This is a genomic window from Pseudostreptobacillus hongkongensis (assembly GCF_001559795.1).
GTDB classification, from domain to species: Bacteria; Fusobacteriota; Fusobacteriia; order Fusobacteriales; family Leptotrichiaceae; genus Pseudostreptobacillus; species Pseudostreptobacillus hongkongensis.
In genome coordinates, this window is sequence record NZ_LOHY01000087.1 from 1 (window position 1) to 49385 (window position 49385).

Here is a 49385-nt window from a genome sequence, read left to right on the forward strand (position 1 = left end):
TGAATTGCAACAGCCCCTTTTTAAAAATTATTATCAGAAAAATTATTATAATTTCTTATTTTTTCTCTCTCCTTTTCTAATTCTTTCTTTTTATTTTTTTCTTCTCTTTCCCTTTTTAAATTTTCATACCATTCATTATAATCATCTTTTGGAAGAGTATTTTCATTTTCTGAATTTTTATTATTATCAATAATAGTTTCAGTTTTTTCAAAAATATTTTTAATATAATAAATCTCTTTTATTTGTTTTAAAATTTTATATATACAAAAAATTACAACTATATAAAAAATAAAATTTAAAAAACTATTATCTGATATGTATTTGTGAAAATAAAATAAAAATTTCAACCCTAATCCCCAAATAATTATATACCAAATACAACCTAAAAAAATAAATATTGCATCTATTATTTTACCCATAAAAACTCACCTTCCACCTCTATATACTTTATATATAGTGGTTAAAATCATCTATTTATAGTACTTCTCACCACTCTATTTAAAATATATGGTGGCTATCTTTCAAAATTTTTATTTTCTTTTTTCCTATCCCAAGGACTTTCATTTTTAGTAGTTTGTTGTAAAAATTCTTCTAACTCATCTTCTTTTAAGAAATGTTTTGTTGTTTCATTCTGCCTATCTATTAATTTATTTAGTATAATTTCTTTATTATTTTCATCATCATAAAAATCAATAAGTGCTTGAGCTAACTCTACATTTTTAAAATTAACTGTAAAAGGAGCATACCCTTCTTTTATTAATATACCACACATTAAAATTTGAGCAGTTCTCTTATTACCATCTCCAAAATATTGACTCTTACATAAATCCAAAAACAACTCTATTGTTCTTACGCCTTCTTCATTACTATTAAAATATTTATTTATCGTTTTAAAAAAATCATAATCTAAATCACTTGGATTAGTACCAGTATGCTTAGAACCCGCTATTTTTATCCCATATTCTCTAAATCCGCCTAAATTATCCCAATTATCTTGATTTGCCACAAGTCTATTTAAATGACAAAATATGTCTTTATCTAAAAAAAAATCATTATCTTTTATTTTTTCTAATACATAATCTAGACCATTTTTTAAGTTTTCTACTAGTATAATATCTTTCGTCCTTACACCTTTAGGAGCTATACCTAATATTGTACTCGCTGTTTCTAAAAATGTCATTTGATTTCCTTCAGATAACGAAGCATTATATATTAACTCATCAAAAATTTTATTTGCTACAGTCATAGCTCTATTAAAACCTATTTTATACATTTTCACTCACTTTCCACCTCTATACACTTTATATATAATGGTTAAAATCATTTATTTATAGTACTTCTCACCACTCTATCTAGAATATATAACGGCTATATTTCAAATCCTTATCATTTTTTTATATGCCAAGTATTATTTCTTTTAATTTCTATTTATATTGCAATTATTTCCCATGCACCTTCTCTTGTAATTTCCTTATTTAATGTTAGTTCATAATTACTCATATCATCATCTCAATATATTATACCATAATTCATAAATTTCTGTATATAAAAACCACTCTATGCAATGTATAGAATGGTTAAAATCATTTATTAATAGGCTTTTGCAAGGTTTAAATAATCTCCATTTATTACTAATTTCATTTTTTGTTTATACTCTTTTTCTTTATATTTCAAATCAAATTCAACAAAATTTCCTTTAAATAATTTTTCTGCTTTAGATTTCGTTATTTTTAAAATATTATCAAAGTATTTATACTCTGATGGTATATTTCTTACTTTTCCCTCAAAATAACCTTTATAATAAGTACCTTTTTCACTTTTAATTTCTAATACTTCTCCTTCTTTTAAATCTTTAGGATTTTTATTAGTCGAGAAACTATTATCAATTTTTTTATGATCCATTGATATAATTCTATTTATATCATCTAAAACATACTTAATTAATGCTTCTTTCCCTACTTTTCCATCTTTTATATCTTCTTGTATAACATACCACAATGCTGTCATATCAGCTGCTTTAAGTTCTTCAGGTAATGTTTTTAAATACTCTATCGCAAGTGCTGTAGATTTAATATTTTTACCTTGATATTCTAAGTAACCTTTTTTAAATAATCCTTCAATTATTGATGCCCTTGTTGCTGGTGTCCCTATAGAACCACTTTCACCTTTTTTATCCTTATCCTTCTTCAATAATATTTCCTTTATTTTAGGATCTTTTACATATTTAGATATACTTGTCATATCCTTTAAAAGAGTTGCTTCTGTATATGCTTTTTTAGGTTGTGATTCTCTTTCTTCTATTTTATAATCTTCTTTTTTAGTTTCAATATTGTATATTCCTTCTTTAATATTTGATAAACCGGTCATTTCATCATTTTCTTCTTTATCTTCAGAATAAATAACAGAATATCCTTTATCTAAAATTTTAGAAGATGTAGCTTTAAATATATTATCTTCAACATTTAATATTCCTTCAGTTTTTTCAACCTTTTTCTTTGTCATAAATTGAATAACATATCTTTTAGCAATTAATTCATATATATTCTTTTCTTCTTTATTAAAAGATGAAATATCTCCATTTAAAGTAGGAATTATACCATGATGTGCCGTAATATTTTTATCATTAAATGCTCTTGATTTATTTTCTTCACTATAATTTACTTTAATATTTACCTCTAAGTTTTTAATGACAATCGGTAATAGTTTGGGTGCTTCTTTAAAATGTTCTTCAGATAAATATTCACAATCAGATCTATTATACGTAATTGCTTTATGCTTTTCTCTTAAACTTTGAGTAATATCTTGTGTTTTTTGTGCTGAATAACCATACTTTTTATTAGCTTCTATTTGTAAATTTGCTAAATTAAAAGGTAAAGGTGTTGATTCTTCAACCACTTTTTTACTAATTTCTAATTTACCATTTTTATTATCTAATTTGATTATTATATTTTCTAAAATAGATTTATCTAGTACCTTTTCTATATCTTTATCTTGTTTGTATTTTAAATTTATATCATTATTTTCAACATTTGTATTTAAAAATAGTTCATAATATTTTTCTTTAATATGATTTTTTATTTCATTATCTCTATTAACAACCATAGCAAGTGTTGGAGTTTGTACTCTACCAATTGATAATACATTCCCTGTATTATTATACAAAGTAAAAAATCTTGTTAAATTAATTCCTACTAATAAATCTGCTATAGATCTTGCTTCGGCAGCAACACCTAATGACTTATACTTTTCATTAGATTCAATTTTTGTAAATGCTTTCTTTATAGATTCAGTATTATTATCATTTATAAGTATTCTTGATACTTTACCTTTATAGTTTAAGTATTGTATTATTTCATCAATTAAAAGTTGACCCTCATCATCAGGATCACCAGCATTTATAACTTCATCTGCATCTTTGATTAATTTTTTTATATTATTCACTAATTTACCTTTACCATCAATAATTTTCTTTTTCCAATTTTCAAAATTAATAGGTAAATCTGATAAATCCCATTTTTTATATTTTTCATCATAATCTTGTGGATCATATAGTTTAAGTAAATGACCCGCTGCCCACGTAACACAATATTCTTCTACTTCTATATATCCATCTTTTTTATTTTTTGTTCCAGGAATAGCTTCTGCTATGGCTCTTGCTAATTCTGGTTTTTCTGCTATTATTAATTTCATATTATTTAACTTTTCCTTTCTAATCACACTATAAAAAGTATAGAGTGGTTAAGGTATTATAAATAAACCATTCCACCCTCTCTATACTTAATATATATTGGTTATCTTTCCATTTCAGAATCTTTTTTTCTATTATCCCAAGAGCTTTCTTTTATGTCATTAGTATTTTCTTTAGCTTTAACTACTTCTTTATATTTATCTATTACATATTCAGCTGCTTTACTTGATTCTATCATCACACTTCCCATAACTCTATTTACTAAATCCTTATCAATATTTGAAATCCATTCTTGTATATTTTCTTTATTCTTTTCAAAAGTTGTTGAATCTTTTCTTAAATCTATTCCTAATTCAGATTCAATAATTAATTTTGAATACTCAGTTATTAGCTCTTCTTTAATAAAAGTATCCTTATTTACAAATCTATTACATTCTTTTGCACTTGATCTAATTGTTGCATGTAATAAATTATCTAAATATTCATTTTCATTCTTACAATTTTCCATATTAGGTATTGAAATATAATTATCCTTGCTTGAATAAAATGCTTTATCAGAACTATTTTCAAAAACTTTAATTCCCGATGCTTTTTTTATATCTTCAATAATATCTTTAACCTCTTTTTTATCACGCAAAGTATTAACAAATGAATTTTTAATATCATTTTCTTTATCATGTGCATATACTTTTGTAACACTATAAATATTTCTATAAGATAATTTATTATTATCATTATCTTTATAACTTACCTTAGCATTTTCACTTCCTTTAACAACATACAGATCATTTGCTTTAATCTGTGATTGAGTTAAAATTCTATTATCTATTATTTTACTTTCAGTTAAATACATTGCAATAGCAAATCTGTTAAACCCCTCATATTCTCTACCAGTTAAAGCATTTGTTGGAGTAAAAACTTTAATACTACTGTTTTCATCCCAAATTTTACCTTCATTAATATTAGAGATCATTTTATCTATTAATTTTTCTTTAGCTTCTGCAATAACTTGTATTGTACTCTTTTTTTCAACTTCAATATTTTCCTCAACATTTACTCCAACTTCATTTTCTACTACTTCATTTTCAACTTCTTTTTTATTCTTTTTTGACATATTAATCTCTCCTTTAAAATTGTTTTTTATTTTATCTACATCAATATTTTTATTTAAATTTTGTAAATCTTCATTCCAATCTTTATTAAAAGACCTTAATCTATGAATTTTGACATTTGAATAATTTTCTTTAATTTTATTAAATGTATTTTCTCCTGCTTCATCATTATCTAGACATACATATAAATTTTTTATATTATCGTCCAAATAATTTTCTAATATATCTTTTCGTAGTCCAGATAATGATAACAATCTAATATTTTTATCCCAGGATACATTTTCTATACTATTTTTCAAGTCAACAAAAGATAGCATATCTATTGTAGATTCAAATATATATAGTTTTTCAATATTTTCATCATTTTTATTTGTAGACATATTAAATCCATAATGAGTTGATGTATTTCTTTTAAATTTAATACCAGTCCCTACTACATCTGTTGCATAATATCCATTCTCATCTTTTAATTTATTACCATTTTTATCTTTAATATAAAAATTTATATTATTAAAATTATCCATATAAATTAAATCACTGTTTATAAGACCTTCTACTATATTTCTATTAATTTTTCTTTTATCAACTAAATATTCAAAAATTTTTTCATTTTTTTTATACTTTGCTGGTTGATATCTTTCTTTATTTTGTTCTTTATCTATGGCTTTAATATTTTCACTAGGTATGTATTTTTCTTCATAAATATCGTCTAAAAAATTTTGAGTTATATCAAATATTTGCTCTTTATCGTAACCTTCTAATGCTTTTAATAACTCAAAATAGTTACCATTTAAATTTTTAGAATTCCAAAAAAATCTACTACCTTGTATTATTAAACTATCATGTTCTCTAAGTTTATGTCTTCCTCTACCATGAGGAATAACATCATATCCTAAATATTCCAAAAAATCTTTTAAATTTATATTTTTCCTATTAGTGTTATATACTTCTTGTTCTTGCATACTATATCCCTAACCTTGTTCCAAAAACTGCTTTCTCTCTATAATATCCAGAAAAATCACTTACAATTGTTTTACCCGCTTTACTAGAAGCGTGCATAAACTTATTATTCCCTATATATATACCAACATGGCTAACATAATTTCCTAATGTATGAAAAAATATTAAATCTCCTGTTTCGAGATTATTTAATGATATTTTCTGCCCTATTTTTGATTGATCTCTTGATACTCTAGGTAAATTTATACCTACTTCTTTATATAAGGCTTTAACAAATGATGAACAATCAAAATTGTTATAATCTCCTACTTTTGCCCCCCAAACATATTTTTTCCCTAACAGATTTTTAGCTTTTTTAAGTATTATTATTTTTTTTATATTATTATTTTTAGAACTAGTATTTTTATTTATATCTTTTTCTATTTCTTTTCTGATTTCTATTTCTTCAGCAATCTTTTCTTTTATTGTTTTTTCATTATTTCTAAAATTGTTATTTCTAGTTTTGAATTCAATTCCTGAAGAAAAATTTATATACCCTAATATAAATATTATTAGTAACTTCTTCATAAAAAACTCTCTTTCTGCCACTCTATGTTTAATATATAGTGGCTAAAATTATTTATTTATGGTACTTTGTACCAATCTATATATTGTATAGAATAGCTATCTTTCCATTTCAGTATCTTTCCTTTTATTATTCCAAGAGCTATTAGCTTTACTATGCATATATAACTCCTCTTTATATAGTTTATCTCCATCTTCTTTTTCCAAATCAATATTTTTAATTTTCATATATTCAAGATATTTATCTATAAATAAATCAGCTGCTTTACCTGATTCTTTAATAACTTCACTAAATATATATGTTTTTTCTTTTTCAGGTAATGCTTTACTCCAACCTTGAATATATGCTTGTGTATTTTTATATGTTACATTATCTTCTCTTAAATCAATTCCTAATTCAGCTTCTATTTGAATTTTAGCTAATTCAGCTATTAATTCTTCTTTTGCATATTTAGAATCTTTATTATTTCCAGTTACTTCTCTATTTAAATCTTTACTTGTTGAGTGAGATATTTCATGTAATAAGGTATCTAAATATGCTTTTTCATTATTGAAATTCTCTCTTGGTGGCATAACAATATAATGATCTCTAGCGTTATAGTAAGCATTTTCTTGTCTAGCTTCTTTAATTTCAATTCCAGATGCTTTTTTTATATCTTCTATTAATTCTGTATATTCATCTTTTATGTACTCTTTCTTTTCTAATTCAGGTATTCCTTCAATATCTTTAGCAGAGAATACATTATAGTATTTTGCTATCGGTACTTTCTTAATACTTTCCTTACTATTTTCATTTGAGTTTTCATCAAATTCTAAATTTTCAACTTTATATTCTTTTAATTCCCAATATTCAACTTGTAAAGATTTTGATCCTTCTTTTAATTTGTATCCTTTATCTTTAATTTGATTAAATGTCATAAATCTATTATCATCTAATTCATTATCAGAAACGTACATTCCTAAAAGAAATTTATTAATTCCACGATATTTAGTTTCTGTTATTGGATTATTTACACTTAATCCATCTAAATTCCATTCTCTTTGCCATATATAATCAGAATTTTCTATATTATCAATTAATTTTGAAACTAACATTTCTCTATTTTTATTTATAATCTCTATTGCTTTCATAAATATTCCTTTCTACCACCCTATATTAAACATAGAGTGGTTATCTTTCTATTTCATTTGATTTTCTTCTATTTCTCCATTCTCCACAAGAATCAGTCATTTCTTCTGATTTATTGTTATATTGTCTAAAATTCTTAATTTACCATTGATTCTTCCCCTTTTTTCTGTTACAATAATTATAAAGATACAGTACTTCCCTTTACGCAATTGGAGCGTGATAAGGCAGAGGCTGTATTTTTTTAATATCATTTCAAATAATATGACTTTCAAACACTATGTTGGAAGTTTATTTAATATTATCTTTAATAATCCTTGCCATTAAATTTTCTATTCCATGTAGTATTTTCTTTATCATTTTCTTTTAATAGATTATTTTCTTTTTCAATAAAATCTTTTGATATTGGTTTTTCTGATAGAATTCTATTTTCATTGTATGTAATCTATTCTTTTTATCTTTCCATCTCTTCTTCTAAATCACTTTTACCATTGCTGTTGCTATCATAATTAAATGGATCGTAACCTTTCATTATTTCTTCTCTGTTGGATAATCCATCTCCATCGTAATCTTTCTCTAACTCAATTTCCCTTTCATGATTCAAAATATAGTTTTGACGTTCTTCTATTTCTCTAGTATTTTCTATATTTTCTTCCATAATTGCTTTTATTTCTTCTATTTCTCTTATTTCTTCTTGACTATATGCCCCTGATTTTTCCATTTTTTCTCTCAAATCATCTAATTGCTCAACAATTACATGCATTCTTTTTCTTTCTTGATCTAAACTAATTTCTTCAAGATTTTTCCCTAAAATACTTTCACTAAATTCAGCTTTTTCTATAATATCTGCATCTTCTAAACTTCTAACTTTACTCATTATTAATTTCTCCTTTATTTCTATTTCTCAATATATCTATTCTTTTTTCTTTAAATAATATCCCCATTTTTTTATATTTTTCTTTCTCATCTGCTTTTATAGATAAATAACTTAATAAAAACCCTAACAATACCTCATGATCTTCTTCATCTATTCCTAAAAGTTCAAATATAATTCCTAATTTTATTAAATGACTAGCTCTTTCTTTTCTAGTTCTTACCTTTTCTAATCTCTTCAAACTTGAATGTTCCAAAATCAATTTTTCTATTAACTTCTTTTTTCTCATTTTTCTTAAATCTATAAATCAAATATGCTTTATACTTAATATCTTTTTCATTTATAGTTCCATAATATCTACCATCAAGTGATGTATTTTTATCTGATAGTGTTAAATAATCACCTTTAGCTATAACTCCTGATGTTAAAATACTTGGTATCTTTGTAAAAACGATATTAACTGTTTTATTGTTATTAATATATATTTCATTATTTGATCTATAAATTACATCTCCTTGCTTTGCATAAACTTTTTTAATTGTATCTAATCCTCTTAAATTTTCATCTGCATATTTTTCATAATTTTTTGGTGATTTATATACAATATAGTCACCTACATTAAATTTTTTTGAAAATCTATTTGCTAAATATATACCTGGTGGACTAGACTCTGATATATTTACTTTTATTTGAAACATCAAAAATATAAAAGATATGATGAATACAAAAAATGATATATCTAATCTTCTTTTTAATTTATTAGTCATAATTTAACTCCTAAAAACTCACTTCTATTTTTGTAAATAATTCATATACTATTAAAATTAATATAACTGCTATCATTCCGTTACCATTTATTAAATCTGTAACACTTGTAATATTAGCAAAATTAAATAAATCATTATTCTCCTGGAACATTCGCATTATAATTACTGCAATAACATTTATTGATATAAGTTTTACTATAAAATTAAGTGTTAGACTTAATACTTTTCCAATGCTATAATATCCTTTTGTATATTCAATCATTCCAAATGGTAATAATATTTGTGATAACCCTAAAACTCATTGGAATGATATTAATGCTTTAAATAGATTTGCCATCATCATAAAAATTGCTAAATTTACTATTGCTATCATAAATAAATAAATTATTGAAAATACTAAATCATGTCCAAATTCTGAAGGCATTATAGATGACCATCCCCACAATGATTTAAAATCATTCCAGATGACACCAGTAATTCCTTCTTTAACAGTCCATAGGTTACCTATATTCTGTACTCCAGGTGTTTTAGTTAATGCTGTAACTACACCATAAGCAATATCTTCAGATAATTGTAATAGAGAACCATCCATTATTTTATTAATAATTACTAAATAAAAACTGAATGATAATAATTTTTTAAATAAAGTAGTCATTATAGCTTTAATATTTACATTAGCCATTCCATGAGCCATATCAAGTGTAAGCTGTATTAATGTACAAAGTGATAATAATACTATTGCTGTTGTTTTAAGTTTTGCTAACCCTTCATTTACAAATCCAGCAAGCATTGTAGCAAATCCATCCCAATCATAATTAATATCAGCTAAATAGTTAGCTGCTTTTTGATTATATGTTCCATATTCATCATCTATAGGTGAAAAATCAGGAGTTTTACCAGATATTCCCTTATTTAATGCATTTAATGAAGAATAATATGAATTTATTGGAACATTAGGAATACCACCTGTTAATATTTTTTTATCAGCAGCAGTTAAAGGTTTTCCTTCTTTAATTTTTTTAAGAATATTTGCTCTCAAATTCATTTTATATAAATCGCTTGCTTGTTCTTTTTCTCTTTCATTTGATAAATATTCTTTTACTCTCTTTCCATTTTTTCTAGTCCAATAATAATGTCTACCTGTTTCATCTACAGGAGTATTCATTGCATTATAAGTCCCTGCACCACCTGCATATTTAGATAATGCTGCTCCCATTTGACCATTACTTCTATCAAGGTGATATTTTAAATATCCAGCAGCAGCCAATATTCCTAATTCTTTATTATCTTTTCTTGTATTATATTGATTTGCTAATCTATGTGCAGTTTCTTTACTATATCCCATTTCACGTAGACCTGTTTCAAAAGCAGCAGCACCCATCTGTCCTATTCCAACATAACCTAAACTATTATCTAATTTTTTCCCAAAACCTGATTCATTGGTAAACTTTGCAACAAGTACTTCTGAAGGAATTCCAGATTTTTCAGAAGCATCTTTTATAGCCTTTGCTAATCTTTTCTCTGCTGGATTAACTATTGCTATCATATCACTAATTTTTCCTATATCTTCTTCTGCAAAAGAAAAAATAGAGAATATACATATAATAAAAATAAAAATTTTTTTCATTCTTTTCTCCTTTCAAAAAATTTGCAAAAAAAAAGACCTTACACAAGGCACTGCCTTGCATAAAGTCTCTTAGTGTGAACCTAATCACAGATCTTTATTCTTCTTTTTTTAATGTGAGAAAATAACACATTATGATATTCAGTTTATACAAATATATAGTTATCATAAATAAGCCAGCTAACTTATTATATTAATAAATCTACTCTATTAATATTTGATAATCAATATATTCATTGCAATCTCTATTACACTAATATTATACCTTTTTTATACATAAAAAGCAAGTTTTTATAATATTTTTATACTTTAAATTTTATACTTAATTAACGTTCAAAATCATCTTTTTTCTTTTCTTTTTCAATATATCTAATTTCTTGTTCCCAATTATTTGTAATATGTTCAAAATAAAATTCAAATGATTTTTCTACATTGTTCTCTATAAAACTTATTATATCTTCATATTCATCATTTGAATGGGCTTTTTCTAAAGCATTATAATAATCTTCTCTATCTTCTTTTTTTATTATTGTTATAGGAAACCCTTCTTTCATTAGTTCCAAATTCATTAAAAGTCTTCCAGTTCTACCATTTCCATCAGGAAAAGGATGAATTTTTTCAAAATCTGCATGAAATATTGCTACTTTTTTTATTATATCTTCATTACTGTTATAAAAATCTTCTATTAACTTACTTAAGTGTTCTTCTACTAAATTAGGTGGAGAGGTTTTAAAATTAGCCCCTACTATTTCATTTGGTACTTTTTTAAATGTTCCACCACCATTAACCATTACTAAGCTATTAAATTCTCGCATCATTCTCAAAGATATTTTTTCTTTTTCTTTCATAACTTCTGACAAGAAGTTTAAAGCATACTCTTGTCCTTTTACTTCTAAATGTTCTTTTAGAGATTTTCCTTTTATTGTTACGCCATGTTCGATTATTAAATTTGTTTCCATCAAACTTAGTGTATTTCCTTCTATTCCATTACTATTATATATGAATTTAGCTTTTAAATTTTCTTCTATTTTTTTTAAAACCATTTCATCTATTGGTCTTTTACTTTTCAAAAACTCTCTATATAATTCTAACTTTTTCATTTTTTCTCCTTGTCATCTCTATATTATTCTTAAGTACTATTATACTCTATTTTTAAAAAAATACCACCCTATATTTTCTATAGAGTGGCTAATTATTACTTAAAATACTTAATTTTTTTTGTTTCACTTTCAGATAATTTTTTAATTATTTTAGAAAATATATTTTTTTTATCATCATTTGTCATTTTTCTAGCTACAATATTTTGATTTCCATTTTTTGATTTAATAGTTCCCCTTATAACTGGATATCCATCTTCTATATCATCAGACCATGCTTTATTCCTAAAATCAAACCAATCTTCTGAAGAATCGTATTTACCTAATTTTAATGTTCCCTTAACATTTAATAAATTAATGAAATTTAAACTATCATTTGATTTTAATAATTTAACTTTAGGCTTTTCCCATAATTTCATATTTTCATTTAATACTGAGACATGATTTATATAATCTAATATATCCTTTTGTTTTAAATAATTTTCGTCCATTACAATTTCAGTTAAATAGTACTCATCCTTTTCTTTTGTAATTTTATATACACTATAAAACGATACCCAATCTCCAAGAAAACTATCATAATTTACAGCAGCAAAAGTAAATGCTGAAAACATAATACAGATTAATAATACAAATTTTTTCATTTTCTTCTCCCCTTATAACTCTAAATAATCTTTTGACTTTTTATTATCTAAATTTTTAATTAAATTTTCCATCATTTTCTCAAGTTTTTCAACCTTATTTTTCAACTCAATATTCTCATTTACAATATCATCTATCTCTTGTTTAAGCAATTTATTAACATCTCTTAATTTATATACTTCGGCTTTAGTATTAGTTCTGAATTCTTCAAAATCCCATTCTAAACATTTAATTGATATATTTGCTTCTGCAGCTGCATTTCTAGCTGACATTGCATCTGATTCAACACTATAAATATCACTCATAAAAACTCACTTTCATGTATCTTTTATATATGAATATTATACCATAAAAATAGGATTTTTACAATGTTTATTCATCTTTTTTATAAGTATTTCCATCTCTATTCCCATCTCTATTTTTAATATTATCTAGTATTTGTTTTCCAATATTATCATTCCATCTATCACTAACTTTTCTAGTTTCTCCCCCATATTCAAATTCTTTTTTACCACTTATTTTAGAATTCTTACGTGCCATTTCATAACCTTCTCTTGTTTTTTTAACATTATAGTTAGTCTTCATCTTATTAGTAGCCCTACTTAATGCAGCTTCTTTCACATCACTAGATCTATAATTCTTCATAAATGATTTAATTGCTTTAGTATATCTTTCTGCTTTAGATTTAGGAAGATCTGCAAGAGATTCTTTACTATCATCTTTCATTTCAGCTTTAGTTCTATCTATAGCTTCTCTAAATCTTTCAAATCCCAGATAGTTTTCAACCTTATCATTTTCTAATCTATCAATATTCATATTTTCTTTATCTCTTTGAACTTTATCTCCATCATGCATTAATTGTTCTCCCGCAAGACCACCAGTTCCTCTCCAAATATCACCTGCTAAATTAGATAAACTTTTTTGTCCTGTTCCATAAGAAACCGTATTTTTAAGTCCACCTGATACTTTTTTACCAATTTTAGCCATTCTAGTATTTCTTGCTACACTAGCACCATCCTTAGCACCTTTTCTCATAGCTTTAAGTACTCCACCTATACCTTTACCACCAGCAGCAGCACTTTTACCTTGATTTATAGCCCCTTTCATAGCACTAGCTCCAACAACAGCACCACCTACAGCACCAGTTGCTGTATTTACTGCCATTCCTAATGCTGTACCAAATGCACTTGTATTACTTGATCCTGTACCATTTACAAGCATTGATGATAATTCCTTTGAGCAACTTATTAAATATGCACATAATCCCATCATAAATATCCAAGCAATACCATTTCCTATTGATAATTCTCCCCCATCACTACCACTATATATATTTGTTTCTAATAATTTTAAACATATACCTGTTAAGGATACTGCTATCATTATTCTTGCACCAGCATTAAATAAAGCATTCCATAACTTACCACCTGTAGATTTAGTAAATTCTAATACATTAAATGGTAGTAATATCACTCCTATTGCTGAAACTAATCTAAATTCAACATATGATACTATAATTTCTTTGATTATAAGGAAAATACATAATATTGCTAAAATCATCAATATTAAATAAACTAATTGCTTACCAATTTCTGTATAACCAAGAGAATTTCTTTCTTGTTCAAGTTTTAATACGCCACCTAATAAAGTTTTATAAATTCCATCAAAATCAGGGAATCCTACTGTTCCACTTTGTACTTTACCATCTGGGAAAAATAAATATCCTATATTGAACATTAGTTTAGTTATCTCATCAATAATTAGTGGATAAGATTTAGCAATAACTATAAATATTCCGTATCTAATAATTTTATTGAAAAAGGTTTTCATAATATTTGAAAAATTATCAGAATATTCAAAAATATATGCTATTACAAAATCTATACCAGCCATAAGACTTAATATTACTAGAACAATTACTGCTAAATTACTTAAACCATCATTTAACAAAGTCGCAAAAACTTGTATAAACTGATTTATCATAGCTTACACCTACTTTCCTGTAACAGATCCTACAAAACGATTACTTAATTTCATTTTCTCTGTCTCTTTCTTATTATTCTCAATAGCACTTGCAATTTTCACAGCTTCTGCTTTTTGAGTTTCTTTTGCCGCAATTTGTTCTTCTTTTTCTTTATTCTCTTTAACGAGCATTGCACTTGCAGTTAATGAATCATTACTTATCATTTGCTCGGTAAGAGAAATTAATATATTCATTTGTTCTCTTAAATATTGTAAGTTTTGATTTTCATTTTTAGGATTAATATTTAATAATGTCTTTTTAGCTTTTTCAATAACTTCTCTAATTTTTTTATTTTCTTTTCCAGATATTTTATTTAACACATCTTTATTAGTAGCTAATATATCTCTATCTGTATTAAGTAACAGATCCCACCCTTCAGCAGTTGTAAGATCTGCTTTTTCTAATTTTTTAGAAAAATCTTCACTAGCATCACCAATATCTACTCCAGTTTTTACAAGACCATCTAATGTTTTTAAAGTATTATTTATTCCTGATAAAGTTAATAAATCTTCCTTCCCTAAAGATCTGACAGAATCTAATCTTCTTTTATATTCTTTTAATTGATCCACCCTATTTTTAACAGCTAAAATTCTACTTAAAATAGATTGTATATTACTACCTATAACGCCCGCTCCTGCCATTGTAGGAAATGCTCCAGCAATTGATAATGCTGACGTTAATGCATCAGATGCAGCAGCTACTGTATTAAAAGTAATCTCACTTCCTTTATCTAATACATTATATATATCATCTACACCTTTTAACATAGCATCAAAATCAAAGTTTTTTGATATAGCTCCTATATTTCTTTTATTAAAATTACTCATTCCAGATGCTTTCATATATTCTTCAGTAGCTTGAGTTCTAATATCATTTGTGATTTTATATGCCCCCGCTTTTTCAATCTCATCAGACCTTCTTAACATTTCTTCATATTTTTTATATGCTTCATCTTCTTTAGAAACTACTTTTTCATTACTATTATTTTCATTATTAGCAGTTGTTGTACTTGTAGTATTTGTTTCTGTTTCTAATGTAAACATACTTTTATCAATATCTTCAGAAAATCCTAAATTACCAACAACTAATATACTTAATATTCCTAATATTTTTTTCATATAAATTTCCTCCTAAATAAATTTTTTATAAAACAAAAAGACTAGAATTATTCTAGTCTTGACTAATTACTTAAAAAAGTGACTTTTAACATTTTTTACCATACGGAACCCAATGTTCAGGATCTAACGAACAAGTCTAAACGTTAGTGTGCTATGATATCCGATATTTCTGACCCCTCGGTTGGGTGTGCAGGCACAACTGGACAGGTCTCATATTTCCTAAATAAATGGTATCATTTTTTATTATCTTAGTCAAGACAATTATTCAATTTTCATTATTCTATCTTTCTAATTCTTCATTAGATTTCTTTCTATTATTCCAACCCCCAAAAAAATTTTCTTCTTTTTTATATTTTTCTTCTAAATCCATATCAATTTGATTTAATTTATTATTTATTATTTTTTCAATTTTATAATCTTTCTCAATAAAATCAATTGATTTCTGATAATCAAAATTTTCTTTATCTAATATATATATAGCTTGTAATTTTTCACATCTTTCCTTATTAAATGAAAATGGTTTAATCTCTTCTCCTTCTATCCATATACTTTCAATATTTTCTTCTATTTCAGAATCTTCATAATATTTTTCATTATTAGATATAAGAAATGTTTCAAAAAAACTATTTTCTTCAAATCCAGAATCAACGATTCCTAAATTTAAATATTTATTGTCTTTGGTTTTAACAATTAGATAGTTACTTTTAACTTTCATATCATCAGTATACCTAGTTCTTTCTACTATTTTACTATTTTCTAAATTTTCAAATATATATTTTATATTCTCAATTTTATCTACAAAATTTTCAATTTTATTTGGATGTAATCTATATACTCTTTTTATTATTTCTTGATCAGACAAATTATTTTTAACTATATCATCTACTGATTTATTAGCAACTCCTCTAACATTTGTATTTTTTTGCATATATTGCAATCCCATTAAATGGACAAAAGTTCCTTTATACAATACTAAATTAAATTCTTTAGTTTCACCTTTAATGGTTATAAATTTATTTCGATAACTTCTAAAATATTCTATTAAATCCTGTATTTCATAAGTTTGATTTTTACCATCCAATACTTTCTCCTCCTTTCATTACCTTTTCTACCTAAATAACAATTCTTTATATTTCATAACTTCTGAAATACTTAATCCCTCTTTTCTCTTATAGTCAATCCATTCTTTATTAATTAATTTAACTTTATCTTTATCATTTAAAAGCATATTTTCAACTTTATCACGAATTTCAGTTATTTTAGTTAAATCATTAGCAAGTGATGATCCAATATATGCAATCTCAGTTCTAGTTGGACTTAGTTCAAATAATCTTGATCCATCATTAGTTTTTATAAAATAATCTTGTTTTGCAACTCCATCATTAATTTCTTGAATTTCAACCTCACTTAAATTGAAATCTTTATATAAATCTAACCAGGTTGACAACGCCATTTTATTTGGTAGGAATATTTTAGTCTGACAGTTATCCATAATATCTGCAAATATAGGAGAGTTCTTAATATCCATCAAAGATTGAGTAGCAAGTACGATTGATGTATTTTTCTTTCTTAAAGTTTTCAACCAATCTACGATTTTAGCTCTCATTTTATCATTATTTAAGAATAACCAACACTCATCAAGCACTATACAAGTTGGTGTACCATCTAACTTTTCTTTTTCAATTCTATGAAATACATAATCTAACAATGGTGCAACAACTTTCTTAGTTTTAATAACATTACCCATTTCAAAAGTTATTATATTTGAATCTGACATATCATCAATATTATTATCAAAATATTGTCCATAAGCATTCTCCCCACAATAAATACTTAAAGCATTTCTAATTTCGTGGGATTGTATAGTAGAACTTAAATTTGATAACGTTCTTAACTCACGTGGTGCATTACTTAAGGACTTTAGAGCTTCCCAAACAAGATTTCTATTCATAGCATTTGATGGAATTCCTTCTTGTTCTAAAATAGATAATATCCATCCCAACGCCCATTCTTTTTCACTTTCTATATGAATATCTTTTAATGGTTGAAATGCAACCTCATTATTTCCTAAATCATAAAATTTCCCACCAGAAGTGATTGTAAGAACTTTACTTGAGCTATCTTTGTCAAAGAAAAATACTTGAGAATTCTTCTTTTCATATCCAGTAATTTTTTCCATTCTTTTTCCATTTTCATTTATATAATCTTCAAATTTAGGTTTTTGCCAATCGTACTTCATAAAATTAGAAGCTATCATACCTAATAGAAAAGATTTACCAGCACCTGATGGACCTACTATTAAAGTATGACCTATATCACCGTTATGAATATTAAAATAGAATAATTCTTTTTCCGTTTTAGTAGTAAATAATGCAATATCTTTTAAATATTTATTATATCTATGACCAGTATATAGAGAACTCATAGGAGCTAAAGCTGATAATAAATATGTATTCATTGGCATTCGTCTGATATTATTAGTAATATTTCCAGGTAAAGATCCTATTAATGTATCAAATCTATTATATTTATCTTCATTCCCAACAAAATCATAAAATGCTAATGCTTTTTTTACCTCTTGAACTTTTTTATCTAAATTTTCTAAATTTTTATCTTTAATAATAAAACTAAATGTATAATACCCATAAGCCAAATTACCCGTTTTTAGTTCTTCTTCAGCTAATGTTGATTCATCTACATTATTAACTGCTGTTGTATCAACTTTAGTAATTTCTTTTTGTGTTGCAGCTTCAACAAGCCATTGAAAGAACGTTTTAGTTTTAGCATTGAAGTATAGTTGAAAGTCTCTTAGCATTTTAAGTGCTTCTTCTCTTTCAAGCATTATAAATCTTGTTACATATCTATATTCAAAATCAAAATTTTCTAAAGCATCAAAAACCCTTGGCATAACTGCATCTGGAAAAGCATTTATTGTGATTACTTTTACATAATCTTCATTCATCTTAAAGTTTTCTCCATTAGTAATTGTTGAGTTAGACAACAATTCATCTAGCATAATATAGTTATTTTTAGGTGTTCTTATTTTTTCTAATTTTTCTAAGTTTACTGCAGAATATAGATAACCTAATAATTCATCATTTTCAAGTTTTTTTATATCTTCTGTTACTGAATATAATTGAGATATAAATAGATCTACAGTATCTTTGAATTCTTTCAATTCTTCATTAAATTTTTTCAATAGAACACTCTTTTCTTCTGTATTTGTCTTTATTTTTTTACCAGGTAAAAATGATTTGAATTTCTCCATTAATTCATCTAATTTATCTGTTGTTTCAGTTTGCATTAAATATGTAATAGTTAAATATAACTCTGTTATATAAAATGTACCATTTTTAACAGAATCTTCTCTCATAATATCTATTATTTGAGTCGGGATAGGTTTATCTGTTAAATCCTTTTTAGGATACTTATCACTCTTACTTCTAATAACATCCCAATGGAATGAATATCCATCTGGTAATCTCTTATATGCATTATTTAATTGATTCATTATTTGTGTTATTTCATTTTGACCTAAATAATTTAGATCTTTAAATCTTATTTTAAATGTAGCTTGAAAACCACTATTTTTATTTAATACTATTCCATCATTTAATAACATTTCATATGGAATATAGAATTTATATGAATTTTTGTAATTTTTTAAAATATTTTTTTTCATTCTTTTCTCCTAAAATCCCAACCATTGCGGGTTATTTAAATTTGTAAAATATATAGATAAAAATCTACTATCTTTTCTTGATGCTATTTTTAGCATAATAAATATTAATGCAGTAGGTATTATTACAAGTGCAGTCCCTAGTATTAAATAAAGAATTACAAAAAATAATCCTAAATATGGGAAAATTATTGTTGGAACTCCCATGGTTGTTTTATTATCTAATAAACTCTTATATACAGGTATTTTATCCATATTATCCTACCTTTCTAGTAATAGGTTCTGAGATATACTTAATTCCATTCTTTTCTATTTCTTGAATAAATTTAACATTACCTTTATATTTTTTAGGAATATATGTAGACCACTTACCATTAATATCAGATATAGTTTTAATTTTTTCTTTATTATCAAGTTCTAATGTTATTATTGAACCAGGTTCAGCATATCCTTTGAATAAATCTCCTTTGGTTAAAATAGTAAAATACTGATTATATTCTTGATCATTTATTACTTGCTTAACATTATATTCTCCTAAAATATTTTCTTCATAAAAAGAAATACTTGGTTCTATTTCTATTTCACTTGATTCTTTTGAAATATATGTGTCTTCATCTAAAAATAAAGGTTCTAATAAGAAGAATACATATTCACCCTTAATTTCTTTTTTGATTTCAAATAATGTATTATCAATTATTTTATTTTCATCTTTTAATTTAATATTTAAATTTTCATATTTTTTATTAGCCATCATAAATATAATTTTTTTATTTATCGTATTTAACTTTTTATTATCTTTAAAATCTAATAATATAGATTTACCATTAATTTCTTTTACTATTATTGAATCTGCTTTACCTTTTTCATAATCAATATCTAAAGTCAATACAGGTACATTTTTTATATCTAATTTATCAACAAAATATACATTTATTTCACCATTACTTAGATCAAATTTATCTTTTAGTTCTAGTTTCTCAATCTTATTATTTTGAATTTCAACAGCATTTACATAAGTTTCTTTTTCATATTTAACTTTAACTTGATTTGTTGTAGTACATGAAATAAGAAATAAAAAAGCTGTAAATAAAGTAAGTATTTTTTTCATAATTATTCCTCTTCTTTTACTAATTCATTATTTTCTAAATATTCTTTAACTAAAGCGTCTGTTTTCCTAAATGCTTCAACAATATATTCAGGATTTTCATGTGCTAAATTTACTAAGTAATTTTTATCTTCCAGATCATATTTATAATTTAATCCTATTTCTTTACCAGTTATCATTTTAATAAGTCCTATAAATAATATTCTATTTAATTTATCTAATTTTTTTCTACAAAGAAATTTTCAAGATTATCTTTTCTTAGATTATATTTTTTTCTTTCATTACTTATTAATCCCAAATCTTCAGCTAAATTATATACTGCATCTTTTTCTTCAATTTGATCTATATTATATTGATTATAATATCTATAACTTAATTTACCAGTTTCTTCATCAACAACTTTAAAATATTCTGTGATTACAGGCAATGCTTTTTTCATTTCACCTTTAACTTCCACCATTTTAATAGTTAGATCATTATTTTCAATATCTTGTTCTGACAAATAAATTCCTTTTTCAAAATCATTTTTAAGCATATGAGCCATAAATTTCAATTTATTATTTGAACTATATTTTTCAATATTTTCAACTTTAGTTAATGAAAAAATTCTATTTATATTTATAGCTAAAATCTCTATCATTACATTTCTATTTAATACTACTACATCTCTTGATTTCATTTTTTTATTTTCCATATTTATTCACCTATCTTATTATTATTTCAACCCTTCTATTTAAATTATTTTCTTTAACTGATACTATAGAATTAAATCCATTAGATTTCACATATTTAACTTTAATTCCTTTTGATGCTAGATAGTCTTTAACACCGTTAGCTCTATTCAATCCTAAAGTTAAATTTAAATTGTTATTACCTTCCAGATCTGCATATCCTATAACTTCTACTTCTTTATCTTTCATAATATCTAATTTAGAATCTATAGTTTTTTTCATTAAATCAGACAATTCATATGATCCTTTAATATATCCATTTATAGTTACAACTTCTCTTTTATTTACATTTTTCTTTAAATCTTCTAGATCAGTTAATCTATCAATTATTTTTATTAAATATGCTTTTATAGCTCCTGTTTCTTGTTCAAGTTTTTCAATTTTTGTGCCATCATCTAAATCCATTCTAATAATATTAGTTGGTTGTGTTTTTGGTGCTGAATTACATGATAATGTAATAAATCCTATTGTTAATATTGTTATTATTTTTTTCATATTTTTCTCCTTTATTTTTGATTTTTTAATTATTTTTGTAAAACAAAAAAGACCAGATTTTACTCTAGTCTTGACTAATTATAATTTTAAAATGACTTTTAATAGCTACAGATATTAATTTTTCAATTAATACTACCCATTCGGATTTCCACTACTAGGAAATATCGATAAGCCTAAACGATATTGTGCTGGTTAGAAAACCTAACTATAACTAATATTTCTGACCCCTTAGCTCTGGGTACGATGGCACAACATCGCAGATCTCATACTTCTTCTTAGTCGTATATTAACACTTTATATTATTTTATTACTAACAGAAGAACAGGAAACTACAAAAACTATTAAAGTCATATATAATATCAATATTTTTTTCATAAATACACCTCTTATTTTATTAACTAAGTATAGAAGATGTTTATTTAACAAGTCAATAAAAATATTATCTATTATTTTATAAATTATTTTCGAAATTTAAAAAGAGTAGACATTATATTATTTAATTTCTAATTTTCTACTCTTTTTAATAATCAAATATTTTTATTATTAAAATAATTTTAATACCAATATTATCTATATACCCTATAATCTATGTTTCTAAATATATTGTCTCTTCCTTCAATTTCAGATAACCATTCTTCATCTATAGTACCATTTTTGAAATCTTCATATATTTTAAATAATCTATAAATATGATCACTAACCTTCTTTTGAGCATATCCAACCATAGTTTTTGTAAACATAATGAATGGCCAACAAGATGTTTGAGCCATAAACAATTCACGTGCTGCTTGATTTAATGCTCTATATTCTATTTCATTTCTAGGTTCATATTGAGAAAGTTCTATCATTTTTTCTGCTGCTTTGTGTAAATGTCTGTAAATATAGTCATTTGAATCATCTACCCAAACGTCATAATAACCATTTGCTCCCCAACTTGACATACTAACATCTACAACTTGATTAACCTTATATTTATCTAAATACTGACTAGGTGTTATACTTTCAAAATTAGATTCTTGTATAGCTCTAAATATATATTCTAAGAATATAGGACCCTCATACCACCAATGTCCATAAAGTTCAGCATCATAAGGTGATACTATTATAGGTTTTCTATATTTCATTTTTTTAGATAAATAGTCTAATTGTAAGCTACGATTGTATACAAAATTATACGCATGAGATATAGCTTTGTTTCTTGCTTCGGTTGGATTATATATTTTTTTGTAATCTCCTTTTTTATCTGTTATAGCATGATACTTAATACCCATATTTCTTCTTACACCATCACTATGTAAAAATGGTTTAATATATTCATAATCTAATTCATATCCAGCATCTTTATGAAATTCTCTATAAGACCCATCACCTGGATATCCAACTTCAGATGACCAAACTTGTTCTGATGATTCTAAATCTCTTGCAAAAGCTGCAACTCCATTATTTGTATAAACTGGAGAATAAACTCCATAAACTGGTCTTGGATTAGCATTTTTAATTCCGTGAGCATCAACTAAAAAATATCTTATACCTTCATCTTTAAGGTATGAATCTTGTCCTTTATAGTATGCACACTCTGCAAGCCAAATTCCTTTTGGTTCACGTCCAAAACTATTTATATAGTCAAGTTTTGCCATTTTAACTTGTGCTTTTACTGCATTTGGATAATCTTTCATCATAGGCAGCATACCATGAGTAGCTGTAACCGGTATAATTTCAAGGCATCCAAGATCTTGATAATATCTAAATCTCTTGATTAAATCTTTGTTATGATAAATATAGTAATCTCTTGCACTCGTATATACTTGATAATTATGTTTAGCAACTTCTAACATTTCTGGATCATTTTGTAGTCTTTCTAACTCTAAAGAACAAAATTCAACCATTTTATTCATGTGATTCAAATATCTATTCTGCAACAATTCATCTTGTAACATATTAGATAAAGTCCCAGAAATTGTCATAGTTATATTAAACTTAACTCTATCTCTTGTAAGATTTTCAAACATTTTTAAAAGAGGAATATATGTTTCAGTAATAGCCTCATATAACCAGTCTTCTTCTAAAAATTCTTCATACTCAGGATGCCTAACATAAGGCAAATGTGCATGTAACACTATACTTAAATAACCATTCACTTTAATCACTCCCAAATCTTCTCATAACTATTGCATCACTATTATCTAAATAATATTTTTTTCTTCTAGCTAGTTCTATAAAATTATTTTTTTTATATAACTTTATAGCATTTATATTATTTTCAGAAACTTCCAAAAAAATATCCATATCACTAGGTAATTTATCAATTAATTTATTAGCATAACCTTTATTTCTATAGTTTTCATCAACAACTATCTCAAAAAGTTCATAGCAATCAATTGCATTGTATATAATAGAATATGCAACAATTTTATTTTCTTCCCATATTACATCTATATTATACCTCGAATTTTCAAAAATGTGATAAAAATCTAAATATTTTTTTTTATCTAGAAAATATAAATTGTGCATACTCAATATTTGTTTTACTATTTCTTCATTAATTTGTTTCATCTTTAATTTTTCCAAATCTATTAAAAGGATACCATCTAACTAATAACTTACCTGCAATTCTAGACTCTTTTACATATCCAAAGAATCTAGAATCATTACTATTATCCGTATTATCTCCCATAGCCATATAGTAATTATCAGATAAAGTAATTTCTTCACCATTTAATAATCTTGTCATTAATTTACTATCATATTTGAAATCTAAAATAGGTAATACTAGTTTATTTTCCTGACCCTCTACAGCCATTACATAACTATATCTATATTTTATTAAATTAGCATCTTTTGCTAAAGATGGTATTTGATCAGGTGTTTTTGAATTAAATATACCGAAAATATATTTATAAACACTAGTATCTATATTTTTTGATAAAAAGTCTTGAGTTGTTAATAAACTAGGTTTACCACTTTCCATATCAAGCGCAACAATACTTGATATTTTAACTTTATCTCCTTTTTTAGGTATATATACTTCAGGATTTCCAAACATTTGAACTAAACCTAAAACTGAATATCTTCTTCCTAAATTAGAATCTACTCCATCTAAAAATATATGTTCTGTATTTTCATCTATTTTAAATGTCTGACCTGATGATCCTGTTATCCTTTTAGTATAAAGTGTTGAATTATCCAAAGGTTCTCTAAATGATATTATATCTCCTACTTTAGGCGAACTAAATTTATATATCATATTATTTGAAAATATTCTATCTCCTACTAGTATAGTTTTTTCCATAGATCCTGTAGGTATAACATAATTACCAAAGTAATAAGTTTGGATTATTAAAACTAATATTACTAAATAAATTGAATTAAATATTTTTCTAAATTTAATATTAATTTCTCTTCTATCATGTATCATTAATAATAAAGAAAATATTATTGATAATAAACATATTCTAAAAAAATATGTGTCATCTACGCCAAACATAGATTTAGCAAAAACTAAAGCTATTAAATTAACAATTATATTTAAATGATAGATATTTTTATCAAAAAATATCATACCATAAACAATAAAGTTCATGATAAGTATTGGTAACATTATATAATTTTTTAAAGGAAGGATATTATCAACTGTAAAATCAACTTTAGTTGCAAGTACTCCTAAAATTAAGATAGTCATTAAACTAATTGCATATATTACTTTATTACTCTTTATATCTCCCTTTGACAAATTAGTTTTTTCAGTAAATTTATCTGCCAATAAATCAATTTTTGAAACTACGTATTTTTCTTTAATAAAATATGAAAACAACATAATTCCAGTAATTATATATATTAATATATTTATTATAAAACTCATATATCCTCCCATTTTTTATAATTTATAAAAAAGAGGTGTTAAAATTCAACACCTTTTACAGTGAAACCTTAGTATAAAAGGTGATTCACTATTTCTTAGTTAGAAAATAATATTTTTGAAAGTCTAGCACTTAAATTATCTTTATTTTCAAGTAAAATCTTTTTAACTTGATCTTCATTTTTACCTTTTAATGTTTTCATAGCTTTTGTGCTTACTCTAACTTTAACTTCTTGACCGTCAATTATTAATTTCATAGTTTGTAAATTTGGTCTCCAGATTCTCTTAGTTGCTCTATTTGAGTGACTCACTAAGTTACCGTGACCTACTTTTTTTCCAAATACTTCACATACTTGCATGTCTACACCTCCTAGTTCACTTTTCTAGATTTAAATTATATCACAGTTTCTATAATTATTCAAGTATTAAACTTGACAAATTTTGGAAAATTTTTTTCTCATATTCTTCTTCCATTTCAAAATCAAAATTTTGAAGATTTTCTTTATCAATTATTAGATAAGCCGCAAACTTATTCGCTTCTTTTTCCATTCTACTTGCATATCCTAGAAAATTGTCTCTAATATCTATTAATTCGTCATAATGATCTTTATGTAAAAAATAATGTCCTAACTCATGAGCTAAAACCATTTTAGTCATAAATTCACTTAAATTTTCATTTAATGCTATAAAAGATTTCCCATCTATTTCTCTAAAAAATCCTCTAATTTCTCCCATTTCTTTATACATAATATTAATTCCATATTTTTTAGCAATAATATGAGGATCACGAGTTCTATAAGTATCCACAATATCATCAACTATTTCTTTTATTTCTTTCATAATTATTTACCAAATTTAGCTTCATAAAACATTTCGCTTAAAACTTCTAATAATTTCTTTTTATCCTCTTCAGAAACATTTTCATTATTAAAGAATAAAGCACTCTTTTTAACAACATCATCATATTCAGCTTTTTCTTCTATATTAGCCCCTGCTAAATTTAATATATTTATCTTATCTAATCCATAAACTTCAGATAAAGTAGCTAAAACTTTTATAGGTGCTTTAGTATTTTCATCATCTTCTATTCTTTTAATATTAGTGTGTGCATAGCTAACACCTCTTTCATTCAACTTAGCTTCAACTTCTCTAAGTGAGTATCCTTTTCTTTCCCTTGCAATTTTAAGGGTTTGACCTAATTCCATATTTCCTCCAAATTCAGTATTATTTATATAACATATTATAACATTTAAGTGACTAAAATACAAGTTTTTTTTATTTTTTTAAAAAATAGTTGCATTTTCATAACAAATATGTTATATTATTACTACAGAAGATGACAAGGGGTGATTTTATGACTAAAGAACTTAAAAAAGAAAGAAAACTAAATCTAAATATATTAATAAATATTTCAAAAATAATACTATCAATTATTACAGTATTAACAGCATCAACACTTGCTTCTAAAGGGATTTCATTTATGAATTTTGTATTTTTATTTTCTATACTTATTATAGAAATTTACTCTTTATTAGTTATGTATGAATTTTAGTTTTTCCTAATAATTAATTATTTATATTTTATCAAAAAAATACAAGTATAGGTTTTATTATGCTTGTATTTTTTAGTAAAATAAAAAACCTAGAACTTCTAGGCTTTTTATATAATTTATTTTCTGATTTCTTTAATACGTGCAGCTTTACCAGAAAGACCTCTTAAGTAATAAAGTTTAGATCTTCTTACTTTACCAATCTTCTTAACTTCAATTTTGTCAATTAATGGTGAGTTGATTGGAATAATTCTTTCTACTCCAACACCTGAAGATACTTTTCTTACAGTGAAGCTTTTTTGAATGCTTCCTCCTGATACTCTTATTACAAGTCCTTCAAAAACCTGTATTCTAGTTTTGTTACCTTCTTTTACTGTATAGTGAACAGCAACTGTATCCCCTGCTTTAAAGCTAGGTAATTCACTCTTAAGGTATTCTTTTTCTACTAATTCGATTAATTTCTCTTTCAAGAAATCCACATCCTTTCTCTAAAACATTCATATCATCTCAGCATAGCTTCATTGATGAAAGCGGAATATTCGTTTATTACCTTAATATATTACAGTTTTTTATGTTATTTGTCAAGGGATTTTATATAAAATTATTCTAATTCTTTTATCAATTGATATCCAAAATTAATATTATATTTTTTATATTTCTTATCAAATATTTCTAAACCTCCATTTAAGAATAATCTATGAGATTTATTAATATATATGTCACCACCTAAATTTAAAATAAAAGCAACATCATACAATCTATTTACTCTAGTAAATCTATCCCTATCTTTAAATTTAAATGTAAACTTATTTTCTAAATTCATTTTTTTATCTACACCTACTTCTAAATACGCATTATATATATTATTATTTTCTTTTTCAATCCCTAATTTTATATTCCCACCCAAATCATACTTAAAATTATTTTTAATGTCCACATCTGTATTATTAAATTTTAAAGTTGTTCCTACATCATACAAATATATCATTTTTATACTTGGTTCAACATAAAATATATCGCCTAATTCTTGTTTATATCCTAATTTAACACCCCCTACTATAAAATGATTTTTATAATTTTCTCTTGTTCCAAAACTATATTCATTTGAAGTATTTATATAAATATTCTTTTCAGAAAATTTTCCATTTAAGGATAAACCAGTATTTAAATTATTTAAATTATAATCTAACTTATCATATTCATACTCACCATACAAACCTAATCCTATTTTATTATTATCACTATAAATTATTTTTTCACCTAAAACAAAAATATTATTTAATATTTTTTTATTTGAATCTACAGATAAATCATTTAGTACTTTAAAACCCGCAAACTTTTTATCTTCAGTTAAATCTTCTAAAAAAATTTCACTAGATCCAACTTTTTTTCCTAATAAATATTCATTATTAATTTTATTATTCATTTTATCTACTCTATTTTCAATATTTTCAAGATAAATTTCTAAATTTTTCCTTGCTTGTTTATCTAATTTTATAAATTCTAGATTTATTCTATCTACTTCTACTTCTTTACTATTCATAGAAAATAATAAACTCGAACAAATAAAGCTAAAAATAAATAAACAAAAATTATATAACCTCATTTAATCTCCCCTTCTTCTATCAAAGGATAATTATTTGGCCAATATATCCCATTAATTTTCATAAATCCACCCCTAATTGGAATCTTACTTTTTATATTGTACTTACTATACTTAATTTTTCCCCCTTGATTTCCTCCCAAACATATATACTGTTTTTTATTACTGGTAATATCAGTTATAAAGGTTACATGACCATGACCAGTTTTTTCTCCTTTATTGTTATAGCTACTTAAAACTAATATAGAGCCATAATAAGGCTTATCAATTTTCTTTAGAAAATAGCACATTTCTTGTGAAGACGCACAAGTTTTATCACTTACTCCGGAATTTTTTAAAACCCAATTTGCAAAAGATGCACACCAAGCAGTTTTATAATCTGCATTTATTCCTCCACCAACTTTATGATATTCTCTTATTCTGCTATTATTTGATCTATTTAAAGAAAAATTATTATACTCTTCTAACAAAACTTTCATCCAAATAGGTCTTCCTTTATTAACTCTATTCAAACTTTCTGAATAAATTTTATCTATACTAGTTGCATTTTTCAGATACTCTTCTAATAGTTCTTTACCTGTCAGATTTGTTTTATATTTATTATATAATTTTTTACCTAATCCACTAGAACTAGAATCTTTAATAAAACTCATAAAATAATTTTTTATAACCTCACCTATATCTGAAATATTATAAATTTTTTTATTTTTATTATAGTATATTACTACAGAATAATTTTTCAAAAGATTTAATTCATCAAATTTCGGTTTAAGATTAATTTCAAATATTTTTTTTGTTTCTTCTATAAAATTATTTAAACTTAATTTATATAAATTAGAATTATCAAGAGATAAAAATAAATACTGTTTTATCATTAAATTCAAAAATAATTTATTTATCATAAAAACAGCTTCTTCTTTTGTTTTATATGGAGAAAATTCTTTATTATCTTTTACTTTATCATAAGAAACATTAATAGAACTTTTATAACTTTTATTTTCATAATTTTCTATAGTTAAGATACCACCATAAGCACAAAAGTTTTTAGCTCCTGCTAGTAACGTAGAATTATTTTTAATTTTTATATTAGAATTTGTTATCCAATTTGACACTATTTTAGGATTACAAACTTTACAGACACTACAACTCTGAAAAGGAATAATACCTTTATCATTTTCACATACTATCTTATTTCCATTTATATGACATTTAGAACTTAGATTAATAAACTTTGATAAACCTATACCTAAACTACATTTTAAACTTGAATTTTCTGTAACTATATTTTCAAAATCTTTAGCTAAACTATCTTCATGTTCATAAAATGATGTATAAAAATTAGAAATTGATTCTATATGTTTTAATTTACAAAAACTTCTTAATGATAGTAAATTTGGAAATAAGCTAATTAGTTTACTTTTATCTTCTGTTTTAGTATTTACCCTTACATATTGATCATAATCTTTATCTATTAGACTTGATATATTTAAAAGTAACTTTTCTCTATTATTTATTTTATTTTTTAATAAATAACATATTAAGATAGTAATATTTAATTGGCTACCCATATTTTCAAAAATTAGATAGTCATTTTCATTCATCCCATCAACTAATTCATCCCAATAAATTATATTTAATCTAACAATATTAAGATCTTTTACAACAACTCCATCAAAATAGTTACCCTTAAATTTTATTCTATTTTTTATATACTCTATCAATATATTATCTAAGACTCTTCTTAATCTGGGATATTTTCTTATACCTTTACTATCTAAACTATAACTTTCTTTTACTAAATTTTTAAGTTTAATGTAATCTAATATTCTTTTATCTCCTTTAACCTTGATATCATCTATATCCTTATCACCATATTCTAGATAATTATAATCTGTTAAATCAATCTTATATTCTATATTATTATGTCGAAGATTATCATTTATAAAATTAGAAACTTTAGATAAAAAGATATTTTTAGTTAAATTAAGCGTTTTCTTCACTAAACTTTCTTTAATATATCTACAAGAAAATTTTTTCAAACTTTTTTCTATAGAATATAGATCATCCTTAGTATTATTTTTTAAAGATAAATACAGAATATCTTCAAAACTAATACTTTCTTGATGTTTTTCTACATTTCTAAATTCATCAAAATTCTTTTGACTTATAATATTTCCTAAACCATTAGAACTATTCTTTGTTTCATTTTCATTTTCCTTAATAAAACTATTTATATTCTCTTTATTAATACTTTCAATTTTCCTATTGGTTGTATCTTCTATATATTTACCTGGATTATCCTTATATTCTTTTGAATTATATTTTTCTTTTAATTTTTCATCAATTTCGGGATTTCTTTTTAAAATGTATTTTTTATTATCACCATTATTCATATACTCTTCATTTGATTTATTATCCTTAATTTCATTATAGTTATAATCTTTATATTCATTATTTTGACTATTATTAATATTTTTTTTATCTTTAGGATTAATATATTCTATAATCTTATCTACTAATCCAAGTTCTTTTAATTTTGATATAATATCATTAAATGAAATATTACTTTCTTGTCCTATAAATTCTTCCTTAGATTTTTCATCTATCTTATCTAAAAATTCTTTATCCTTATTATTATTTTCAGGAAATACTATTTTATCATTTGACTTTATATTAAATATCTCTTTCAAATCAAAATCTTTAAATAATTCAAAATAAAAAGTTATAGGTATTCCTTTATTATCTATAGGAATATATGTTTTATTTTTAAGAAATTCTCTTACTATCCTAGAACCTAATACATGTGATGCTCCTAGTATGGATCCTAAACTTATACTTAAACTTTTTGATCTATAATCACCTATATTACAAAAATTTAAGTTATTACTAAATTTATCCTTTATATTTTCCCATTCAAAATTAGTTATACTATCACTATAATTCATATTAGGTTCTATATAAAACATCATATTTTCAAATTCATTAATTAGATCATTTATTTCATTAATTAATATATCTTTATGATACTTTATAACTAATTCATCCTGTTCCATATGACCTTCGTTTGTAAATAAAATATAGTCAAAATCTATATTATAATTTAATTTTTCTAATAATTCTTTACTCATTCTATATCTTCCAATAGTTTTATCATCATTATTATAATTAGATTCTAAAAATACATCTGCAAGTACATCATAAAATTTTTTTACTTTATCAGTAATTTCCTTTTCTTCAAATTTATCAATTAACACAACTTCCCCTAATCATTATGTATATTTTTACCTTTTAAAAATAAGTCTTTATTACTTATTAACTTTATATTATCTTTTATACTTTTAATTTTTATTTCATCACCATATATACTAAAATCAGTTTTAGATTCTAATGCTATATATTTTTCTGAAGCAACTGCAAATGCTTCTTTTGACTTTAAAAAAATATTTTTTGATAATAAACTAATATTTTGTGAATTAAAATCAATTTTATTATTTGTTGATATTAGTAAATTATCATTTTCTAATTTAAATTCAAAATTTTTACTTATATAATTTCTAGTACTTCCATCATTAAATCTATCACTTTCTTCATTTTCAATAGACCAAGAAACTTTAACATCTTTTTCATCATCTCCATAAAAAATAACATCTACTACATCATTTATTTCAGGTGTAGGAAATAATCCTGTATTTGACTTAGAATAAAATGTTTTATAAGGAATTGCTATATTGTTTAAATTTTTAGTTTGATCTCCTTTATTTCTTTTATTAAGTCCATATTCAAAATCAACTTCCATATATGCTTTACCATTTTTATTAACTAATTTTAAAACTCTAGCTTCTATTGAACTTCCTCTTATATTTGAGTTAATAATATATTCTATATCAATATTAAAAGCTTTAACAATTTCTAAATTATTTATTATGGTATTCCTTTCCTTTTTTAATATAGATGATATTATTATATATTCTTCATTATCTAATGTCATATAATTTCCTGGTCTATAAAATTCATATACTCCTATTTGAATGAATTTGATACTATTTCTATATATAACCCTTTTATACAACATTTTCTTTTACACTTTCTACATTGTATATATTATCACTACCAAATAGTATAACTCCTTCTGTTGTTATAAATATAGGTTCTCCTATATAAGAAGAAATTCTAACTAAAAATTTCCAATCAGTTTCATTTTGATAAAATATCTTATCTATTTTTTTATCAAATGACTTAGAAATATGATAATTTATTCCTCTGTTTTTCAAAATATCTTCCACTATTGTTTTATAACTAATATTTGTATCTTGATATATTCTATTTTTACATTCTTCATCTAATACATATGTACTATCTATAGCTTCAATTCTCAATACAACCCTTGTATCACTCAAGTTTTCACAAATAACTTCTTTTATAATACCTTGAAATATATTTTGTTCCTTATTTTTAATTTCAAATTTAATATTTTTTTGACATAAATTATTTTCTAATTTTTTAAACTCACTACTTTCAATCTCAAAAATCCCCAATAAATTTGTTCTCATATTATATTTTGCTCTTATTTCAAGTTCTAAAATTTCTAATCCCTTTAATTCAAGACCATTTAAAATTACAAAGATATTTTTATTTAGCATTTTATTCAACTCCCTTTATTATTATTTTAGAATCTGAACTATAATATTTTTGTTTAAGAGACACTTTATAAATACCGATATCATATTTAGAACTTATATCCTGTGAAATATAGTCAATAAACATATCTTTAAAAATCATATTAAGTTTATCTGTTTCACTTAAATTTAGTTCTAAATCTAAATCTCTAAAATCTTCTTCAGTTGAATTAAGCCATGAAATCATTTCTTTTATTTTTTTCTTACTCGATAATCTTTGTTGAGCATCTCTTGGATCATTTAAAAATTTAATTTCTAGACTTATCGTCAACTCATTTCTCCCTTTCACTAAGTTATCATCTGTAGGATTAAAAGAATACTTTATATTTTCTAATTCAAATTCTTCAAAATCCATTTTATTTTTGTTACCTTTAATAGTAACTCTATACCCAAATATATTAATCCCTCCTTTTAAAATGAAACACAAGAATCTAATTTACTAACATACTTGTGACCTATTACTAAAAAATGTTTTCCCCAATATATCTTTAAATTACCTCCTTCCTTTAAAAATATTTTTTTTATATATTTTAATGCCATTGATTTTTCACTATCTTTACTATACGGAGTGTAAATAATCAAGTCATTTCTATATAAATCACGATAAAGAATGTGTTCTTCAAAAATTTCAGCAATTAAATTTTTTAGAACATAATCTATATTTTTACAAATTTTATACTTTAATATATATTTGGCTATAATATATCTATATTCCCCTTTAATATCATTTTCTTTAGATATATTTTCATAAATTAATTCAAAAATAGGTTTATTTATTCTAAGTTCCATAGATGAAGCTAATATAAATACTATTTTTTTCTCATATTCTGTTAATTTTTCTATATTTATAAATTTAAAATAATCAGGATTAATACAACATTCTAACTTGCTACAATCATTTATATAGGCTGATGTTATTTCTAAATAACCATTATATTTATCTGTATATATTTTAAATTCTTCTAATAACTTTTTATACCCTTTTTCTATACCGTATTCTTTTATATTTTCAAATAAGACAAACCAAACTGCATTATAAAAATACGGAATTTTATTACTAATATTTTTCATATTACCACCCTTATAACATAATCTTTATATATTTCTTCAATAACTTGTTTTAAATAATATAATCTATCAAATTTATAATTATCATCTTTTAAAATCTTAACTCTTATATATTTCCTTTCTTTCATGCTATCTATTTCTTTAAAAGACAAATAATTATCATAATGATTATTTATATCAATTATTTCTATATTATTATTCAAAAATCTACTAGATTTAATAAGTTTTTCTATATTGTTAACATTAAAAATATTAGTAAAATATCTTAATTCTATCATATTTGTAAATTCAACATCTTGATTTAAACATTCAAGTATTTTATAAAAATTCCATATTTTTTTATTTGCCTCTTTAGAGTAAATATATATTTTTTCTTCACTTAATTGTAGGCCAAAAATATATTTTTCTTCTTCGCATACTAAATATTTTTCACTATTTTTCAAATTAAAACTATATTCATAATATATATTATTTTCAGTAGCTTTAATAACAGAGTTTGAAATAAGTGAAGTTTTTTTTATATTCCAATAAATATACTTATCAACAAATATATTTTCACTATATTCTTCAAAATTATATTCAAATATACAATTTTTTATATATTTAATATCATTAAGACTAATTTCATCACTAATTGATAAAAGTTTTATTCTATACATATGTTCAAATATATATAGTGGAAAATATGTTAACTCTATATTATTTAATATGCAAATATCTTTAAGTTTTTCTAATTCATCAGTATATCTTATATCTTTTTCTAAAGTAAATTGAAAATTATACTTAAAATCATCTATATAAACATATCCTTCAAATACTCTATTTTTTATCTTTTCTCTATCAAAATAATCTAAATTAACAAATACATCATTTAAAAATTCTATCTCTTCTTCATACATAAATTTTTCTATAACATTTGAAAAATTATTATTTATAAAATTTGACTGCTCAATCTTTAAATATATATTTATATTATTATTTTTCATTAGCAAATTAATTTTATCATTAAGAATATCTTCATATAAATTAATTTTACTATCTATATATTTTTTAATATCATAAAATTCATGATAATCTATTACATTTATAATTTGTTCAGAATTTTCTAAATTTTTATTAGAATTTGATTTAAATATTTTATTCATTTCTTACCACCCCTTATTATTAATAATATACCTTATTTTCTGAAATTGTCAATAGTATTTTTCTTAAGTTTTTAAATTTTAATTAATTGTAATATAATTAAAGTTAAAGTAATTATAAATAAAAAAGAACAACTATTTTTATTGTAAAAAACTTACTAGTTGTTATTATATCAAATTCTAAAAAATAAAGAACTTCAATATCTACTATATAATTTTCATTGTTTCTCTTTATTAATTTTGTTGTTAATAAAAAAGAAGCCCTAAGGCTCCTAGATTATTATAAAGCTTTTACTTTATCTACTAAAGCATTAAATTCAGCTTGGTTGTTTAAAGCAAGTTCAGCTAATACTTTTCTATCTAACTCTATATTTAATTTCTTTAATCCATTCATGAATCTTGAATATGATAATCCTTGTGCACGAGTAGCTGCATTAATTCTTATTATCCATAATTCTCTCATTGTTCTTTTCTTTAATTTTCTATGTTCTGTTGCATAAGCCATAGCTTTTTTAACAGCTTCATTTGCTTTTCTATAATTAGTCTTTATTGACCCTCTGTATCCTTTTGCTTCACTTAAAACTTTTTTATGTCTTTTTCTTCTAACTATTCCAGTTTTTACTCTTGGCATTTTAAATCCTCCTCTTTCTTAATTATCTTCCTTCTTGACCTGCTAATAATCTTGAAGCTTTTCTTGCTGCTCCACCAGTTAATACAGCATCTTCACCTAATCTTTTCTTTCTCTTGTGAGTTTTTTTAGTTAAAATATGACTCTTTCCTGAGTGTTTAACTACAAATTTTCCTGTACCTGTTACTTTAATTCTTTTTTTAGCACCTTTATGTGTTTTCATTTTTGGCATAATGTATCCTCCTCTTATCCTATTTTTTAGGCGAAAGCATCACAAATTTTTGTACTTGCTCTTTACCATATTTTTTTTCAACAATAACTTTTTCTTCGAAGAAATTTGCAAATTCATCTAAAACTTTAACAGCTGAATCTGAATGTAATTTCTCTCTTCCTGATAATCTTAAACTAATTTTTATTTTATAATCTTTTTCTAAGAATTTTTCAATTTGATTAATTTTAGTATCCATATCATGTTTATCTATATGTGGTTTAACTCTTATTTCTTTAATAACAGTATTTTTTTGTTTTTTCTTATTTTCCTTATCTTTCTTTAGTTTTTCATAACGATACTTACCATAGTCCATTATTTTTGCAACTGAAGTTGTGCCGTTATATGACATTTCTACTAAATCAAGATTTTTACTATTAGCTAAATTAATAGCATCTAATACTGACATTATTCCTAATTGTTCACCATTCTCTCCAATTAACCTTACTTCTTTAGCTCTAATTTCATCATTAATTCTAGTATTATCAGACTTATTAGTTCCTTTTATAAAGAACACCTCCTATATTTAATAAATAAAAAAACAAGATTAAATCTTGTTCTCAACATCATAAAACTGGACACAATAAAAAAATCATGTCATATAAATTTAACGATAACCTAACTCATATTAAGATAAACATACTAAAACGTTATGGAAAGGTGAGAACTTAATTCTACTTCTTTTAATTTATTATATTTTAACACATTTCACTAAACTTGTCAATAAAAATGGCGTACCTCGTAGGAGTCGAACCCGCAACCTTCTGATCCGTAGTCAGATGCTCTATCCAATTGAGCTAGAGGTACAAATAAAAATGGCGGACAAGGTGGGATTTGAACCCACGACTCAGGTTTATGCCCGAGTGCTTCCTTAGCAGGGAAGTGTATTCGGCCTCTCTACCACTTATCCGCATCTAATATCTTAGACATATATTATCATATCACATTTTAAGATAGAAGTCAACCATTTTATAAATATTTTTTATTTTAAATTTAGTGTAATAATTCATAATTTAATAATTGCAACATTATATCATGTTCTGCTCCAGCCATAATAGTTCTATCATTTGAATTATTAATTTTATATCTCATTTTATTTCTATATACACTCGTAGAAAAGTCTTTATCTTGAAACTTATACACTAATATAGATTCAACATAATGAACCTCTTGAGTCTTTTTATTTCTTATCATTCTTCCTACTAAATTATTTATTTTATTAATTTCCTCTATTTTTATCATAACTTTCCCCTTTCAAATGTTATGTTTTAATAATTATATCATAAATAAGTAAATAATGGAAATTATATAGAAAAATAATCAATAAAAAATTTTATTGTTTTATTATCAATTACTAATAATAATTTCTAATTAATCAGGACATTTTAGAAACAATTAATAAATTACTATATAGAAAAAGCACCATTTTAGGTGCTTTATTCTATATTCTATTTCCTTCTTCATCAAAGAAGTGTAATGCTTCTGTATCAAATCCAAAATTATGAACTTCTCCTATTTCATAATCATAATATCCAGGCATTGTTATTACTAAATTTGTTCCATCTGTTAATTTAACATATAGTAATTTTTCTTTTCCTAACATTTCAATTACTTCTATAGTAGCTGAGAATCTATTTTCATGTTCTTTACCACTTAAGAATCTTTCAGATCTTATACCTAAAGAAACTTTTTTACCTTCATAGGCTAACAATCTTTCCCTATCTATTTCATTAGCTTTAATTACTACTTCTTCTGAATCAGATATAAAGTGACCATGTCTTATATGTCCTTCCATTACATTCATAGTTGGAGATCCTATGAATTTTGCGACAAATATATTATTTGGTCTGTTATAAAACTCTTCAGGTTTTCCAACTTGTTGTATTATACCATTATTCATCAATACTATTCTTGTTGCCATAGTCATAGCTTCTGTTTGATCATGTGTAACGTAAATAGTTGTAGTATCTAAATTTCTATGAATTTTTACTAATTCTATTCTCATGTGCTCTCTTAATTTAGCATCTAAATTTGATAAAGGTTCATCCATTAGGAATACAGCTGGTTTTCTAACTATAGCACGTCCTAATGCAACCCTTTGTCTTTGTCATCCTGATATATCTGAAGGTTTTGAATATAGATATTTTTCAATTTGTAATACTTTAGCTGCTTCTAATACTCTTTCGTGTATTATTTTCTTATCCATTTTTCTCATTGCTAATGAAAATGCCATATTGTCATAAACTGTCATATGTGGATATAATGCATAGCTTTGGAATACCATTGCAATATTTCTATCTTTTGAAGCAACTTTATTCATTATTTTATCATCAAATAATAATTCTCCTTCTGTAATAGAGTTTAATCCTGCTATCATTCTTAATAAAGTTGATTTACCACATCCTGAAGGACCTAATATAACACAAAAATCCTTACTTTCTATATCTAAATCTATATTTCTTAAAGTAAATTCTTCTCTACCTTCATATTTTTTACCTACATTTTTTAATTCTACTTTCATATATTCTCCTATCCTTTCACTGATCCACTACTTAATCCAGAAACTAATTGTTTTTGTAATATTATAAATAGAATAACTATTGGTATTGCAGTTAATATTCCACCTGCTGCAAACACTGGTTCTAATTTAGTTCTATCATCATTAATTAATGAGAATAAACCAGCAGCCAATGTATATAGTTTTGGATCTGTTAATAAAATTTTAGGTAATAAGAAATCCATAAACGGACCTATAAACGACCAAAGAGCAATAATTGCAAGCATAGGTTTTGCTATAGGCATAATAATTAATCTATATACTTGCATATTAGAACACCCTTCCATTCTTGCTGCCTCATCAAGTTCTGTAGATATAGAGTCTATATACCCTTTTAAAATAAATGTATTTCCAGCTATACCACCTATAGAGTAAATTGATATTAACATAATAGTTCTTGTAAAGAATGGAAATATCGCAACTATGATTGAATGCATAGTATAATATGCTGCAATTCCAGCAAATGCAGGTATTACCTGTATTAACATAATTGCCATAAGTGAGCTTCTTTTCCCTTTAAATCTAAATCTTGAATATACATAACCAGTAAACGATACTATAAATAATGTAAATATAGCTGTAGCACTGGCTATTAATATAGTGTTTATAACCCATCTTACAAATAATGTCTTAGTAAATAATATTCTAAATTGTTTTAATGAAAATACAAAATCTGATCCCATTATTATATATTTATCTTGAGCTCCATTAAATGAAGATGAAACCATTAACACTAAAGGTACTATAATAAGTAAAGCCCATATTATTAAAATTGTATAACTAATTGCAAGACCAACTTTACCAGCAAAATTCAAAGGTGGTTTATCAGATAAGTATAAATTAGTATTTTTATTCTTAGCCATTATTTTTCCTCCTTAAATGCCTTAGAATTTTTAAATCCTATATATGCAAATAGCATTAATCCTAATGATATAAATACTGTTATTGCAGCTCCAACTGATTGATATTGTTTTTCAATAGTTAGTTTATATATATATGATATTAATAAATCTGTACTTCCTGCTAAATTACCATATTTAGTCGGATCAAATGGACCTCCACCATTAAATAGATAAATTATAGAGAAGTTATTAAAGTTAAATGTATATTGCCCTATTAATAATGGTGCTGTTTGGAATAAAACTAAAGGTACTGTTATCTTACTTAATTTTTGCCAAACAGTTGCTCCATCTATATCAGCAGCTTCATATAAATCACTTGGTATACCTTGTAAAACTCCTGTTGAAAGTAAAAATACATATGAACTTCCAAGCCAAGTTTGTAAGAATATTAAAGCTACTCTTGTAAGAGTTGTACTATTTTTGATGGCCCAATTACCTCCAAAAATAAATTCTAATATCTTAGTTATTTGTCCATTACTTGATGACATTATACTAAAGAACATAATTGTAATAAATGCTGGAACAGCCCATGGTAATAAATAAACAGTTCTAAATATTCCTTTACCTTTAATTCTTTCATTATGAGCAAGTAATGCAAGTCCAAATCCTACTGCAATTGCAAGAGTTGTAGCACATAATGTCCAAATCAATGTCCAGATTAAAATCAACCAGAATGGTCCTCCTGCTATTCCTGTTCCTGTAATAAGTAATTTATAGTTTGAAAGACCTACCCAACTAAATTTAGATTGGTGATTAGGATCCATACCTGTAAATGATAATAATATAGTAGTCATTATAGGTAAAATAACTATAAATAGTAATAATATAAATGATCCTATAGAAACTATATATGGGAATCCATCTTCTTTTATTGATTCTATAGTTTCAAAAGTAGTTTTAGGTCTTACCCCTCTAAGTTGAGCTATTTTAACATCTTTTGTATCTTTATATGAAAGATAAGAAATTGTAATTCCTATACAAATTAACATTAAAGAAACTAAACCTTCTATCATAAATATTAATGATTTATCAAGTTTTTTCCCACCTTGAGCTAATGTATATAACCCTCTTATACCTTCACCACGATAATTTCCATATCCTAATGTATAAGGTATAGCTATGAAATATATGAATAAAGCACCTAAGAAGAATAAAGCTGCTTTAAAATATTGTTTATTATGATATTGTCCAAATCCTGGTAAAAGTATAGATAATCTTTGAGGATATTTACTTATACTTTCTATTTCAACAGGTATTTTTCTATATAAATCTGATATATCTTGTTGCAGTATCTTATATTTAGAATCTACCTCAACTGTAGATAAATAATTTAAAACACTTATTCTACTTTTAATTGCTTCACTTGGAATATCTAATTTTAATACTTCAAGTTTATCTTTTAATTCCATTTTTAATTGTTCAATTTGATTTTTTAAAGCTTTTTTTGAAATTAAACCTTCTTTTTCAGAATGTTTCAACTTAACTATTTCTTTTTCTAACTCTTTTTTTAATTCTTCTTTTTTCTTTAAGAACTTACTCACTTTAATATCATTATCTTCTTTAGATAGTACTGAAAGTTTCATATTAAGTTCTTGTTTTTCATTTATTGATTCAGAATATAGTTCAATTATTTCTGGTAATCTTGATAATTTTAAATTATTCTTTTTAAGTTCTAATTCAAAATCATAACTTTTTTCTTCTTTACCATTATAAAATTCTACCTTTTTTTCTGATTCAAATAATTCTAGTCTTAATTTTAATTCATTCTTATCATATTTATTTTTTAGAGATTCTTTTTCCGAAGCCTTAAGTTTTTTTAATGATGTTAAGAATATTTTTTCTTCATCTAATAATTTTTTTAACTCTAAATTATACGCATGAGATGCTCTATTTGTTTTAATACCATCTGCTACATCTTTTAAATAAAGATTTTTTCTAACATGAGGATTATATAAACTGTCATAAACAAAATGATTCATACTTATTCCTCTCTTTCCTTAAATTTTAATATATATATTATTAATATAAATTGCACTAATATGCTCAAAAAATAAAAGAGTGTATATTGTCTATAAACAAAAATTTTTAACAAAATATTTCCAATTATAAATAATGTCCAAACCCCTTTATATAAAGTTGTTATTCTATATTTATTGTAAGTTATATAACTATAAATTGCAAAAATAATAAATATAGCTATAGATCCAAAATATTTTATCATCTCTATAGTTATATAATTATTTAAAGAAAGCCCTGTTTCTTGACTTACTTTTTCAAATAATTCTATACTTTTTACACTATACATACTGTTCATACTTTCAAAAATAATAATTAAAAAAGTTAATATCAAGAAAGTATTTAATGTTTTTTTATCAAGTTTCATAAATCACCTTTGTATAAAAAAGGAGTAAGTGCTTTTAACACTTACTCCAATTTTCTTATTGTCCTAAATTTGTTAATAGTGCTTTAAAGCTTGCTTGTACTTCTTTGTATGCTTCTTCAGCGTTTGCAGGTTTCTTAGATTCCCAAGAAACTAATGCATTTTGCCAAGTATCCCATACTTGTCCCCATTCTTTAAATAATGGTCTAGAAACTGCTCCTTCATAACTATCTATAACTGAAGATACAACTTTCTTATCTAAATCAGATAAATCAGTTTTGTTGTAGTCATCTTTAGAAACGTTAGGCATGATCTTACCAGTTGTTTTGTAGAAGTCTGCAGCAAATTGAGGGTTTAATAATTCTGCTATTAATGCTTCAGATAAAGCTAATTTATCTTTATCTTCTTCATTTCTAGAGTTTATAACAAGAGCCCATCCACCTTTCCAGTGTTTTAACTCTTTACCTGCAAATTTAGCATTTGATAATCCTGAAACTTCTAAGTTTTGTTCAACAAGTGGTGCAACTTCCCATGGTCCTATAACTCTTGCAACTCCTGATTTACCAGTTTTAAAGTTATCATCCATATATCCATAAGCAGCTGAGATATCAAACATTGGTAATTTCTTTTCGTTAGAAACTTTCCAGTAGTTGTATAATCCTTCAAACATAGCTTTAACTTCAGGAGTTTGTTCTGACCAATCTTTAGTTAAATCAGAGAAGAATTTATCTCCATCTTTACCTAATAATTCAACACCAAATCCATTAGTTACAGCAACTCCCCACCAAGCATTAAATACTGGTAACATTGCTACTTCTGGTCCAAGTTCAGCAAAATCAACATTTGTAGCGTCTACACCTTTAGCTTTTGCATTTTCAGAGTTTACACCTAAAATTAATGTTTCTAAGTTCATTGGGAATCCATAATATTTATCATCAAATTTTAATTGTCCTCCAAGACCTTTATCGAAATCTCCAAATCCACCTATTCTATCTCCTAAAGCTTTAGCATCAAATGAAGCTATTGCTTCAGATTCAACTAATCCTACCATTCTATCTAATGGTACAGCGAATACGTCAGCAACATCAGTATTAGTTGCATCAGTTTTGTCAATTATTTCAATGTGATCAAATGATGCCACTTTCTTGATTTCTATTGTAGCATCAGGATTTTTTTCCTTAACTCTTGCAATAGCTGCTTCATAATAAGGTGCCCAAGCTTCTTCTGCTTGTACTACTATGCTTCCTTTTAAACCAGATGCTGGTTCTTCTTTTGCTTCTTTATTACCACAAGATAATACTAAAGCTCCTAATAGGAAAGCACTCGTTAAAAGTTTTTTGAAATTCATAATTCTTTCACTCCTATTTTCTTTAATTTATTTTTGCAATCGCTTACAATTTACATTGATATTATACCTCAAATATACTAAAAGTCAATACCATTTTTAAAAATTTCTATTTTTTTCTAATAGTATAAATTCTAAACCTTGCATTAATATATTATCTAATAAAATTGTTTTATTAGTTTCATTTTTTCTAAAGTTTTCAAATATAACTCTATAATTTCCTTTATAGGTATCAGGGATATTAAAACTCTTTGTATCTTTTGATACATTTACAGCAATTAGTAATTTATTATCTATACTAAATATTAAAGATTCATAATCAAATCTAATTATATCTATCTTTTCTTCTATAACATCAAAATTTCCTAATTTAAACAAATCATTTGAGCTTCTATATTTTATTAAATCAGAAAAATAATTAACATATTCTTGATATTTTTGCGCTCTTTCAAAATCAAACTTATTTATTTCATCACTAGATTTATATGAATTTTCTATACCAAACTTAGTTCTAAAAAATTCTTGACCTGCATGTATAAAAGGTATTCCTTGTGAACACAAAACGATAGATGTTGCTATTGCTTGCATTCTTATTCTTTCATCTAAACTACTTTCAGAATTTGTTATTTCAAAATGATCAAATACTGTATTATTATCATGCGCTTCAATATATTGAATTACTTGATTTGGTGATATATATCCCCTTAAATTAATTCCACCTTTAATTGAATTTAACAATCTTTCATCCACAGTACCATTATTTACAAAACCTCTTTCTAATTTTTCAAATGTTGAACCACGTAAACTATCACGCATATCATCACTAAAGAAAGAAATGTTTGGCATTTTATATGCGTTATATTGATTAGCTTTTAATTCTTTATTTAAATTTGTATTTAGATCCCAACCTTCACCAAGTATTATTATACTATCATCAATTTTATTTAATTCTTTTCTTATTTCATTCATAGTTTCTACATCTAAAATCCCCATAAGATCAAATCTGAAACCATCTAGTTTATATTCACTTGCCCAATATTTAATACTATCAACTATATACTTTCTTATCATGTATTTTTCACTTGCAACATCATTTCCACAACCAGTTCCATTAGAAAAATCTCCATTTTCATAAAATCTAAAAGCATAATTTTCTAAAGTTTTCCATAAACTATGATCCATAGCATCAAACACATGATTATATACAACATCCATAATTACTCTAAATCCATTTTCATGAAGTACTTTTATCATTTCTTTTAATTCTTTTATTCTGTTATATGGATCTTGCGGATTAGTTGAATAAGATCCTTCTGGTATATTATAGTTTACAGGATCATATCCCCAGTTATATCTTAAATCTGGATTTAATTCATCAACTGAATCACTTGAATAATCATAAAAAGGTAATATTTGAATATGAGTTACACCCAATTTTTTTAAATAATTTAGTTGTTTTTCTTCTACTACCCCTAAATATTTACCTTTATTTTTAGCATTAAGAGTAAAATCTCTAATGTGTAATTCATAAATAACTGTATCCAGTATATTTTCAAAACTACTCATTCTTTTAAAATTTAAAGGATTTGTTCTATCAAGATCAATTATATACCCATTTTCACCATTTGCATTGCATGATATTGCATATGGATCTAAAGTAGTATATACAATATCATCAAAATATACCTTATACATATATGAACTTCCATCTAAATTTCTAGTTACTTCTAATTCATATACACCATTATCATTCTTATTCATTTCTAAAACTTCATCATTTAATAAAAGTTCTACCTTATTTGAAAGGGGAGAAAATAATCTAAATATTGATTTTTTACTAGAATACTCTACTCCTAACTTTCCATCATATCTGTATTTTTCATCTATTATATCTATATTTCTTAACATATAACCTAATCCTTTTTATTTAATCTAAAGTATGTCTTATTCATATCATAAATTTCATTTGCTAATGTATCTGTTAACATTTCTTTATTAACTCTCCAAGACCAATTTCCATTACTAGTAGCAGGTATGTTCATTCTTCCATCATCACCTAGCTCTAAAAAATCTTGAATTTGAGCTACTGCAATATTTGCAACAGATGACCAAGCAGCTCTTATAAATCCTTTAACATAATCTTTAGGATCTGTTAAATTAAGATATTTCTTAGCAAATTCAACTTCTTTTTTATTTGCTTTTTCAAACCATGATTTAACTGTATCACTGTCATGAGTTCCTGTATATACAGCCCAATTTCTCTCTATTTGATGAGGAATGAAGTCACTTTCATAATCTGGGTTAAAAGCAAATTGAAGCATTTTCATACCAGGGAAGCCTGTATGTTCTCTAAATTCAACTACTTCCTTTGTAGTATATCCTAAATCTTCTGCTACGATTTCTATATCACCTAAAACTTCTTTTACTTTATCAAACAATTTAGCTCCTGGTGCTAGAACCCATTTACCGTTTCTTGCATCTTCATCATATCTTGGAACTGCCCAATATGATTCAAAACCTCTAAAATGATCTATTCTTAAAACATCAACATATTTTAAAGTTTTCTTTATTCTATTAATCCACCATTCAAAGTTTTGTTTTTCATGTTTTTCCCAATCATATACAGGATTTCCCCATTTTTGTCCACCAGCACTAAATCCATCAGGAGGACATCCACCAACTATATCATCTAAGAATAATTCAGGATTTTTCCAAACTTCTAAGCTATCAGGAGAAACATATATAGGCATATCTCCCACAACTTTTATACCTAGTGAATTAACATAATCTTTCCAAGCTAAATATTGTTTAAAAAATTCAAATTGTAAAAATTTATGATAATCTATCTTTTCTTTTAGTTCTTCTCTATATCTATTTAATACTTCCTCATCTCTATTTCTAACTTCTGTAGGGAAATCTAAGTATGAAACATTACCAAAATTTTCTTTTAAAGCCATGAAAAGTGAGTAATCTTCTATCCAATCAGAATTTTCTAATATAAATTTATTATACTCATTATTAGCTTTAAAATTAGCAAAAGCTTTTTTTAAAACTATATTTCTTGTGTTGTAAACTTTTCCATAATCAACTCTATTTTGATCATTTCCATAATCTAAATTATCAAAATCTTCTCTTTTTAATAATCCTTCTTTTTCTAAAGTAATAAAATCTATAAAGTATGGATTACCTGCAAAAGATGAAAAAGATTGATAAGGTGAATCTCCATAACCTGTAGGTCCTATAGGTAATATTTGCCATAATTGTGTTCCTGTTTTTGATAAGAAATCAGCAAACTCATATGCTTCTTTTCCTAAACTTCCTATACCATAATCACTCCATAATGATGATATATGCATAATAATACCACATTTTCTATCAGTATTTATATTTTTATAATCATAATTTTTTTCCATTAAAACTCCTTTATTTTATAATTTCTGTTTGCACTACTATATAATTTTTAGCATTTTCTTTATTTTCTATTTTATTAGTAAGTAATTCTACAGTTCCCATTGCCAGATCCCTATATTGTATATCTACAGTTAAAAAATCATAATTTAAATATGTTCTAAGTTTAGTGTTATTAAATCCTGTAACTTCAACTTTTAAATCTAAATCCTTTATAGCACGCATAGCTCCTATTGCTAATACATCATCTGTTGTTATTATTACATCTACTACATTTTTACTTAAAAAATTTTTTACTATTTGGTATGATTCAGTAGTTGTAAACTTGGTATTTAAAATATATTCTTTATTAACTTTAATATTATACTTATTAAGAGCATCTAAATATCCTTGTTTTCTATGTTTAGAAACCGTTAAATTCTTAGGACCTGATAAAAATGCTAATTCTTTTTTACCTTTTTTAATACATATTTCTGTTATATCATAACAAGATTTAACATTATCATTATCAACCCAAAGTCTACTTTTTTTATTCTCCGGTGTTCCTATAACTACATATGGAAAATCTATACTTTGTAAATACTCTATATCTTTTTCTCCTTCAACAAAGTTCATAAAAATTAATCCATCTATTCTATTTGTCCTTATTAATTTATATATTCCATCATATACTTCTTCGTTATTGTTTAATTGAAGGTATAGAATGTAGTAACCTTTATCTAAAGCAAATTTATTAATATATGCCAATGTTTCTGTAAAGAAATCATTTTGAAGAGCATTTTGATTTCCGTTTATAACTACACCAATAATATTACTACTACTTTTAGTAAGTGATACTGCAGCAGAATTTGGGAAATAGTCTAATTCTTTGATTATTTCCATAACCCTAGTTTTTGTTTTAGTACTTATAAGTTGGCTATTTGACATAACTCTTGATACTGTTGCTTCACTAACATTTGCAGCTTTAGCTACATCTTTTATTGTAATCTTTTTCATAACTGTATCTACTATATAAATAGCAATTTCCTTTCTAATAATTTTGTAATGCAACCCCTTACATAAAATTATACCTTATTTTCAAAAAAATTCAATAGCTAATACAAAAAAATATACATCTTTAAACTTTATGATAATCTTTAAATCATCTTGTAATTTTTAATGTATATTCATATTTATATCTATTTTATTTACCATATTCCATACAAATCTTTTTTAAATATCTTTTCATTGTATTATATACTTTTACATTGTATTTTACACACAATTGTCTACAGTTAATATTATTTATATAATAATCTTTATATATTTTTTCTTTGTTTTCATCTAAATATTGACGTTCTTCTTTTGAACTTCGTTCATAAATAACATTATCAACACCATGAACCCTACATCTTTCAGCAAAAATTTTAAGTCTTAATGTATCAACATGATATTCCTTACTTAATTTAGCCATAGATTTGCTATTTACTTTACTCAATAATTCAAAAGTTTTATCAATAGATATACCTAAATCACTCACCACTTGCTTATTTTCATTTACAATATCACTAACCACTTTTTTTGATACACCCAAAGTTTTAAATATGTATCCTTGTGATTTATTTTGGTTATATAGTTATATAATTTTATCAATATTTTTATTGTAATCTGCTTCATACTTATTTCTTATATCTATATTATTTTCATCACAATACTTCTTAAATCCTTGAATTAATGTAATAATACTTTTAAGCTATATCCTTTATTTACTTTTAAATCATAAAATTCTGAATAATCAACACTACTTTTCTTTCTTAATTTAGTTATTTCTAAATTATTATTTTTAACATATTCTAAAAGTTTTTCTCTTAAAACAATTATATCAACATTAAAAATTTGAGCAAGTTGACCATATGTTTTGTCTTTTTCATTTCAAATATAGCTTCACAATCTAGTACAATTTCTTTCTTTTTTCTAGTTTTACCTATTAAAGAAATTCCATTTTCTCTACAATATTTAGATATCCCTTCTTTTATATAGTTATCACTTCTTTCAAATTTTATAGCCAACTCTTTATTACTTAAATTTTTTCTTAATTTTAAATCAACTATTTATCTGAAAAATTCTTCATCATATTTATATATTTTTCTTTTAATATATTATATTTCATTTTCTAAACAATATCTTTTGATATAATATTTCAACATATGTTTAGTAATATTTAACTTTTTAGCAATTTCTTCATATGTCATAGTTTTTTTCATTTCTATTATTTCATCAAAGTACAAGTTTAAGTATTTATTTCCCATAAAGATCTCTTTTCAAAAATAAAGAAATATTAATTTTTTTAAAACATAAGTATTATAACAGAATTAGATTTATATAAATAATAGAATTTTTAAAGAGGCTGTTGCAATTC

Annotated in this window: 53 protein-coding genes and 2 tRNA genes; 1 reads left to right on the top strand and 54 read right to left on the bottom strand. The window is 24.5% G+C overall.

All coding sequences use genetic code 11. The features are described from left to right. Window positions 1–20: 20 nt before the first annotated feature. From AYC59_RS03590 to AYC59_RS03725, 29 genes are all read right to left on the bottom strand, one after another. On the bottom strand, window positions 21–419 hold the full coding sequence (locus AYC59_RS03590; protein ID WP_066895294.1) for a hypothetical protein: 399 nt from the start codon (window positions 417–419) through the stop codon (window positions 21–23). A gap of 95 nt (window positions 420–514) precedes the next feature. Then, window positions 515–1279: a Fic family protein gene (locus AYC59_RS03595; protein WP_066895296.1), complete on the bottom strand. Its 765-nt coding sequence runs from the start codon at window positions 1277–1279 to the stop codon at window positions 515–517. A 311-nt stretch (window positions 1280–1590) separates the two neighbouring features. After that, window positions 1591–3690 (bottom strand): DNA topoisomerase III, encoded by a 2100-nt coding sequence (gene topB, locus AYC59_RS03600; protein WP_082752656.1) that lies wholly within the window; start codon window positions 3688–3690, stop codon window positions 1591–1593. A 101-nt stretch (window positions 3691–3791) separates the two neighbouring features. Continuing rightward, window positions 3792–5762 carry a toprim domain-containing protein gene (locus AYC59_RS03605; RefSeq protein WP_066895298.1) on the bottom strand — a complete coding sequence of 657 codons (1971 nt, stop codon included), beginning with the start codon at window positions 5760–5762 and terminating at the stop codon, window positions 3792–3794. A gap of 1 nt (window position 5763) precedes the next feature. Continuing rightward, a complete protein-coding gene (locus tag AYC59_RS03610; protein WP_066895300.1) occupies window positions 5764–6327 on the bottom strand; it encodes a C40 family peptidase in 564 nt (187 codons plus the stop codon). A 96-nt stretch (window positions 6328–6423) separates the two neighbouring features. Further along, entirely contained in the window at window positions 6424–7455 is a 1032-nt protein-coding gene (locus AYC59_RS03615) for a zincin-like metallopeptidase domain-containing protein (protein WP_066895302.1), read from the bottom strand. 449 nt (window positions 7456–7904) lie between these two features. Continuing rightward, window positions 7905–8327, bottom strand: coding sequence for a hypothetical protein (locus tag AYC59_RS03620; protein WP_066895304.1), 423 nt, complete (start codon window positions 8325–8327; stop codon window positions 7905–7907). Then, on the bottom strand, window positions 8320–8565 hold the full coding sequence (gene traD / locus AYC59_RS03625; RefSeq protein ID WP_066895306.1) for a conjugal transfer protein TraD: 246 nt from the start codon (window positions 8563–8565) through the stop codon (window positions 8320–8322). The genes AYC59_RS03620 and traD overlap by 8 nt, the downstream gene beginning before the upstream one ends. Then, complete coding sequence (locus AYC59_RS03630) at window positions 8537–9091, bottom strand: S26 family signal peptidase (protein ID WP_066895308.1); 555 nt, start codon at window positions 9089–9091, stop codon at window positions 8537–8539. The genes traD and AYC59_RS03630 overlap by 29 nt, the downstream gene beginning before the upstream one ends. 10 nt (window positions 9092–9101) lie before the next feature. Next, window positions 9102–9353, bottom strand: coding sequence for a hypothetical protein (locus AYC59_RS03635; RefSeq protein WP_066895310.1), 252 nt, complete (start codon window positions 9351–9353; stop codon window positions 9102–9104). Between the two features lie 36 nt (window positions 9354–9389). Continuing rightward, window positions 9390–10718: a transglycosylase SLT domain-containing protein gene (locus AYC59_RS03640; RefSeq protein WP_066895312.1), complete on the bottom strand. Its 1329-nt coding sequence runs from the start codon at window positions 10716–10718 to the stop codon at window positions 9390–9392. Between the two features lie 323 nt (window positions 10719–11041). Next, window positions 11042–11815, bottom strand: a complete 774-nt coding sequence (locus AYC59_RS03645) for a Fic family protein (protein WP_066895314.1) — start codon at window positions 11813–11815, stop codon at window positions 11042–11044. A 95-nt stretch (window positions 11816–11910) separates the two neighbouring features. Further along, window positions 11911–12456, bottom strand: a complete 546-nt coding sequence (locus AYC59_RS03650; protein WP_066895317.1) for a hypothetical protein — start codon at window positions 12454–12456, stop codon at window positions 11911–11913. Window positions 12457–12468: 12 nt separating this feature from the next. Then, window positions 12469–12759, bottom strand: coding sequence for a hypothetical protein (locus AYC59_RS03655; RefSeq protein ID WP_066895319.1), 291 nt, complete (start codon window positions 12757–12759; stop codon window positions 12469–12471). 67 nt (window positions 12760–12826) lie between these two features. Continuing rightward, on the bottom strand, window positions 12827–14437 hold the full coding sequence (locus AYC59_RS03660) for a type IV secretion system protein (protein ID WP_066895321.1): 1611 nt from the start codon (window positions 14435–14437) through the stop codon (window positions 12827–12829). A 9-nt stretch (window positions 14438–14446) separates the two neighbouring features. Beyond that, window positions 14447–15595: a hypothetical protein gene (locus AYC59_RS03665; RefSeq protein WP_066895322.1), complete on the bottom strand. Its 1149-nt coding sequence runs from the start codon at window positions 15593–15595 to the stop codon at window positions 14447–14449. Between the two features lie 280 nt (window positions 15596–15875). Then, entirely contained in the window at window positions 15876–16676 is an 801-nt protein-coding gene (locus AYC59_RS03670) for a PBECR4 domain-containing protein (RefSeq protein ID WP_066895324.1), read from the bottom strand. A gap of 27 nt (window positions 16677–16703) precedes the next feature. Then, on the bottom strand, window positions 16704–19277 hold the full coding sequence (locus AYC59_RS03675; RefSeq protein ID WP_066895326.1) for a VirB4 family type IV secretion/conjugal transfer ATPase: 2574 nt from the start codon (window positions 19275–19277) through the stop codon (window positions 16704–16706). A 9-nt stretch (window positions 19278–19286) separates the two neighbouring features. Continuing rightward, window positions 19287–19529 carry a VirB3 family type IV secretion system protein gene (locus AYC59_RS03680; protein WP_066895328.1) on the bottom strand — a complete coding sequence of 81 codons (243 nt, stop codon included), beginning with the start codon at window positions 19527–19529 and terminating at the stop codon, window positions 19287–19289. A gap of 1 nt (window position 19530) precedes the next feature. After that, window positions 19531–20382 (bottom strand): hypothetical protein, encoded by an 852-nt coding sequence (locus AYC59_RS03685; protein ID WP_066895330.1) that lies wholly within the window; start codon window positions 20380–20382, stop codon window positions 19531–19533. Between the two features lie 2 nt (window positions 20383–20384). Then, the gene (locus AYC59_RS08145; RefSeq protein WP_245620629.1) at window positions 20385–20558 is read right to left on the bottom strand and encodes a hypothetical protein; all 174 of its coding nucleotides are present in this window, start codon (window positions 20556–20558) and stop codon (window positions 20385–20387) included. A 38-nt stretch (window positions 20559–20596) separates the two neighbouring features. Continuing rightward, window positions 20597–21073 (bottom strand): hypothetical protein, encoded by a 477-nt coding sequence (locus AYC59_RS03690; RefSeq protein WP_066895332.1) that lies wholly within the window; start codon window positions 21071–21073, stop codon window positions 20597–20599. 10 nt (window positions 21074–21083) lie between these two features. Then, a complete protein-coding gene (locus AYC59_RS03695) occupies window positions 21084–21605 on the bottom strand; it encodes an OmpA family protein (protein WP_066895334.1) in 522 nt (173 codons plus the stop codon). A 566-nt stretch (window positions 21606–22171) separates the two neighbouring features. Next, complete coding sequence (locus AYC59_RS03700; RefSeq protein WP_066895336.1) at window positions 22172–23743, bottom strand: glycoside hydrolase family 57 protein; 1572 nt, start codon at window positions 23741–23743, stop codon at window positions 22172–22174. Between the two features lies 1 nt (window position 23744). After that, entirely contained in the window at window positions 23745–24158 is a 414-nt protein-coding gene (locus AYC59_RS03705; protein WP_066895338.1) for a GNAT family N-acetyltransferase, read from the bottom strand. Then, on the bottom strand, window positions 24145–25464 hold the full coding sequence (gene lepB / locus AYC59_RS03710; RefSeq protein WP_066895340.1) for a signal peptidase I: 1320 nt from the start codon (window positions 25462–25464) through the stop codon (window positions 24145–24147). Before lepB ends, AYC59_RS03705 begins: the two co-directional genes overlap by 14 nt. A gap of 95 nt (window positions 25465–25559) precedes the next feature. Then, on the bottom strand, window positions 25560–25820 hold the full coding sequence (rpmB, locus tag AYC59_RS03715) for a 50S ribosomal protein L28 (protein ID WP_066895342.1): 261 nt from the start codon (window positions 25818–25820) through the stop codon (window positions 25560–25562). 55 nt (window positions 25821–25875) lie between these two features. Next, window positions 25876–26301, bottom strand: coding sequence for an ImmA/IrrE family metallo-endopeptidase (locus AYC59_RS03720; protein ID WP_066895344.1), 426 nt, complete (start codon window positions 26299–26301; stop codon window positions 25876–25878). A gap of 2 nt (window positions 26302–26303) precedes the next feature. Further along, on the bottom strand, window positions 26304–26666 hold the full coding sequence (locus AYC59_RS03725; protein ID WP_066895346.1) for a helix-turn-helix domain-containing protein: 363 nt from the start codon (window positions 26664–26666) through the stop codon (window positions 26304–26306). A gap of 149 nt (window positions 26667–26815) precedes the next feature. Here AYC59_RS03725 and AYC59_RS03730 point away from each other — a divergent pair, with 149 nt between their 5' ends. Beyond that, on the top strand, window positions 26816–27013 hold the full coding sequence (locus AYC59_RS03730) for a hypothetical protein (RefSeq protein WP_066895348.1): 198 nt from the start codon (window positions 26816–26818) through the stop codon (window positions 27011–27013). A 116-nt stretch (window positions 27014–27129) separates the two neighbouring features. On the opposite strand, the gene rplS is transcribed toward AYC59_RS03730, so the two are convergent. The 25 genes from rplS to AYC59_RS07750 form a co-directional block, all read right to left on the bottom strand. Next, window positions 27130–27480 (bottom strand): 50S ribosomal protein L19, encoded by a 351-nt coding sequence (rplS, locus tag AYC59_RS03735; RefSeq protein ID WP_066895349.1) that lies wholly within the window; start codon window positions 27478–27480, stop codon window positions 27130–27132. Between the two features lie 131 nt (window positions 27481–27611). Further along, window positions 27612–28553, bottom strand: coding sequence for an autotransporter outer membrane beta-barrel domain-containing protein (locus tag AYC59_RS03740; RefSeq protein WP_169792221.1), 942 nt, complete (start codon window positions 28551–28553; stop codon window positions 27612–27614). 59 nt (window positions 28554–28612) lie between these two features. Further along, on the bottom strand, window positions 28613–31867 hold the full coding sequence (locus tag AYC59_RS03745) for a PAAR-like protein (RefSeq protein WP_066895351.1): 3255 nt from the start codon (window positions 31865–31867) through the stop codon (window positions 28613–28615). Between the two features lie 8 nt (window positions 31868–31875). Then, entirely contained in the window at window positions 31876–32601 is a 726-nt protein-coding gene (locus tag AYC59_RS03750; protein WP_156445473.1) for a hypothetical protein, read from the bottom strand. Window positions 32602–32674: 73 nt separating this feature from the next. Beyond that, the gene (locus AYC59_RS03755; protein ID WP_066895354.1) at window positions 32675–33253 is read right to left on the bottom strand and encodes a hypothetical protein; all 579 of its coding nucleotides are present in this window, start codon (window positions 33251–33253) and stop codon (window positions 32675–32677) included. Between the two features lies 1 nt (window position 33254). After that, window positions 33255–33644 (bottom strand): hypothetical protein, encoded by a 390-nt coding sequence (locus AYC59_RS03760; protein ID WP_156445474.1) that lies wholly within the window; start codon window positions 33642–33644, stop codon window positions 33255–33257. A 56-nt stretch (window positions 33645–33700) separates the two neighbouring features. After that, a complete protein-coding gene (locus AYC59_RS03765) occupies window positions 33701–34360 on the bottom strand; it encodes a hypothetical protein (protein WP_066895358.1) in 660 nt (219 codons plus the stop codon). Continuing rightward, the gene (locus AYC59_RS03770) at window positions 34357–35502 is read right to left on the bottom strand and encodes a hypothetical protein (RefSeq protein WP_066895360.1); all 1146 of its coding nucleotides are present in this window, start codon (window positions 35500–35502) and stop codon (window positions 34357–34359) included. Before AYC59_RS03770 ends, AYC59_RS03765 begins: the two co-directional genes overlap by 4 nt. A 277-nt stretch (window positions 35503–35779) precedes the next feature. Then, the gene (gene rplT / locus AYC59_RS03775; protein ID WP_066895362.1) at window positions 35780–36130 is read right to left on the bottom strand and encodes a 50S ribosomal protein L20; all 351 of its coding nucleotides are present in this window, start codon (window positions 36128–36130) and stop codon (window positions 35780–35782) included. Between the two features lie 22 nt (window positions 36131–36152). Beyond that, entirely contained in the window at window positions 36153–36359 is a 207-nt protein-coding gene (gene rpmI / locus AYC59_RS03780; RefSeq protein ID WP_066895364.1) for a 50S ribosomal protein L35, read from the bottom strand. A 19-nt stretch (window positions 36360–36378) separates the two neighbouring features. Further along, entirely contained in the window at window positions 36379–36912 is a 534-nt protein-coding gene (infC, locus tag AYC59_RS03785; RefSeq protein WP_066895366.1) for a translation initiation factor IF-3, read from the bottom strand. Window positions 36913–37125: 213 nt separating this feature from the next. Next, window positions 37126–37202: transfer RNA gene (locus tag AYC59_RS03790), tRNA-Arg, on the bottom strand. A 9-nt stretch (window positions 37203–37211) separates the two neighbouring features. After that, window positions 37212–37305 (bottom strand) — tRNA-Ser (locus tag AYC59_RS03795). A gap of 83 nt (window positions 37306–37388) precedes the next feature. Beyond that, a complete protein-coding gene (locus tag AYC59_RS03800; protein ID WP_066895368.1) occupies window positions 37389–37637 on the bottom strand; it encodes a hypothetical protein in 249 nt (82 codons plus the stop codon). 199 nt (window positions 37638–37836) lie between these two features. Beyond that, window positions 37837–38445: an ABC transporter ATP-binding protein gene (locus AYC59_RS08150; RefSeq protein WP_245620631.1), complete on the bottom strand. Its 609-nt coding sequence runs from the start codon at window positions 38443–38445 to the stop codon at window positions 37837–37839. Between the two features lie 57 nt (window positions 38446–38502). After that, entirely contained in the window at window positions 38503–38916 is a 414-nt protein-coding gene (locus tag AYC59_RS08155) for an ABC transporter ATP-binding protein (RefSeq protein WP_245620633.1), read from the bottom strand. Window positions 38917–38924: 8 nt separating this feature from the next. Further along, a complete protein-coding gene (locus tag AYC59_RS03810) occupies window positions 38925–39815 on the bottom strand; it encodes a sugar ABC transporter permease (protein ID WP_066895370.1) in 891 nt (296 codons plus the stop codon). Then, window positions 39815–41833 (bottom strand): ABC transporter permease subunit, encoded by a 2019-nt coding sequence (locus AYC59_RS03815; protein WP_211260005.1) that lies wholly within the window; start codon window positions 41831–41833, stop codon window positions 39815–39817. The genes AYC59_RS03810 and AYC59_RS03815 overlap by 1 nt, the downstream gene beginning before the upstream one ends. A gap of 459 nt (window positions 41834–42292) precedes the next feature. Then, entirely contained in the window at window positions 42293–43582 is a 1290-nt protein-coding gene (locus AYC59_RS03825; RefSeq protein ID WP_066895376.1) for a sugar ABC transporter substrate-binding protein, read from the bottom strand. A gap of 96 nt (window positions 43583–43678) precedes the next feature. Then, on the bottom strand, window positions 43679–45487 hold the full coding sequence (pulA, locus tag AYC59_RS03830; RefSeq protein WP_066895379.1) for a type I pullulanase: 1809 nt from the start codon (window positions 45485–45487) through the stop codon (window positions 43679–43681). 5 nt (window positions 45488–45492) lie between these two features. After that, window positions 45493–46992, bottom strand: a complete 1500-nt coding sequence (gene malQ, locus AYC59_RS03835) for a 4-alpha-glucanotransferase (protein ID WP_066895380.1) — start codon at window positions 46990–46992, stop codon at window positions 45493–45495. Window positions 46993–47002: 10 nt separating this feature from the next. Then, a complete protein-coding gene (locus AYC59_RS03840) occupies window positions 47003–47983 on the bottom strand; it encodes a LacI family DNA-binding transcriptional regulator (RefSeq protein WP_066895382.1) in 981 nt (326 codons plus the stop codon). Between the two features lie 187 nt (window positions 47984–48170). Next, window positions 48171–48542 (bottom strand): hypothetical protein, encoded by a 372-nt coding sequence (locus AYC59_RS03845; RefSeq protein WP_156445476.1) that lies wholly within the window; start codon window positions 48540–48542, stop codon window positions 48171–48173. Window positions 48543–48843: 301 nt separating this feature from the next. Then, a complete protein-coding gene (locus AYC59_RS03850) occupies window positions 48844–49035 on the bottom strand; it encodes a hypothetical protein (protein ID WP_066895386.1) in 192 nt (63 codons plus the stop codon). Between the two features lie 90 nt (window positions 49036–49125). After that, a complete protein-coding gene (locus AYC59_RS07750) occupies window positions 49126–49275 on the bottom strand; it encodes a helix-turn-helix domain-containing protein (protein ID WP_156445477.1) in 150 nt (49 codons plus the stop codon). Window positions 49276–49385: the final 110 nt, after the last annotated feature.

Bases quoted from the DNA above. Each gene is read 5' to 3' on its own strand.
- AYC59_RS03590 (WP_066895294.1), bottom strand. From the start codon at position 419: ATGGGTAAAATAATAGATGCAATATTTATTTTTTTAGGTTGTATTTGG.
- topB (WP_082752656.1), bottom strand. From the start codon at position 3,690: ATGAAATTAATAATAGCAGAAAAACCAGAATTAGCAAGAGCCATAGCA.
- AYC59_RS03605 (WP_066895298.1), bottom strand. From the start codon at position 5,762: ATGCAAGAACAAGAAGTATATAACACTAATAGGAAAAATATAAATTTA.
- AYC59_RS03610 (WP_066895300.1), bottom strand. From the start codon at position 6,327: ATGAAGAAGTTACTAATAATATTTATATTAGGGTATATAAATTTTTCT.
- AYC59_RS03615 (WP_066895302.1), bottom strand. From the start codon at position 7,455: ATGAAAGCAATAGAGATTATAAATAAAAATAGAGAAATGTTAGTTTCA.
- AYC59_RS03620 (WP_066895304.1), bottom strand. From the start codon at position 8,327: ATGAGTAAAGTTAGAAGTTTAGAAGATGCAGATATTATAGAAAAAGCT.
- AYC59_RS03630 (WP_066895308.1), bottom strand. From the start codon at position 9,091: ATGACTAATAAATTAAAAAGAAGATTAGATATATCATTTTTTGTATTC.
- AYC59_RS03635 (WP_066895310.1), bottom strand. From the start codon at position 9,353: ATGATTGAATATACAAAAGGATATTATAGCATTGGAAAAGTATTAAGT.
- AYC59_RS03640 (WP_066895312.1), bottom strand. From the start codon at position 10,718: ATGAAAAAAATTTTTATTTTTATTATATGTATATTCTCTATTTTTTCT.
- AYC59_RS03645 (WP_066895314.1), bottom strand. From the start codon at position 11,815: ATGAAAAAGTTAGAATTATATAGAGAGTTTTTGAAAAGTAAAAGACCA.
- AYC59_RS03650 (WP_066895317.1), bottom strand. From the start codon at position 12,456: ATGAAAAAATTTGTATTATTAATCTGTATTATGTTTTCAGCATTTACT.
- AYC59_RS03655 (WP_066895319.1), bottom strand. From the start codon at position 12,759: ATGAGTGATATTTATAGTGTTGAATCAGATGCAATGTCAGCTAGAAAT.
- AYC59_RS03660 (WP_066895321.1), bottom strand. From the start codon at position 14,437: ATGATAAATCAGTTTATACAAGTTTTTGCGACTTTGTTAAATGATGGT.
- AYC59_RS03665 (WP_066895322.1), bottom strand. From the start codon at position 15,595: ATGAAAAAAATATTAGGAATATTAAGTATATTAGTTGTTGGTAATTTA.
- AYC59_RS03675 (WP_066895326.1), bottom strand. From the start codon at position 19,277: ATGAAAAAAAATATTTTAAAAAATTACAAAAATTCATATAAATTCTAT.
- AYC59_RS03680 (WP_066895328.1), bottom strand. From the start codon at position 19,529: ATGGATAAAATACCTGTATATAAGAGTTTATTAGATAATAAAACAACC.
- AYC59_RS03685 (WP_066895330.1), bottom strand. From the start codon at position 20,382: ATGAAAAAAATACTTACTTTATTTACAGCTTTTTTATTTCTTATTTCA.
- AYC59_RS08145 (WP_245620629.1), bottom strand. From the start codon at position 20,558: ATGATAACTGGTAAAGAAATAGGATTAAATTATAAATATGATCTGGAA.
- AYC59_RS03690 (WP_066895332.1), bottom strand. From the start codon at position 21,073: ATGGAAAATAAAAAAATGAAATCAAGAGATGTAGTAGTATTAAATAGA.
- AYC59_RS03695 (WP_066895334.1), bottom strand. From the start codon at position 21,605: ATGAAAAAAATAATAACAATATTAACAATAGGATTTATTACATTATCA.
- AYC59_RS03705 (WP_066895338.1), bottom strand. From the start codon at position 24,158: ATGAAACAAATTAATGAAGAAATAGTAAAACAAATATTGAGTATGCAC.
- lepB (WP_066895340.1), bottom strand. From the start codon at position 25,464: ATGAGTTTTATAATAAATATATTAATATATATAATTACTGGAATTATG.
- rpmB (WP_066895342.1), bottom strand. From the start codon at position 25,820: ATGCAAGTATGTGAAGTATTTGGAAAAAAAGTAGGTCACGGTAACTTA.
- AYC59_RS03720 (WP_066895344.1), bottom strand. From the start codon at position 26,301: ATGAAAGAAATAAAAGAAATAGTTGATGATATTGTGGATACTTATAGA.
- AYC59_RS03725 (WP_066895346.1), bottom strand. From the start codon at position 26,666: ATGGAATTAGGTCAAACCCTTAAAATTGCAAGGGAAAGAAAAGGATAC.
- AYC59_RS03730 (WP_066895348.1), top strand. From the start codon at position 26,816: ATGACTAAAGAACTTAAAAAAGAAAGAAAACTAAATCTAAATATATTA.
- AYC59_RS03740 (WP_169792221.1), bottom strand. From the start codon at position 28,553: ATGAATAGTAAAGAAGTAGAAGTAGATAGAATAAATCTAGAATTTATA.
- AYC59_RS03750 (WP_156445473.1), bottom strand. From the start codon at position 32,601: ATGACATTAGATAATGAAGAATATATAATAATATCATCTATATTAAAA.
- AYC59_RS03755 (WP_066895354.1), bottom strand. From the start codon at position 33,253: ATGCTAAATAAAAATATCTTTGTAATTTTAAATGGTCTTGAATTAAAG.
- AYC59_RS03760 (WP_156445474.1), bottom strand. From the start codon at position 33,644: ATGGATTTTGAAGAATTTGAATTAGAAAATATAAAGTATTCTTTTAAT.
- AYC59_RS03765 (WP_066895358.1), bottom strand. From the start codon at position 34,360: ATGAAAAATATTAGTAATAAAATTCCGTATTTTTATAATGCAGTTTGG.
- AYC59_RS03770 (WP_066895360.1), bottom strand. From the start codon at position 35,502: ATGAATAAAATATTTAAATCAAATTCTAATAAAAATTTAGAAAATTCT.
- rplT (WP_066895362.1), bottom strand. From the start codon at position 36,130: ATGCCAAGAGTAAAAACTGGAATAGTTAGAAGAAAAAGACATAAAAAA.
- rpmI (WP_066895364.1), bottom strand. From the start codon at position 36,359: ATGCCAAAAATGAAAACACATAAAGGTGCTAAAAAAAGAATTAAAGTA.
- AYC59_RS03800 (WP_066895368.1), bottom strand. From the start codon at position 37,637: ATGATAAAAATAGAGGAAATTAATAAAATAAATAATTTAGTAGGAAGA.
- AYC59_RS08150 (WP_245620631.1), bottom strand. From the start codon at position 38,445: ATGGATGAACCTTTATCAAATTTAGATGCTAAATTAAGAGAGCACATG.
- AYC59_RS08155 (WP_245620633.1), bottom strand. From the start codon at position 38,916: ATGAAAGTAGAATTAAAAAATGTAGGTAAAAAATATGAAGGTAGAGAA.
- AYC59_RS03810 (WP_066895370.1), bottom strand. From the start codon at position 39,815: ATGGCTAAGAATAAAAATACTAATTTATACTTATCTGATAAACCACCT.
- AYC59_RS03815 (WP_211260005.1), bottom strand. From the start codon at position 41,833: ATGAATCATTTTGTTTATGACAGTTTATATAATCCTCATGTTAGAAAA.
- AYC59_RS03825 (WP_066895376.1), bottom strand. From the start codon at position 43,582: ATGAATTTCAAAAAACTTTTAACGAGTGCTTTCCTATTAGGAGCTTTA.
- pulA (WP_066895379.1), bottom strand. From the start codon at position 45,487: ATGTTAAGAAATATAGATATAATAGATGAAAAATACAGATATGATGGA.
- malQ (WP_066895380.1), bottom strand. From the start codon at position 46,992: ATGGAAAAAAATTATGATTATAAAAATATAAATACTGATAGAAAATGT.
- AYC59_RS03840 (WP_066895382.1), bottom strand. From the start codon at position 47,983: ATGAAAAAGATTACAATAAAAGATGTAGCTAAAGCTGCAAATGTTAGT.
- AYC59_RS07750 (WP_156445477.1), bottom strand. From the start codon at position 49,275: ATGGGAAATAAATACTTAAACTTGTACTTTGATGAAATAATAGAAATG.